Raw genomic sequence first — 57,671 nt, 5'->3', positions numbered from 1 at the left:
AGCCAGAAGCACCAGAAAACCACCGCGTGAATCTGATGAATACCTCAATTTTTGAGAACTAATAGGAGCAATACGTTTAATTTTTGAGTCTATTTTATTTAATGCTTCCGCTACAATGTTCTCTTCAGGTGTCAATACTAATTGATCAAATAAATCAATCATTTCCTCTATTTTTAAAGAAGATGATTTAACAAATTGTGTTTTCGGTATTATACTTGCTCTTAAACTTTTTCTATGACGGAACATCATAATAGAGTCAATAGAAAGTCCACTATCAGGTGATATGTATAATAAGAACTTTTCTGGTGGTAGCTCATTTTGAGTCCATTCAATAATAAAACCAAGTTTTTTAAAATTATCAAAATCTTCATTATTTGAACTAACATTTTCTTCATAAATCTTAGTTTCATCATAACGAAAACTGGTATTATTCGCACGTAGCATTGCTATCAGTATATCAAGTTTTTCTTGATTATTATTAGCTGATATAGAAAGTTTACTACCAGGTTTTATCTCATGACCATAAAAAAGGTGACTAATATCAAGTTGATGTTCTCCTTTACCATCATCATCCCAAAAATCTTCACCCCGGTTAGTTATAATTTCCGTAAGTGTATCAAGATCATTTCGTGAGCATAAAATTTGAATAGCTTCTAATATTGATGTTTTTCCGCTATTATTTTCACCAACTAGTAAGTTAATTCTACCTAGTTGTTGAAGTTCAAAAGATTTGAAACCTCGAAAATTCTCTATTTTTACACTTTTTAGCATAATTTTTAAGATGAAGACAACAGAGAAATAATGAGAGTAGAATTATTATAACATTCAGATACCCATGAAAGTAAATCAGGTATCGTAGTTGTACCTGGAAAACCAAGTGATGACATTCCAGTAGGTACACTTTCATCAATTTGGAAGCAAGCAAAATTAGGAGAAATATAATGATTGAGTACACAGTAATTTATGAACGTGGTGAGACAAACTGGGGTGCTTATGTTCCAGACTTACCTGGTTGTGTCAGCATTGGGGATACTTTAGCAGAAGTACAGGAAAATATTAAAGAAGCTATAGAATTGTATTTGGAAGTATTGAAAGAAGATGGAAAACCTATACCCAAACCTTTGACAAAATTTGGTCAAGTTGCAGTAAATATATAAATCTAATTACTTTATAATTACTGCTGAATTTGATATGATATTTATTGACAGTTATAAAATGGTGAAAATCCAATGACAACTAAAGAACAAATTACGCAAGAATTAGAAAAGCTACCTGAACCAGTGTTACAAGAGGTTTTATATTTTGTGCAGTTTTTACAAACTAAACAAAAAAAAAAGATGCTAGAAATTACGATTATGAGTGAATCTTCGCTGGCAAAAGATTGGTTAAAACCAGAGGAAGATGCAGCATGGCAGAATTTATAGAAGGCGTTTTAGTCTGCATCCTCAAATGATATGTTGCTTGCTATAATAATAAGTTCATCCAGCTTAGAAATTGCTTTTTTAATTTCCAATTGTGTACGAATCATTGTAATATTTCTATCATGTACAAAAGCATTTCTCAAATGCTTTATATCTTGTAAATCAACTATAAATTTTTTATCTACCAGTCCAGACCCATATAATTGGTGAGCAACTTCTGTAGGATTTATCCATCGCTCTGGTGAGTTAGCTTTGATTAAACGATATTTTGAAAGCAGAGTTTGTTCAAGGATCTGCCATTTATGAATAAACTCACCGATTAAACTAAATTCTGTACTTAATCTACTTTCCTCCTCACGAACTTCTTCTACAGCACTTTCACTAGCACCATATAAATCTAAAAATTGAGAGAAATGAATAATGTGAAAAGAATATCCTCCAGATTCACGTCTAAACTCATCAATTAGTTCATATCGTGGATATATAGGTTGATTTTCCGTTCTATCCCACCAATCTGGCTTCTCATCTCCTGAGACGAAAATAACATCTTTACTTTTTGATCTACCTATCTCTAAAATTGTAAACCAAATTAGTAGATCGCCGATCCCTGAATCATCTTTCGACGCATCCTTATATCCAGGTGGAATTTTATGTATCTGCCGTCTTTTCAATTCTTTTTTCATATTGTCTTGATCTATTGAAAGATCAAAAACTATTTCCTCTGTAAATAAATCTGCATATAAACGGCTTACAGGATCATCCCATGTCCATGAACGTATATGATCTAAAACGCTACTTATTGTCTTTCTATATTCCTTTATAAGACGATCAATTTCTTCTTCAAGTCGAATAGCTTCTTTATACTCAGGCAATGATTCTAAAAGTGGATATTTACCTTTTTGTAAGTTAGTTATACTATTTTGCTTTCGTGTCAATTGTTGAAATAATGTTAATATTTTATTTGTTCTATTATTTGCAAACTCACGAGCGACTTGTCCAGGAATGATTAATTGTCCTGTTTTAACCAGCTTTTCATAGGTTGTCCTTATCTGACTCACACTGTCTTTTCCCACGTTGTAAGGTACAAGCAATGCGTTTGCATCCATTACAATTATTGCAGTATTTTTTATTGACTTAATTGTTTTGATATGTGTGGAAAATATAGAAGCTGCTTCAGGAAAGATAGAATTAGCAATAAAAATATCAAATTCATCTTGGTTTCCTTTATTTTTTTCGTTCATGTTTGTTTCTCTCAGATCATTATATGTAATTGATATTACATTGTAGAGACGTTTCATGAAACGTCTCTACATCATTCTTCAAACTCCTATTTCAACGCTGCTAACAAATCATTTTTCGCAGTTTCTAATGCTTCTGGTAATTTACTTGCATCCCTTCCCCCAGCTTGCGCGAGGTTGGGTTTTCCACCACCTCCACCTCCACAAATCTTAGCTACATTCCCTACAAATTTACCAGCTTGGACACCTTTCTTATTCACTTCAGGACTAAATGCTGCAACAATACTCACCTTCCCGGCTTCAGGAATAGAACCTAAAACTACTGCACCATTACCGATTTTTTGCAGCAATCTTTCCGCAGCAGCTTTTAAAGATTCTGCGTCAATATCTGCCATTTGGGCGATAATGATTTTGTGTTCTCCGATTATTTCCGCAGTCTGTAATAAGCTGTCAGATTTAACTATTGCTATTTGTGATTTTAGGCTTTGAATTTCTTTTTCGTTATTGCGGAGTTCAGTTTGTAAAGTTGTGATTCTGTCGGGTATTTCTTCGGGTTTGACTTTAAAGCGATCGCACAAATCCTTCGTCACTATATCACGAACATTCAAATAATCCAATACCGCCGCACCAGAAACTGCTTCTATTCTTCTCACACCTGAAGAAACTCCCGCTTCAGAAATGATTTTGAAAACGCCAATTTCCGCCGTATTATTAACATGAGTTCCCCCACATAATTCCATGGAAACACCAGGGAAATCAATCACGCGGACTTCATCACCGTACTTTTCCCCAAACATTGCGACTGCACCTTTAGCTTTTGCTTCCGCTATGGGCATCTCTTCCATTGTAGCAGGATGAGCTTCGGAAATCCAACTATTTACTAGTTCTTCAATTTGTTGAACTTCCTCACCAGTTAAAGCACGGGGACAGTTAAAATCAAAGCGCAATCTATCAAAAGAAACCAAAGAACCAGCTTGAGAAATTCCTTCATCAACAACTTTCTTTAAAGCAGCTTGCAATAAATGAGTTGCTGTATGATTAGCTTGAGCGCGACGACGACAACCCCGATCTATTTGTGCGGTAATTTCATCACCAATTCTAATTGTTCCTCTTTCAATGCGTCCAAAATGAATAAAGAAATCAGATTCTTTTTTCACATCTTCAATTCTGACTAAAACCCCATCACCGCTAATATATCCTTTATCGCCAATTTGTCCCCCAGATTCAGCATAAAAAGGTGTTTTATCTAAAACAATTTGTACTTCTGTTCCTGCTTCTGCTGCTTCTTCAGAAACACCAGCAACTAATAAAACTTCTATTTTTGCTGTTGTTGTTAATTGGGTATAACCAATGAATTGTGTAGAGTGAATATGTTCTGCAAGTTTATCCAAAGAACCTTGGACAGTTAAATCAATAGTTTCGTGTGCAGCTTTTGCCCGTTCTACTTGTTTTTGCATTTCTGCATTGAAACCATCAACATCAACTGTAATATTATTTTCCTCAGCAACTTCTTGGGTTAATTCTAATGGGAAACCGTAGGTATCATAGAGAGTAAAAGCACTTTCACCACTAATAGAATTTAATCCTTTTTGTTTTACCTCTTGGATAATTTCCGCTAATAGCTTTTCTCCTCTATCCAGAGTTTTCAAGAAATTAACTTCTTCTCTTTGTAATTCGGCTTTAATAGCAGTTGCTCTTTGTCGCAAATTGGGGTAAATTAATTCAGACAGAGAAATTGCGGTTTCTGCAACTTCGTTAATAAATTCCCCAGAAATTCCGATTAATCTGCCATGTCTGACAACTCGACGAATTAAACGCCGTAAAACATAACCCCTACCAACATTAGAAGCGCGAATTTCATCAGCAATCATGTGAACCACAGAACGGACATGATCACCAATTACTTTTAAAGAAACTTTTGTATTTTCATTACTTTCGTAATAATCAATTTTGGCAATTTTCGCTGCTGTTTCAATAATTGGGAAAATCAAATCTGTTTCATAATTATTCGGCTTCTTTTGCAGGATTTGCGCCATTCTTTCCAAACCCATTCCCGTGTCAATATTCTTGTTTTGTAACGGGGTTAAATTACCAGCAGCATCCCGATTATATTGCATAAATACCAAGTTATAAAACTCGATAAATCGGGTATCATCTTCTAAATCAATATTATCTTCACCCCGTTCTGGGTGAAAATCATAATAAATTTCCGAACAGGGACCACAGGGACCAGTAGCACCAGAAACCCAGAAATTATCATCTGCACCCATGCGCTTGATGCGTTTTTCCGTTACACCAATGGTATCGCGCCAGATGGTAAAAGCTTCATCATCATCTTCAAACACGCTGACAACGAGATTCTGGGGGGAGAAACCAAAGACTTGAGTGGATAATTCCCAACCCCAAGCGATCGCCTGTGGTTTAAAATAATCACCAAAGCTAAAATTACCCAACATCTCAAAAAATGTATGATGGCGTTGAGTGCGTCCCACATTTTCGATATCATTGGTACGAATACACTTTTGCGAAGTCGTAGCGCGTTTAAATTCCGGTGTCCGTTGTCCCAGGAATATCGGCTTAAATGGTAACATTCCCGCAATAGTCAGCAGCACAGTTGGATCTTCGGGAACAAGAGAAGCACTTGGAAGCGGTTGGTGTCCCCGTTGGGTGTAGAAATCAAGGAATAATTGACGAATATCGTTACCGCTAAGAAACTGAAGAGTTGAAGACATGAGTTTTTAAGAAATCAAATTTAATTAGAGTAAAACAGATGAAAGACTTATATTCTACAACTGTAGAGACGTTTCATGTAGCAGAAGCTTCCCACACGTTAACGTCTCTACATTCTCTTTACAGAACATAAGTCAGGTAAACCAGAAACCGCTATATTTGCAAAAGCAGTTTTTGAAACACAATCTGATCATTATCTATTATGGGCTTTTTAGAAATTAGTGAAGGTATTGCTATAATAAACTATTGTCATCTACCTAGAGTACAGTGTAATAATTATGGATAACTCTTTACTGTTGCAGCAAGCATTACATAAATTATGCTATCAGTTGCTGGAAGATAAAAGTTTTGTTATGGGTACATTTGAACGCATAAATAAGATGAAGCAAGAGTTTGGCAAAGGGTATATTTTAATCAATGTAGGAGAGTTTAATCCTAATCAACGTGAGTTCATTTACTCACATCCTGAAGGACTCGGAACATTATGGTTAGATGAATCAACAACACATGAACATTTTACAGACAATAAAATTGCTACTAACATTTTAAATCTCGTTAATTCTGAATCATGCCCCAATAATCATGAAGTTTTCATTTTCGTTGGTAAGATTGATAATGGTTATACCCTTACAGAAGGTCGCTACAGTATAGTTGCAGAAAGATTTTATGTAGCTAATCCATACCGTACTAAACCATCATCAATTACAGCTAAACAAATTGAAAAAAGACTCCGAAGAATGACTCAGGGTAAAATACGTCTTTTGATTCTCGATACATCTAATCCTGATTTTATGGGCGATAATCTCGCTAAATGGCTGCGTGAAATCAAAAAGTTGGGTAAATATGAAGATCAACATTTTAGCGTCATTATAGATTCTAATGATGAGTTTCCTGCAAAAATACCGCCAGATTTGCAAGATGATTGTTTGACTATCAGGACTGATAATTAATTATTCTCATTGCCACAAGAGGAGGAGTCAAAAGAATGAATTTACCTGATACTATCATTATTCAATGGAGTAGTGAAGATAAATGTTATTTAGTTCATTTACCTGAATTTCCTACTCAAAAATATCATACTCATGGTGATACTTATGAAGAAGCTGTGAAAAATGCTCAGGAAGTAATAGAAATGTTAATTGCTGAATATCAAGAAGATGGAAAACCTTTACCCTTAGCTAAATCTTTAGAACAATTGATTAATGTGGCTTAATTAATGGATAACAATTGCTGCCACCAAAGCATGATAAAAACAATTAAAACCAGAGTATAACTACTCATTCTCTCTGTGCCTCTGCGCCTCTGCGTGAGACAATTATTTCCAAACACTCCTCAACAGAAACCCCTTCTCTCATTGCTGCTACCAAAGCTTGATAACTATCCCAATTTTCCTGAATCAGATTTTTAGACTGAAGCAGATGAAACCGTTGTTTTTGCTGATAAACTGCTTCCGAAAAACCGAGAACTTGCAAAATTTCAGTTAACTTACTTTTATCATCATTACCACCTTCAGCCGAATTGAAAACCAAACTTTCCGCCGCAATTCCCGCCATCCAAATAGTACAATAACGGTCTAACATTTGGGCGGTCATTTGACCTTTTTCTATTTGTGCGGTTAACTCCTGATCTTCTAAAGTTATTCCCCCTTGTCCCGGTTGTCCTTTTTGCCAAGCTTCCCACGCGCTGAGAGTGTAGCCAGTCACCGGAATTCCTAGCAGGTAAGCAACGAGAAAATGACCTGCTTCATGATGTAAAATGCGTTCTTTATATTCTGGAGAAAACCGCGCCACAAAGTCTAATACTATCGTTCCTCCCTTGCCTTGAAAGCTAAAATTATCCAAAGTTGCAATTCCTAAAAACGTCACCGTAGCTAAGGCTGGTATCGTTGGGGAAAGATGTATTAATGGTCCCAACAAACTAGAAAAAGTCATCAGGAAAACAGATATAGCAACGAGATTTATCGCAGTTTGGCTCATAGGAAGTTTTTTTATATTATATTTATATAATAAAATAAAATTATCCCCAATTCCTCAAATAACAAATAAAAATTATGCAATCTCCATTAATTATAGATACCATTAAGATATAAAATAGTAAATGTAGATTGCTAAAACGTTATAAGGATTTACACCTGTGATTGTCAAAGAGTTAGAACAACAACTTCTTGCCCTCAGACCTAGTGAAAAAGTACAGGTTATCCAGTTACTTGCTCAAAGTCTGGGTAGCAATTGGCAGGGAATTGAGAAAACGCCTAGAATCTGTGGTGGAGAGGCTTGCATTGCGAATACGCGGATTCCTGTCTGGGTGCTTGTAGAGGCTCGCCGTCTTGGATATAGTGATGTTGACCTTTTAATGAGCTATCCAACGATTACAGCTACGGATTTAGGAAATGCTTGGGTATATGCAGAGGCTTATCCTGATGAGATGGAATTGGCGATTGAGCAGAATGAGGCAGCTTAGAAGATGGCACGTTTTTATGCGGATGAGCAGTTTCCTTTTCAAGTTGTGGAATTGTTACGGAGTTTGGGGCATGACGTTTTGACGGTTCAAGAGGCGGGAAGTGCTAATCAACGGATACCTGATGATGAGGTATTGGCTTTTGCGATAGGTCAAGAGAGAGCGATATTAACTATCAATAGAGGTGATTTTATCCGTTTGCATCGTCAAAATGATCATCATTTCGGTATTGTTGTTTGTACGAACAATCGAAACTGGGAACAATTTTCTGCACGGATTGATGAGGCTGTGAAAGTAGAGGGAACGTTGCCAGGCAAATTAATTCGCGTGGTACGTCCGGTTATTTAAATCGCAGCGCATAGTCACTAGATAATCAACTTAAGAATCCATTTCCGCTAATTCTAACCAGCGTTCTGTGGACAAATCAATATTTTTCTTCAGCGTTTCCACCTCTTCATATAGCTTCTGCACTTGGCTATAATTTCCAGCCACAGTTGCTAATTTCCTTTCGGCTGCTGTTTTCTCTGCTTCTAACTTGGCAATTTTTCCTTCTAATTCCTCAAATTCCCGTCTTTCCCAATTGGATAACCTCCGGGCTTTTTTAGTCTCTGCAACTGGAGATATAACCTTTTCGGCAATTACAGTTTTTGGTGGTTCTTGTTTTTCTGCTTCCTCAGCTTTTTTATAATCTAAATAGATGGAATAATTCCCCGGATATTGACGTAAACCTCCCCCTTCTTCCAAAGCAAAAATTCTATCTACAGTCCGATCTAAAAAGTAACGATCATGAGAAACTACAATTACACAACCATTAAAATCCTCTAAATAGTCTTCTAATACCGCTAATGTCTGCACATCTAAATCATTAGTTGGTTCATCTAAAATCAAGACATTTGGCGCACTAATGAGAATCCGCAATAAAAATAAACGGCGTTTTTCTCCTCCAGAAAGTTTATTAATGGGTGCATATTGTTGATTTCCCGGAAACAAAAATCTCTCTAACATTTGGGAAGCACTGATTTTTGTCCCGTCGGATATTTGAATAAATTCGCCTTCTTCCTTAATATAATCAATCACACGTTGATCATCATCTACCGCCGTTAACAATTCTTCTGAATGCTGGTTAAAATAACCAATATGAATTGTACTCCCAATTTCCACACTACCGGAATCTGGTTTAATTCTGGCGGTCATAATATCCATTAAAGTGGATTTACCTGCACCATTACCGCCAATAATACCAATCCGATCTTCTGGACTAAATTCATAAGTAAAATTATGAATTAAAGTTCTGTTATTATAGGCTTTACTAACATTTTTGAGTTCAATAACCTTCTTACCAATCCGTCGGCCAACGGTAGAAATATCAACCTTACCATTAATTTCTTTAAACTCAGTATCTCTCAATTCATGAGCGCGATCAATTCTGGCTTTTTGTTTGGTACTTCTAGCTTTTGGTCCTTTTTTCAACCATTCTAATTCCCGACGTAAAAGACCTTGATGTTTACGTTGAGTGCTAACAGCCGATTCTTCAGCTAAGGCTTTCTTTTCTAGATAATAGGAATAATTACCTGTGTAATTGTAAATATCACCTCGATCAATTTCGATAATTCTATTAGTAACTTTATCTAAAAAATAACGATCATGAGTAATTAATAAAAGTGCGCCTCGATAGCGATTTAAATAACTTTGTAACCATTCTACAGAAAGAGCATCAAGATGGTTTGTTGGTTCATCCATTAATAATAAATCAGGTTCTGATATCAAGGCTGCTGCTAAAGCAATTCGCTTGCGATATCCCCCTGATAATGTGCCAACTTTCACATCAAAATCAACAATTCCTAACTTTGTTAAAATGATTTTGGCGTTAGTTTCTACTTCCCATGCACCAGTTGCATCCATGCGCTCCATCACAGTAGAAAGGCGAGACATTAACTGACTATCATCGGGATAATGTGCCAATTTATCAGATAATTCTTCATACTCTTTGACTAGGTTCATTTGTTCACCACTGTCAGCGAATACCTGTTCTAAAACAGTGTGATTTTCGTCCATATCTGGCTGTTGCGGCAAGTAAACAATTTTCGCCCCAGAATTCACTAAAATTTGCCCACTATCAATTGATTCTAGTTTGGCAATCATTTTTAATAACGTTGATTTACCAGAACCGTTAGTTCCAATTAAACCAACTTTATCATTAGTATCAAGGCTAAAATTGGCATCTTTTAAAAGTTCTTTAATTCCAAAATCTTTTTTAACTGACTGGAGTGTAACAATGCTCATATTATCTGGTAATTAGTGATTAAGAAATAGGTGGGCATAGCCCACCATACAGATGATTGTAAATGAAATTCTAGACAAATAAATCGAGGGGTAAATGTCCATACATCTCGTTAACTCCTCCCTCTTGATAAGACTGGCAAGATACTAACACTCCCCGATGATGTCCAGCATAGGAATCGAGATAACACAAGCCATTTTTACCATTTAACTTGATGTAAACTGGGCCTTCTGGCTGTGGTAAATCAGTTGGTGCTTGATAACCTAAAGCGCGAGAATAGGTTTTCATTGCTAAAATTCCCTCTTCCGCTGTATCAGCACAAATACCTAAGATTTGATAATCTGACAGACTGGTGAGAAAAATCAATGCCTCACTGGTGACAATTTTTTCCGATGGTTTGAGAATGGGGGCAATATCCAGACAGTTAAATTTGTTGAGTATTTTCTTGGCTTCTGGGAGTGAGAGTTGCTGATGATTGGGAGTAGACATAATATTGATTTGTCTAGTGTTACGTCTGGTTCAGGTTGTGGGAGTGAGATTTGCTCACATTACTAGCATTTTTGAACAAAATCAAGATTGATATGGGATATTTCCTCAGTTTAAGCAGGAAATAAATGCTGCATTCGGAGTCTTCACTGAAGATTAGCACATCTGACATTTTTCGCTGTTACTGTACCCTGGTGGTTGATGGTGGGGACAATAATTTTGATGACAACATTTTTCTAATATAATTCCGAAAACTGTAGTTTGCCAAATTAGAAGTTACCAATTTTTCAATATCATCTCTCCTGCCTATACGCGGCATTTTAATTACAATAACACAGATGGATCTGAGAATAGTCAAGAATCAAAGTTTGATGACGAGATATACCAATATATTCCTAAAGGAAGATAACTGTATCTATAGCTTCAATATTGATAACAAATCAACTCGATTATGTGGTAATATTAGTTGCAAGTAATTAGCAATTGATGTGGCTATAACATTCAAATCTCCCCGATTATCCAAAAGGCGTAAACATTCTATCAGTCCCCTCCAGCGTCTATTTAACTATGGACACAAGTATATTAAACAAATTCGGCTGGCCATTGGCGCTTCTATCCTCAATAAAGTTTTTGACTTAGCACCACCAGTATTAATTGGGATTGCGGTAGATGTGGTAGTCAAGCAACAGGATTCTATCATTGCCCGATTAGGTGTAAAAGACATTTATGGGCAATTTCTGATTTTATCCTTGTTGACGGTGATTACTTGGGTATTAGAGTCATTGTTGGAATATGCCTATAAATTACTATGGCGCAATTTGGGACAAAATATTCAGCATAATTTACGACTGGACGCATATAAACACTTACAAGAATTAGAATTAGCTTATTTTGAAGAACGCAGTACCGGTGGTTTAATGTCTATCTTGAGTGATGATATTAACCAATTAGAGCGATTTTTGGATGTAGGTGCAAATGACATTATCCAAGTAACGACAACTATTATTATTGTTGGCGGTGCTTTCTTTATTTTAGCTCCTAGTGTGGCTGGGATGGCAATTTTGCCCATGCCATTTATTCTCGGTGGTTCGGTGATTTTCCAGAAGTTTCTTGCTCCTCGTTATGCTGAGGTTCGGGAAAAAGTAGGTTTACTCAATAGTAGATTATCTAATAATTTAAGTGGAATTACCACAATTAAAAGTTTTACAGCGGAAGATTATGAAGCCGCCCGTGTAGAATCGGAAAGTAATGCTTATCGTCAAAGTAATGCTAAAGCAATTGCGTTATCTGCCGGTTATATTCCGGTAATTCGGATGTTCATTTTAATAGCTTTTACAATCTTGCTATTATTTGGCGGAATGGAAGCAGTAGCGGGCAGATTAGCTGTAGGTGCGTATAGTTCTTTAATATTTTTAGTCCAGCTTTTGCTATGGCCATTAACAAGATTAGGCGATACTTTTGATTTATATCAAAGGGCTATGGCTTCTACTAATCGAGTGATGGATTTGTTAGATACTCCCATTGAAATTCATCCCGGAAATATTGATTTACCTGTAGATATGATTCGGGGGGCTTTAGAATTTAAAAATGTGAGTTTTGCTTATCATAATAGAACCCCAATTATTCACAATTTATCTTTAGAAATTCCCGCAGGAAATACCATTGCCATTGTGGGTTCAACAGGTTCAGGAAAAAGTACCTTAGTTAAACTCTTGCTGCGTTTTTATGAAGTGCAAAATGGTAAAATTACTCTTGATGGTATTGACTTACAAAAATTAAATTTGCGAGATTTACGCCGGGCTATTGGTTTGGTTAGTCAGGATGTATTTTTATTTCATGGTACAGTGGGAGAAAATATAGCCTATGGGACTTTTACCGCTACCAATGAAAATATCATCATGGCGGCAAAAATAGCCGAAGCCCATGATTTTATTATGAGTTTGCCCCAAGGTTATGAGACAATTGTGGGGGAACGGGGGCAAAAGTTATCTGGGGGACAAAGACAACGGATTGCAATTGCTCGCGCAGTATTAAAAGATCCACCAATTTTGATCTTAGATGAAGCTACCTCAGCGGTAGATAATGAAACAGAAGCCGCCATTCAGCGTTCTTTAGAACGGATTACCGTGAATCGGACTACAATAGCGATCGCTCACCGTCTTTCCACCATTCGCAATGCTGATTGTATTTATGTCATGGAACATGGCAAATTAGTAGAAGCAGGAACTCATGAGCAACTGTTAGAGAAAAATGGCATTTACACCAGTCTCTGGCGTGTGCAATCTGGGTTAAAATAGAAAAATAAAATTACAAATTAATGATCATGTTTAGTATTCCCCAACCCGAAACAGCAGAGAATAAATGGCGAGGACAGTTAGATAGATTTGTCAAAAACAATCAACCAGAACTAGCTGCACTTTTTTGGGGATTGTGGTTAGAAAATGGTAATAGTCAGGGAACCATTGGTATTGATTTACAACCAACTCCCCATTTTGTCTATTGTCCCCAATCTGAAATAGAAAAACTAAATGAGCGAGTTGAAAATCGTCTGCAAGAAATTTTAGGAATTATTGATAACAACAAACCCGAAACAGAAGTAGTGATGATTGGTATTGGCAAAGGGGAAATTAAATTAATTCAATTTGCCCCCAAATCATCACCAGAAATCTGTTTTCAAGAAATAGGAAAAGATGTAGATGGATTATTGGATTTACTAGAACAGCGATTAGTTGAACAAATCAGGGATTGATGGAGTTATTTATTTTGCTATGATAGATACTGAAAAACCCAATTTTCAATGATAATATGATTCACCATTTTTCTATTTCTGCTCAAAATCCCCAACACGTTGCTGAAGTTCTCGCGGAAGTAATGAATGGAAAAGCATCTCCCTTTCCTCCCCACCCAGGTAGTTACGTAATGCTATCTTTTGACACAAACGGAACGGCAATTGAAGTTTATCCATTACAAACTACTTTACAACCTGGTGAAGGAGAACAGGATCTTCAGTTTAAAGAAACTTCTCAACCTGCCCATTTTACCGCTACTCATGCCGCTATTTCTGTTGATTCTACTCAAGAAAAAATAGAAGCAATTGGTCAAAGAGAAGGTTGGAGAGTTGTTCGTTGTAATCGAGATTCTTTCTTTGATGTGATGGAGTTTTGGTTAGAAAATAGAGTCATGATCGAATTTTTAATACCAGAAATGACCAATCAATATTTAACCCTCATGCAGCCAGAAAATTTACAAAAAGCACTTCCTGGATAAATTTATAAAAGACTTAAATGCCAAAGTTAAGTAGAGCCAAAAATCAATCTGGACAATGTGCTACACCTTTAATAACTACTTTATTAGACAAAAGTAGTAATAACTTGGTTTAATTAAGAAAAGTGGTGTCACAGAAACGATGATGATTTTGGCTCAAAGTTTAACTATTGACTCGGTTTTAGTAAATAACTGTATCCAGTTCACAACCTGGGGATTTTCCTCACTCTTACTCGCGGAAGTTGTCAGAGATGCTTATCATGCTTTGTGTCATCAAATAACATGGTTAGCCAAATGGCATAATAAACATCATGCTGTATACCGTCGGGATTTAACTTTAATTTCCCAAAAAGCCTACGTAGATTCCCAGTTGTATCACGATATCGTCGAATCGGGCATATTAGTAACAATATTAACAATAATTGCCTTACTAGCGCATCAATGGGGATTATGGTTAGGTGTTGCTTATGCAGTCACTTTTTTATACGGTGCATCTCTGCGATATTTTCAAGGAACAATAGACACAGACTACAATCATTTACCCGGACCTTTAGACACAATTCCCTCCGTTTGGTGGGTAAATAGAACCTATCATTGGCGACATCATTTTGATGATGTGAATGCTTACTATAGTGGTGTATTTCCCCTAGTAGATAAAATCCTAGGAACAGGACTTTCTTTAAAGGGTAAAACCGTAGCTTTAACAGGTGCTTCCGGTGCATTAGGACAAGCATTAGCCGCAGAGTTATTAAAGCATAATGCTAAAGTTGTGGCATTAACAACCAATCCTGAAAAAATCGCAGTTCAAGAGCGTGTCAAAGTTGTCAAATGGGAATTGGGTAATGAAACTCAACTAAAAGAAAGTTTAAATAAAGTTGATATTCTCATTATCAATCATGGCGTAAATGTTTATGGAGATAGAACTTCTGCCGCCATTCAAAATTCCTATCAAGTTAACACCTTTTCTGCTTTAGAATTGATAGATATTTTTTCTGCAACTGTCACAGGACCCCAAGACAAAGCCACCAAAGAAATTTGGGTAAATACTTCAGAAGCCGAAGTTTCCCCAGCTTTAAGTCCCTTGTATGAACTGAGCAAAAGAGCATTAGGGGATATTGTCACCCTCAAGAGATTAGATCAAACTTGTGTCATTCGCAAATTAATTTTAGGCCCTTTCAAAAGTCAATTAAATCCCTATGGTGTGATGTCAGCAGCGCAAGTTGCACAGGGAATTTTATTTTTTGCCAAACGGGATTTTAGAAATATTATTGTCACAGTAAATCCCTTAACTTATTTACTATTTCCCGTTAAAGAATTTAGCACCTGGTTGTACTATCGCCTTTTTAGTAAAAACGTCAAAAGCGAATAAATAAAAAGATAACGTTGCTAAATAAAATCTAACAGTCTCTTTCCTCTCTACCTCTGCGTCCTCTGCGCCTCTGCGGTTCGTATCAAATAAGATGACTGATGATTTGTGAAAATACAATTAGCAACGTTATCTATGATATTGGGAAACAAGAAATATGAAATTATATGTAGAAGATAAAAGTATTGATTTCGTACAAACACTCATGTTAAGTTACGTAGTAACAAGTAAAATCTAGTTTATACATTTTGCATCTCAATTTGATTAACCAGGAGTATCAAAAATGCCAGTAGGTTTACCTGAATTCGTGGAAAACCCGGAAAATCGTTGTCCGGTAATTCTCTTGCTGGATACCTCTGGCTCAATGTCAGGAAAACCTATACAGGAGTTAAATAGAGGTTTGGCGGCTTTCAAAGAAGATGTAATGAAAGATGCTCAAGCCTCTTTAAGTGTAGAAGTTGCTATTGTCACCTTTGGACCGGTGAAACTGACGCAAGATTTTGTCACTATAGACCATTTTACACCGCCTAAGCTAGAAACAGATGGTGTGACACCAATGGGTGAAGCCATAGAATACGCCTTGGATTTATTGGAAACCCGCAAACAGTCTTATAAGGATAACGGTGTTCTCTATTATCGTCCTTGGGTATTTTTAATTACCGATGGTGCGCCTACAGATGCTTGGGAAGGTGCAGCGCAAAGGGTGAGGGAAGAAGAAGCACAGCGCCGAATGTTGTTTTTTACTGTTGGTGTTCAGGGTGCAGATATGAATAAACTCAGACAAATTGCCCCTCCAGAACGTCCTCCAGTGACGCTGAATGGCTTAGATTTTCGCGCTTTATTTGTTTGGCTTTCCACTTCTATGAAACGGGTTTCTAGTGGCAAAGTAGGGGAAGCTGTAGCATTACCGCCGGTGGGATGGGGGCAAATTACTACTTAGAGGGTGTATAAGCTAGAAGAACCTCTCCCTAACCCTCTCCTACGAGGAGAGGGAACATGAAAAAATGAGTTTTCATACAAGGAGTTTTAAAGCCTCTCACCTTGTAGGGGAGTGCTTTGGAGAGGGGTTATAAAGTCTAATAAAATATACAGGATTTATTTATTGTGGGTTGGAAAGCTATTGCGCGTTATGCTGTGGGAACGAGTCATAAAGAGCAAAAAATACCTTGTCAAGACTGCGGAAATTATCGCATTTTTAATGATGTGATTGTGGGCGCAGTTGCTGATGGTGCTGGGAGTGCTAAATATTCTCATTTTGGTTCTGAATTGGCGGTAGAAACTGTAATTAAATGCTTTGCTGATATTAATGAACTTCCTGATAAACAAGGTTTTTCTCAACCACTTTCGGAAATGGAAGCTAAGGAAGTTTTTACTAAGTTTGTCAAGGATGTTATTACTGCGTTAAACAAAAAAGCAGATAATAATGATTATTCTGTTCATGATTTAGCTTGTACTCTTTTAGTTTTTATAGCGACTCCTGAATGGGTTGCAGCCATGCAAATTGGGGATGGATTTATGGTGGTGCGTTCCCAAGATGCAGAATATAAATTATTGTTTGAACCAGATAAGGGGGAATTTTTCAACGAAACAACTTTTGTGACTTCAGCTAATGCGCTGGAGGAAATGCAGGTACAGGTAATTTCAGGAAAGCAGGAGTTTATTTGTGCTTCTACTGATGGATTAGAAAAAGTGGCAATTCGCTTGAGTGACTGGAAACCTCATTCGCCATTCTTTAAACCTTTGGAGGAATATTTGCGAGAAACAGATAAACCAGGAGGAAATGATGATCAATATGTGATTGATTTTCTCAATTCGGAAAGGTTAAATTCTCGCACTGATGATGATAAGACTTTGCTTTTGTGTCTCTTTGAAGAAGAGATTTAGTAGAGAAGAACCTCTCCCTAGCCCTCTCCTAAGAGGAGAGGGGACATGAAAAGATAAGTTGTGAAACGGGGCATTTTAAAGCCTCTCCCCTTGCAGGGGAGAGGTTTGGAGAGGGGTTAAAAATTCATTTTGCAACTTTTCAAATACCATTTGATATTTAATTCAACCCATCTAATTAAAATTATATGACAGTTCTTACCTGTGCCAGTACGGGAAAATCAATTACTCTGTTGAAAGAAATAGCTAATAGTGGTGAAGCGAAAGTTTGGCGAACTAATCAAAATGGTTATTTAGCGAAAATTTACCATTCTCCAACACCTGAACGGGTGCAGAAGTTAGCGGTAATGATAGCAAATCCACCCACAGAACCAAATTCCCATCTTCATCATGTTTCTTTTGCTTGGCCTAAGTCGGCGTTGAAAAATGCTCAGGGTGATTGTGTGGGCTTTTTGATGCCAGAAATTAAGGATGGAAAAGAACTTCTTGATGTTTATAATCCCCGTCGTCGTAAAGCATTAAAACTTGAGATTGATTGGCGGTTTCTGCACACAACGGCACTGAATATTGTCTCAATTATTGAAGCCCTGCACGCTGTTGGTTATGTTTTGGGAGATATTAAACCACAAAATATTTTAGTTAATAATCGGGCTTTACCTTCAATTATTGATACAGATTCTTTTCAGGTGATAAATCCGAAAAATGAGAAAGTTTATCATTGTTTAGTTGGTTCTGAGGGATATACTCCACCGGAACTGATTGGAAAAGATTTTGATAGGATTGAGCAAACGGAAGTACATGATAGATTCCGGTTAGGAGTAATTATCTATCAATTATTATTTGGTGGTAATAATCCTTTTCAGGGAAAATGGACAGGTGCGGGGGAAACTCCAGACATAAATGAACTTATCTGTCAGGGTTTATGGGTTAATGGGTCAACTAATTTAATTGCAGCAGTAGCAAGAACAATTCCCCTGGAGATTGTTCATCCAGAGATTCAGCAATGTTTTCTGAGATGCTTTAATGATGGGCATAAAAATCCTAATTTCCGCCCTACGGCTAGGAGGTGGTTGGAGGCGTTAAAAGTAGGGAATGATAGGCTGACTATATGTGGCAGGGTAGATAATCATTACTATAGCCGAACTTATGGTAAATGCTATTGGTGCGATCGCTCTACAAATCTTGGTGTTGATATTTTTCCTGGTGTTGTGAAAGCAAACTCATCTGCTGTGGTTGAATCAACATCACAACCACAAGTTATTAACACAGATCCAATTCTAGAAAATGCCCCAATAGGAAAGCTACTCCAAATCTTCCAAGGGCATTCCGACAGGGTTACGTCTGTAGCATTCAGCCCTGATGGTCAAACTCTTGCTAGTGGAAGTGATGACAAGACTATCAAACTGTGGAATGTACCTACAGGAAGCCTACTCCAAACCCTCACTGGTCATTTAAACTGGGTTATGTCCGTAGCATTTAGTCCCGATGGTCGAACCCTTGCTAGTGGGAGTAATGACAAGACTATCAAACTATGGAATGTCACTACAGGAAAGTTACTCCAGACCCTCTCAGGGCATTCCCTCTCGGTTAATTCCGTAGCATTTAGTCCCGATGGTCGAACCCTTGCTAGTGGGAGTTTTGATGAGACTATCAAACTATGGAATGTCAACACAGGAAAACTACTACAAACATTCTCAGGACATTGCAAGTCTATTTTTTCCGTAGTATTCAGCCCCAATGGTCAAACTCTTGCCAGTGGGAGTGCTGACAATACTATCAAACTGTGGAATGTCACCACAGCAAAACTACTTCAAACGCTCCCAGAATATTCCAATTCTGTGTTTTCTGTAGCATTTAGCCCTAATGGTAAAACCATTGCTAGTGGCAGTGATGACAAAACTAGCAAACTATGGAATGTCACCACAGGAAAACTACTCCAAACACTTCCAGGGCATTCCGACTCTATTCGTTCTGTAGCATTTAGCCCTAATGGTAAAACTATTGCTAGTGGTAGCTTTGACGAAACTATAACACTGTGGAATGTAACCACAGGAAGGCTAATTCAAACGCTTCCAGGACATTCCAAGTGTGTTCGTTCCGTAGCTTTTAGCCCAGATGGTTACACCCTTGCTAGTGGGGGTGGTGACAAGACTATCAAGATATGGCAAGTTGGCGCATCTATTAGTAAAGTACCAGTCCAGAAAACTCAATCTCAAGTTTCGCAACCAGCAGTTTCTACACCTCAGACTATACCAGAAATGACCCAACAACCTAAAACAACTGCTTCATCATTTGCTTTGGATTGGGGGAATATTTTCTTTTGGGGGATTTTTCTTATTTTTGTAATGATGCTGATATCTGCTGGAGTTATGATTTTTATCAATGGTGATTTGGGATTCTTGTTTCGATCTGGTTCTGTGATATTTGTTAATTTATTTTTATTATGGTTCTTTAACCGTAAACGCTAAAATATAAGATTTACATAAAATTTGAATATCGATCAACTATCAACTAAAATACACAAACTATTTACAGTATTTTTCAAACCAACTAAGATAGTAATTGTAATATTCAGGCTAAAATTATGCAAAAAAATCAGGGATTTTTCGTAGACTCCTATCATTTCTATCAAATTGCTAAGGATGGTTATTATAAAGCAAGCGAAGGTTTTGAAATTCATAGACAAGACGATGCTTTGGTATCTATAATTTTTTCCGCATTAGCATTAGAGGCTTTTATTAATGAAATTCCTGCTCTTGCTAAATGTGAAAAGCAAGATGGATCAACTGAGGCTTTTTTGGATAAGTTGATTGATGCTATTGAGGAATTAGATTCTCAGGACTTACGCAAAATATCTCTCCAGCCCTTTTTCCTTCGTGTCCTTTGTGTTCTTCCTAGTTCATTCTTTCGTAACTTGTTCGTAAGTCCTAATTCTAAAAAGAAAAATACACAACATAAGTTTATGCTGGCTAGTGAAGCCTTAAATAGTGGTTTTAAAAAGGGAGATAAACTTTATCAGAACTTTGCTGATCTATTCAAGTTACGTGATTGTTTAGTTCATCTTAAACCCGAAGATATTATTGAAGAACAAGAGGATGGTGAAATCAAATATTTTGGAAGAGATTTAACTAAACGTCTTCGCAGTAAAGGTATATTTTTAGATACATCAGTGGACTCAATAATATTGAAAGTCAGCACTGCTAAAGCTGCTTTATGGGCTTGCAATACAGCTTCAGAAATGGTTAATGCAATTCTAGACAAACTTCCTGCATCTTTTCGTGATAACAATCCACATATAGATTTGTATAGGAATAGCTTTCAACCTCCAGAAAAATAACTTTTTTATTCAGAAGTATTTTCTAAGCAAAGTAGTTAGAATCAAGATTTACATGATTTTAATATTTACAGTATGTTATTAACAATAATCTATTTTATCATCCTGTAAATCCTTTAATCCTGGACATCCTGATTCTGACAATTTTACTAACCTATTTCCTCACCATAAATCTATGAATCATAAAGTTTTTTATCTTGATGGTAAAAAAATTAATAGCAAACAAACATTTTTAAACCAAGCTGCTGAAGCAATGGAATTTCCTACATACTTCGGCGCTAACTGGGATGCTTTTGATGAATGTATCACCGATTTAACATGGTGTCCGGCTCAAAGATATGTCATATTATATGATCATGCTGATATCTTTGCTCAAGCTGAACCGACACAGTACCAAATAGCATTGGATATTTTCAATTTAGCCAAAGAATACTGGGAAGCTAATAATATTCCTCTCAAATTTTTAGTTATTAACAAATAGGTAAAGTTACTTTTTCACTATTTGGAGATTGTTTGTTGTGGTTGTCTGAATCAGGATTACCAGGATTTAAGGATGTACAGGATTGCAGTTTGTAGATTTTCTGTGAATATTTAATGATTATAAATTATGATTTAGAGGAAAATATATTTTCTATCATTCACAACAACCTATATTTTATAAAAAACATCCTGTTAATCCTTAAATCCTGGGTATCCTGATTCAGACAAAATCACATCCTGTTAATCCTCTAATCCTGGATATCCTGATTCAGACAAAGAATATCCTGATTCTGACAATTATTTCTCTTCAAAATCTTGACTATTCTCAACCATCTTCCTACCCTGAATTACCTGCAAACTCCCACCAGCATATAAACTAGGTTTACCCACATCAAAACCAAAATCTGTTAACAAACCAGGTAAATCCGTTTTCAACAATTCCCAAGCCGTTTCGGTTTCAAACAACCAGAAAAACACCGCCAAACCCGGCCAAAATATCGGATTTGTTGGAGGGTGAAAATCCACCAAAGTAAAAACTCCCCCCGGTTTTAACACCCGATAAACCTCTGCAATGATTTTTCGCAGTTGTTCCGGCTGCATTTCGTGTAAAGCTGCGCTAGTATGGACAACATCAAATAAATTATCTGCAAAAGGCATATCCTCAGCAAATGCTTTTACATAAGTAGCATTTGGCACATTTTTCTCCGCTCGCTGTATAGATAATGGGGAAGCATCCAAGCCAGTGACATTTTCCGAAAAATTTACCAAAAACTTGGTTACTTGACCACTACCACAACATAAATCTAAAATCCGAGTATCTGATTGTAGTTTTAAATTTTGTAAAGCCAATTGACGAAACCGGGCTTCACCACCCACACTCACAGCGGCTAACCGGGAGATGCCATCATATAGCCATTGGTATTTGTAACTTAAATCTCTAAAAATTGTGGCCATTGTATTTTTCCTGCCGATAAAGCTTTATATTTAATAAAGATATATTGTTAACATTAGTGAAAAATCTGTAAGGATTGGGGGAAAGTAACTGCTATGGGTCGTATAGGGGTATTATTACTTAATCTCGGTGGTCCCGATAAACTAGAAGATGTCGGACCTTTCTTGTATAATCTATTTTCAGATCCCGAAATTATCCGCTTACCGTTTCGGTGGATGCAAAAACCCCTAGCTTGGTTTATTGCTACACGCAGAGAAAAAACATCTCAAGCAAATTATAAGGAAATCGGCGGCGGTTCTCCCTTGCGACGGATTACAGAAGAGCAAGGAGCAGCTATTAAAGCTCAGTTAGGTGAATTAGGACAAGAAGCTAATATTTATGTGGGAATGCGTTATTGGCATCCTTACACAGAAGAAGCGATCGCCCAACTTACCCAAGATAACATTGATAAGTTAGTAATTCTCCCACTTTACCCCCAATTTTCCATCAGCACCAGCGGTTCTAGTTTCCGGTTATTAGAACAACTATGGAAAGAAAACCCCAAACTTCAAAGTCTTGAATATACCGTCATCGCCTCCTGGTACAAAGAATCAGGTTATTTGCAAGCAATGGCAGAACTTATCATTGGGGAACTTGAGAAATTTCCCCATCCTGATGATGTGCATATCTTCTTCAGCGCCCACGGTGTCCCCAAAAGCTACGTAGAGGAAGCAGGTGATCCATACCAACAAGAAATCGAGGAATGCACAGACTTAATCATGCAAACCCTCAACCGTCCCAATCCCCACACCTTAGCGTATCAAAGTCGCGTTGGCCCTGTAGAATGGCTACAACCCTATACAGAAGATGCACTGAACGAACTCGGTGCAAAAGGCGTGAAAGATTTGGTAGTTGTCCCCATTAGTTTTGTTTCCGAACACATCGAAACACTACAAGAAATTGATATTGAATATCGAGAAATAGCTGAAGAAGCAGGAATACACAACTTTGGACGTGTCCCTGCTCCCAACACCAATCCGGTATTTATTAAAGCCCTATCCGACTTGATAATTGATGCCCTCAAACAACCTGATCTGAAACTGGCTCAAGTCACCCAAATGAAGAAAAGGGTGAAAATGTATCCCCAAGAACGTTGGGAATGGGGAATCACCACCAGTGCTGAAGTCTGGAATGGTCGGATAGCCATGCTAGGTTTTATCGGGCTAATTATCGAGTTAGTTACTGGTAAAGGCTTACTACACGTGATCGGACTTTTACATTAGTCTTGGTAATGGGGAATTGGTAATGGGTAATGGGTAATTGGATAACTCCACAAAAAAGATAATCCAATTTCACCAAATCAAAACGAATTTTCCTCCCCCTATTCCCTATTCCCTGTATACCAATTATACCAGTATTTCGCACTACGAATGGCAACCCAGAGTAGCATTAAAGCAATTAATCCTCCTTGACGAGGAGCATCAACAGCAAAAAATACAAGTGCAATACATAAGAAGTCTTGCATCAATACTGCCCACATGGGCAAACCACGTAGGCGATAAAACCAACCTACTAAAACTAGCTGAAATACCAAAGCCAATAAACCACCAATCAAAGCTACTAACCAGCCTGGGGTGGTCGTCGCTGAGGCAACTGATAAACCCATTAAAGCCCCTGCTAAGGGAGATAAAAATAAATGAACTTGTTGTACTATTCTCTGTCCAATTAGTTTTTTGGAAGCAAATAGTTCAAATAAAGACCAACTGGTCAGTAGTCCGACTAAAATATGGGGAGAAATACGTGATAATACTGGCATTTGTGACCAAAGTTGATCACCTTGTAGAATACCTATGATTAGTAAAGGTACACCTATTCTCATTCCAGCAGCAGCACCAGCAGATAGTATGGCGAGAATTTCAATCATGAGTATATCCCCGACTTTACTAAATTAGCAAAGGTGCTTTGTTTATACTAACTATTGCTGATATTGGTTTTTGATCAAGACTAATTAAAATTAACATAGTCATAGTAGATGCAGGTTTAATTACTATATACACTGTTGTAATCTATGCTATTACCTTTTGGATATAGTAATAAACCGCATTTTTACTCTTTACTTTGCGACACGGAAGGAGTAAGTAGTAAGGAATAGGAGTCAGGATTCGGGAGTCAGGAGTCAGGAGGAAATTACCAATTACCAATTACCAATTACCAATTACCAATTACCAATTACCAATTACCAATTACCAATTACCAATTACCAATTACCAATTACCAATTACCGATTCCCATTCCCCATTCCCCATTTCCCATTCCCAGTTCTAAATACCCAGTCGTTGATAAACTTGTTCTAAATGCTTGAGATGATGTTGTGGATCAAAACAGGCTTCTATCTCTGCGGGTGACAAGTTTTGAGTGACGCGAGGATCTTTGCTGATTAAATCACGGAAATTTCCTTCTGGTTTGTTCCAAGCACTGTGGGCGCTTTCTTGAACTATGGAGTATGCTTCTTCTCGATTAAGTCCTTTGTCTATTAAGGTTAATAATACCCTTTGACTAAAGACTACTCCACCATAACAGTTGAGATTTCGGGCCATGTTTTCGGGATAAACCAACAGGTTATTTACCAAGTTGGTGATTTCATGCAGCATGAAATGAGTCAAAATGCAAGCATCTGGTAAAACTACCCGTTCTACCGAACTGTGGGAAATATCCCGTTCGTGCCACAAAGCGACGTTTTCTAATACTGCCCCTGCATGACTTCTCACCAGTCGCGCCATCCCTGTTAACCGTTCAGCACGGATAGGATTACGCTTGTGGGGCATAGCACTAGAGCCTTTTTGCCCTTTGGCGAAAAATTCTTCAACTTCTAAAACGTCTGTTTTTTGCAGGTTACGAATCTCTACAGCAAAACGTTCTATGGATGCAGCCAGTAATGCTAACTGTTGCACAAAGTCAGCATGAATATCGCGGGAAATTACCTGGGTGGAAGCAGTATCAGGTTTGAGTCCGAGTTTTTCACAAGCGATCGCTTCTACACGGGGTTCGATATTTGCATAAGTTCCCACCGCACCAGATATTTTCCCAACAGCGATGGTTTTCCTGAGAATTTGCAGCCGTTCTTTGTGTCGTAACACTTCCGCTAACCAACCAGCTAACTTAAAGCCAAAGGTAATTGGTTCGGCGTGAATACCATGAGATCGCCCAATCATTACCGTATTTCGATGGGCAGTGGCTTTTTTGCGAATTGCCTCAATTACATCTTCTAAGCGTTTTAACAACAGATCCAGACTAGCAACTAATTGTAGTCCTAAAGCAGTATCTAAGACATCAGAACTAGTTAAACCTAAGTGAATATAGCGTCCCGCATCACCTACATATTCATTAACATTTGTCAAAAAGGCAATGACATCATGACGGACTTCCGCCTCAATTTCTAGCACCCGTTTCGGGTCAAAATTCGCTTTAGCCTTAATTTCTGCAACCGCTGCTGCTGGAATATAACCTAGTTCTGCCTGGGCTTCGCAAACTGCGATCTCTACATCTAGCCAGGTTTTCAGCTTATAGGTTTCACTCCACAAATCGCCCATTTCGGGCAAGGTATAACGCTCAATCACATTCGGGCATCTAATACAACTGTCATATTTTACATTGTAACTGGAGTTTCAGCTAAATCGGTTATGTTGGGGTCACGGTGGTCTGGTAGTAGGAAAATTGAATATTAAGGCTAAATTAAGTCAGTAATAGAAAATTGTCGCTGTTTTTCAAGGTCTTGTAAATGAATTTTTTCTATATACATGGCTTCAGCATAATATTTATCTTTTTCTGGTTCAGTTTCAGGATCTATTTTTTCCCATTGTTCCATAAAATAACGGTAGCGTTTTTCTCGAAATACTCTCTCCATACAAGCTAATGCTGCTTGAATAACATGAGGAGTTCGCAATATTTCTGTTTTATTTTTTTCATTGAGATGAAATATATGCGAAACTATGTCTAATTCTTCTGCTAATTCTAAATATCTATTTTGGACGCTGGAAATTAAATCAACTTCATCAACTGTGAATTCAGCTATTTGTTGCCACAAAAAGCGATGATGAGAAAGACTAAATTCTAAATTGCGGGTTTCTAAATCGTCAATAATTATTTGTCGCTGCTGAGAAGAATGAAGATAAATTATTAATAATAATGCCTCCGCTCGTTCTAGTAAACTGCGTTCAGTAGTTACTAAAGACAGTTTTGGTGTTTTAGGTTGCTGGTTATGTATTTGCTGAGGTGGAGATTTTTTACTACCAGGCTTAATTTGAGTCAGGAGATTTTCAACTCTCAAAGGTATGAGTCTTGTATCTCCTAAACTCAGAATCTCTGCACAGTAAGAAACATAATAATTAAGTGTATCACTATTAACTATATTTTGTAATATTTTAACTATTTGTTGGGTGACTTGTTGAAAGTCAGTAGCTTGTTTTAAATCTCGATTTTCAAGAATATTTTTAATTTGCCAATCCAGCCAAAGTGGCGCATTTGCTAATAGTTGTTGATAATCGGCTGGAGTGTGACTATGTAGATATTCATCGGCATCTTTACCATTAGGTAAATTGAGAATTTTTAATTGCACTTCGCCTTTATATGCTAAGTTGGCAATTTCCCCAATTGCTCTTTCTGTGGCGGTTATTCCGGCTTTATCAGCATCGAAATTTAGGATTAATTGTTTGGATTCAGTATAACGTAATAATAGCCGAACTTGTTCTAAACTTAAGGCTGTACCCAGGGAAGCAACAGCATTATTAATCCCCGCTGCATGGAGAGCGATCGCATCAAAATATCCCTCCACAACTACCGCTTGATCAACTTTAGAAATACCGTCTTTAGCTTCATCTAAAGCAAATAACATTTTCCCTTTACTAAATAATTCTGTTTCTGGAGAATTGAGATATTTTGGTTGCTCATCTGTTAAAGTTCTGCCACCAAAAGCAATAACTCTGCCTTGAATATCACGAATGGGAATCATTAACCGATCACGAAATACATCATAATATCCACCCCCTTCTTTCCGGGGTTTAATTAATCCCGCTTGTTCTACTAATTGCACGGGATAATGTTTACTTTCTACCAAATAACGATACAGTGTTTCCCAACCAGCAGGAGCATAACCTAAACCAAATTGTTGAATTGTTCCTTGTTGAAATTGACGATTTTTTTCTAAATATTCTAGGGCTTTTTGTCCTTGAGATTGTCTTAAGGTGTGTTGATAAAATTGAGCAGCAGAAGCGAGAACCGTATATAATTGATCGCGTAAAGATATCTGACGTTGTAATTCTTGTCTTTGTTCAGGTTCTAAAGTTTTAACCGGGACTTGATAACGTTTTGCTAAATCTAGTACCACATCTGCAAATTGCCGTTTTCCCAAGTCCATGACAAACTTAATTGCATTTCCCGCTGCTTGACAGCCAAAGCAATAATACATTTGCTTATTAGGACTAACTGTAAAACTGGGACTTTTCTCATCATGGAAGGGACACAACCCCACAAAATCTTTACCCCGTTTCCGCAAGACTACATACTCCGAAACTACATCAACAATATCAGCCCGGAGTTTAATTTCTTCAATAGTGTCTGGATGTAAGCGGGGAATTTGCATGAGGAGTCAATGATGAGAAATGATATCTATTATAGATGAACCATATCCAATAGACAGATACCGGACTTCTTGAAGAAATCCGGTATCTCAGTATTCAGTATTAAGTTGAGTTATTTAGGCTATGATGTTTACATTACATATCAGATGCACCAGTAGCAATCAACCGTTTAAATAAGGCTGCTGACCAACCAGTTTCTTTAAGTACCGCAGCCGAAGAAACTTCTACATAAGCTTGTTCAATAAAAGCTAAATCAATCATACAAACTTTAGCCAAGGCATCTTTTAATTCATCTGACTTACCATCAGCTTTAAGTTTTTTACCAACTTTATCAACGACAACTGCCATTGCCGGAACTACGTGCTGAGGCGCGATGCCAATTTTCACATGAACTAACCCAATGTGCCAACGACATTTTGCATAATCATCGCCCCAATTATCCATTCCTGTGAACATCTGATTAAACCAATCAATAAAGGTGGCGTGTAACCGATGAGCGCGTCCCTCAGTGGCATTTAAAATCCCACTCATTTCTGCATCACGTCCGAGGAAATCATAAAAATGATTTGCCATTTCTTCAGCAACCGCTGTTCCCCAAGCTGTATTTGCTTGCATTACCTTTTTATCTTCAGCAGTCAGACCAATCCGGGTTTCCATTGTGGTCAAAAAAGCGCGGGGTTCAATAGCCATGATCAATCCTTTAAAATAGTTAGGTGTGGATTTAATTAACTTTTACGAACACTCTAAAAAGATAGAGTATCAACATTTTTCAAAATTTGGTATTCCTATAAAGGAGTACACTCAAATACATCATGAGTACCACCTCTGAGGACTGATTCAGTCTGTACTCCTCTCAATCGCTTACCCATTAGTTGCTCAACAGCACCGCAAACTGCACCCATCGTAAAAGTGCATTTACGGGGGGAATTCATGGGTTCACCAGCAGAACAAAAAGTTTCAGAAGTATAGACTTTAATGATTTCACCTTCAGAAACAATTTTGTCAACAATACACAAACAAGTCCCTTCTTTACCTAAAGCCTTATTTAATACTACTGCTACTTGATCTAATGAATGTGAATCGGTTGAAACGCCTAATTCTTCAGCTAACTTTTTACCTCTAGCACGACCGGCTGCGGTTAGTGCAATAGCTGTAGCTTTTTCTCCCAGGGCTTCTTCCATGCCTGTAATAGCAGCTTTAAAGCAGACAATACTATTAAAATCACCGAGTTCTTTGCGTAATGACATAATTCAAATTCTCAGGTAAAGGATTCTATACATTGATAATTAGATGGAGATTTAATGAACTTTTGTTGATATTTGACAAAAGAGAGAGTGGGGAAATTTCTCAAAATTAAGATAGTACCAGCAGAAGTATAATCAACCAGTTTTACTCCGCAGAAAACCTACTAAATTTTTGAGGAATGATTGACTAACAGCGGGCTTTTGAACTGGTTCTGGTACTGATTCGACTAAAGGTATTTCGTGAGATGAAACTTCTTCTATCATGGGCATAGAATTAGTAGCAACCATAAAATGCTCTTCTGCCAAACCGACGACAATCAAACGAAAAGCTATTTGCAATACTGTATCTACGGTGAGGTTGAGTTGATTGGCAATTTTTTCTAGGGGAACTTCACCATTAGCAAATTCCCATACTTGCCATTCTTGAGCATTTAGCTGAAGTTTAGGCTGTTTTGAACTTAAACCTGATAAACCGGAAGTGGGATCTGGTAGTTTTTCGGCTAAAGCACTCCAATCTCGTAATGCTCGCAAACCGATTAATATAACTTCGGTTGCGGACATACTTAAACCTGTCATTTCTCCCAATGGTAAGGCTGTAATTGGTTCAAATTTGAACTGACCATCTTTAATTTGAAATAAGGCACAGACTGGACGGAGAACTTGAGAGTTAAACAACAGTTTCAGTTGTTCTGATTGGATTAAAGCTTGGGATTTTAGGCATAGTCCCAAAGGTGAATTAATAAAACAGGAAGAAATGTGAGTTACTCTGGAAATTACCCGCTCACTTATCCATCCGCGTTGAGCAATCATTAAGGTTAAACCTTGTTGATCTAAACGATCGGATGCAGCTATAACCCGTCCTTGATGCAACCAAATATAATAAATTTGTTTGGCGTTAGTTTGATTAGAATTAGATGATAATTCAATGTGAAGTACACCTGTCTTTTTGCCTTGATCTAAAAATTGCAATAGTTCGGGCAAAGAAAAATCTGCAAAATTACCATTAATAGACATAATCGGCCTCCTTGATGAAGAAGAGATTTATTAAAACCCAGAATTCAAAATCCCAATTTGTACTTTCAAAAAAAAGCTTTTAACTCTCAACAGCACAACTTTCCATTAAGTGCTGTACTAAATGAATCACGGCTTCAGCTACTGAGTCTCTTTCGTTGGGATTCACCTTAACTAGAGGAGGCCGATTCTGTTCATCTACATAACCAATCGCTAGGTATATATCTTCCTCAGCCCAAGCTCCAGGAAAATCTGTATGGGTAATACCGATAATCATAGGTACACTTACTCGCGCTTGCATAAAATTGATAATATTTCGTGCCTGACGAAATTCTCTCGGTCTATGGGCTGCTATGAGTACAATATAAGCGTGTGCCTTGTTTATGAGAATATCCCACATAAAGTCAAAGCGAGTTTGACCAGGTGTTCCGTAAAGGTGCAATGCCATATCTGGACCAAATTGCAATCTGCCGAAGTCAAAGGCTACAGTGGTTCTTTTCTTCAGCAATGCTGTTTCATCAGTTGCAACTGTATCTGTATCTACAACTTCAATTTCACTAACAGAACGGATAAAGGTTGATTTACCTGCTCCTACAGTTCCAGTGACAACCAAGCGCATAACTTCCATCTTTATCCACTCCGATACAAAAATGCTCAAGATTGCTCACATTTTCTTCCTGTTTACTCCGGCAAAGTCGGTGCTCTCCAGTCCACAGTCTGACACGACCAATCTAGCTGCTTGCTACAAAAATAAACCCATCCAATTAAATACGAAGTTCCCCAAAATCAGCAATATTTATTTATCAGGGAACTCCAATTAAGTTACCTGCAAGGTATTTATAGGATCAGCTTTAGTTCTGCGAGAACTCGCTTGATTTCTAGCATTAGAACCCCTTGTTTAGCAGTTTCACTGGCTAAAACCAGGAGCACGGCATCTTGACCACAACCAGTTAATATAGCAAAGCCTTTATTACCTTCTACAAATATTCGGTCAATAGTTCCCCTGGCTAATTCCATACCAATTCTTTCGCCCAAGGATAACATAGATGCTGACATCGCTGAGACTCTCTCTTCATCCATCCCACCAGGTAAGCTTGCGCCTAAGGGTAGACCATCTGGAGTCACAAGTGCTGCTCCCTGGACATCAGGAGTTCCACTTACGAAGTTTTGCAAAACCATGCCGAGTTTTTGTGTGTTAATAGCCATTATGATTATTCCCTGTTGTGTTGAATTTGAATTCGTTTATCGAAAAATCGGCTTTTTAGATCATGTTTACAATTCATGTTTAAACAATCATATAACTGTGTAAATGGATGCCTCTTCATTAACGCCCTTGTGATTTAAATTATGCCGTAGTCCAGACTAATATAGTACCGAGAAAATACTGAATTCCTTGGCATTTATCATTAATATAAGTTAAGTCTATGTATAAATTTTTTTCTTGCCATTTAAACAATTTAATTTATGTACAGCAAGCTTTTTAGGGATTTTAGCCCAATCATTCTTGAGTATTTTGTATTAACTTTTGTCAAGATAAATAGCTAATGTACGCGTAAATATAGTAACAACTACATCTCTCAATCCAGTAATTAATATTTAAATCAAATAGGGGCTATTTTCACTATATGTCTTGTTCTATATAAGTAAAAAAACTATTGGCTAGGATAGCTGCTTGCGTGCGATCACGGAGATTGAGTCTATTTAAAATATTTGTCACATGATTTTTGACTGTACCCTCGGAAATGTAAAGTTTTTGGGCAATTTCTCGATTATTGTCACCAATGGCAATTAACCGCAAAACTTCCTTTTCTCTAGGTGTAAGTTCAGCTAAATTCGGTGGTACAGATAGTACCGGTGGAGTCGCAGGAAATTGCGTGACAAGTTTTTTGACTATTCCTGGCCCTAATTGGGAATATCCTTTGTCAACAGCACGAATGGCAACTGCTAACTCTTCTGAGGGTGTATCTTTGAGTAAATAACCCATTGCTCCATTTTGCAGTGCTGCTTTCACATATTGTTCATCATCAAAAGTTGTTAAGATGAGAACTTTACTCTGAGGGAAGTGGTGATTAATTTCTTTGGTAGCAGCAACTCCATCCATAATCGGCATTCTGACATCCATTAAAATTACATTTGGTTGTAGTTCTTTGACTAGATTAATTGCAATTTGACCATTTTCTGCTTCTCCGACAATTTCTATATCTGGTTCTAATTCTAATAATGCTCTTAAACCTTGACGAATTAAACTTTGATCGTCTACCAGTAAGACTGTAATCATTATTTGTATCTGGGTAAAGGGATATTAACTATAATTTGACAACCAGCATTATCACTACTATGAATATGAAATTCACCACCTAATGCTAAGGTGCGATCACGCATACTTTGTAAACCGAATCCAGTAGTATTTTGCTCTAAATCAAAACCTTTGCCATTGTCCTGAATTATTAACTTCAAAGTTTCTAATGTTGTTGTTAATTCTAGTTGAACTTCTGTGGCTTGGGCATATTTAGAAATATTTGTGAATGATTCTTGAATAATCCGATAAATAGGAGTGCTGATTTCCATAGACAATGGAAAAATAATAGAGACGTGACAACTGGGTAAAATGCCAGTAGAACGCTGAAAATCCCCCGCGAGGATATTAATTGCCTGTTCTAAAGATTGCTGTTGCAAAGGGTGCGATAGCATAGTAGAGACAGATTGACGAACATCTTGCAAGGCTTTTGAACCTAGTTCTTTAGCTGTGGCTAAAAATGTCATAGCTCTAGGTATATCATATTTTGACAACTTTAAAGCAGTTTCTAATTGCAGATTTAAAGCGGTGAGAGAATGTCCTAAAGAATCATGAATTTCTCTAGCAATGCGGTTCCGTTCTTCTAAGGTAGCTTGATTTTCAATTTTTAAGGCATATTGACGGAGTTTTTCGTTGGCAGCTTCTAGTTTATCTCGGCTTTGCCGTTCAGATAAAACAGCATTCATTAATAATAAAATAAATACTAAACTTAAACCGAACAAAACTGCTAAACTAAAACTAAAAAACCGAAATTTTTCTTGGTTTACTGGTGAAAATCTCCCGGTAGGTATGCGTTGTCTAAGAGTCAATAAAAATAAAATAAATGACGAAAAAGTAACTGTTAATCGTCCTGGAAGTTGAAAAATTAAACAACTGCGAGTTACTAAAATTAGATAGAGAAAGGGAAAAAGTCTGGCACTTCTGCCCCCAAAAAAGCCAGTAATTAAAATTAATACTACTTCAATAGCTGTATAGATAACTTTATTGGTTTTATTATAAGTAGGTAATCTTAACCCCATTAAACCAAAAACCGCTAAACTGCAAATTGTTAGTTCTGGAAACATTGCCGAAAAGCGCGGTGAAGGCGATGGCATTAATGCCATTAAGGCGGAAAATCCCAATAATAGCCATTCCAAGTACAGTAGAAATCGAAAAGGATGATTATTAAATTGAATAGGACGAGTCATAAATTCAAAATTCAAAATAAAGAAACTCAATGCAGATGCTTTCTTTTTGTGAGAGTATTTTACCTACCCAATTTATTAGGAATTCCTTCACAACCACCGGGAATTGTGCTTCTAGTTTTTTCTCCACACCAAGCACAACAGTAGTAACGAGTAGATTCTGACATTCGTTGTGCGTTGGTGAAGTTGGCATTTTCCACAACTGCACCAGTGTGTTCCCCTGTTTCATAGTTAGGTCTTTCAGTGCGGCTGCGGGGGGATACCTGTTCTACCAAACCATAAAATAGGCGAACTCCGTTTAAATCAGCATTGCTGAGATTGGCATCATATAATATTGTTCGGGAAAGGTTAGCTTTTACTAAATCGCAATTGCTCAGGTTAGCACGGATAAGATTGGCTTCACTTAAATCTGTCCAGCGTAAATCATTATCAGCCAGATCCGCACCTGCTAACATGACACCTAAATCAATGACCCGCACCCCTTCTAAACGATCTTCGGCATAACCACCACTACCGTCTAGAATAGCTCTTCCGAGACGGCGATCGCGTTGGAGGGGAGAGAGTAATTTAGAACGGGAGAGAAACCGCAGAATTTTGGCTTTACCACTGCCATCTACACTACTAAATATAGCGGCGGTGCGTCCTTCAGCGATCGCTCTTTCTTGCGGCCAGTCTTCTAATAATCCTTCTTCGTCTAGTACCAAGTCGGAAACTCCTTGAAAATAGGAGTCTATGGTTTGTTGTTGGGTAATGATATTTTGCTGTACAGTCAGCAGGTTTTGTTGAATGGTGAGATCCTTGGAAATTACATATTGTCGCCACGCTACATAAACGGCAATAATAGCAATGGCAATTTGCCCCAAAGCTCCAAACCATTCGGCTAAAGTTCCAGAGGCATCCCAGTTGATTCTCCTTCCCCACCGCAGTAAACTATTACCCAAATGAGTAAATTTGAATAAGCCAATTATGGCTACTACTATGCCGATTAAGCCAACAAACACATTTCTATCTTCGGGTGAAAACCACTCTTGGATAACATCTTGCAACCAGGGGAAGAGGATTAACAATGATAATAGCAAAGTTGCCAAGGTTGCCAAAATCCCCAGAAATGAGTTATTAATGACAATACTAATGAAAGTTATAGCGATCGCCAAGGTAGTGAATAATAAAATTCTTGGGGTAATAGCAACTTGAAGACTGGAGTTACTCTCAAGCAAAAAAGAAGTTCCTTTGATAATATTTGTCTTCAGGGAAGATTTTCCAGTTACTTGTTTTTTTTCCAGTTCTTCTGCTACTAATGAGCTATCAGTTCCACCAATTTCAAATTCATCTTCCTGGGTTATCTCTGGGGAAGATGGGTGGGATGCGTCAGATTCATTAATAGTCATACTTTTTAATTTTCCTTTAATCGCCTTATTATAAACTCAAACCTTGTAAAAACACTTATTTAACAGTATTATATATTTCTAACCTTTGACAAATGAGTTAGTAAGAAAATTTTCTGCCTCCACAAGCAACAAGCAGGTCATTTTATCATAGTTCATTTAAAATTTCGATATTGCCTGACTTGATTTATTGAGTATGAGTATGGTATCGTATGCGTAATTTATGAAAATTTTATCAGAATCTTCATCTTTAGTTTGCACAATCAAAAAACAATTAATAACAATTAGTTGATTTTGATACGACTTTTAAATCCCCATCAGTTCTAGGATCATCATTATAATTTTTGTAGGTGCAATATGGTAATTTGGCAACGCTTAATTGCCTCTGGTTTAATCAGTTTCTTAGCAATTGGCTGTAGTGACTTAGCAAATTCTTCATCTGAAAATGCTAAACAAGTTGTTCAAGAAAGCAATGTTAATCAACTGATTACAGAAGTACAAGATAGTCAAAAAGCAGAAAATTTATTACTGCAAGGTAATGGTTTATTAGATACCCATCGTTATCGAGAAGCTTTAGTAGCCTATAATCAGGTGATAGCTATTAAAACTGATAGTGCAGAAACATGGGTAAATCGAGGCAATGCCTTGATAGCTTTGCAACAATATCCAGAATCTGTAGAATCTTATGATAAAGCGATCGCTATTCGCCCAAATCAAGATGAAGCTTGGTATAATCGCGGTAATGCTTTAACAGCTTTGCGACGTTACGATGAAGCTGTAAAATCTTATGATGAAGCAATTGCCATTCACTCAAATAAACATGAGGCTTGGATTAACCGAGGAATTGCGCTCACAAAATTGCACCGCTACAAAGAAGCTTTAGCATCTTACAATCAAGCAATTACTATCGAGCCTAATTTGCATCAAGCATATTATAACAAAGCTTGTAATTATGCCTTGCAAAATAATCTAGAACTAGCAATTGAAAACCTCAAAAAAGCCATACAGCTTGTACCCAAAAAATATCAAAATCTAGCGAAAACCGACACGGATTTTGATAAACTTCGTGGTGAAAAGCGGTTTCAGGAATTGCTACATTAAATATGGCTAATTATCAATAGCATCTACATATAGGTAAATTCAGGCATGAAAGTAAGAATGCTGTATGGCTTTTGATCTAATTTTTCTATCTCATTCAAATGCGTACAGCTAGATGATAACTTGCCAGCTTTTATTCTCCTGATTGTAATTTCGTATCGCCACATACAGCAAACAAATCCGAAAACAAAATAAAGAAATCTACCTTTTGACTACCAAAACCATAAAATATTAATAGTAGTCGGTAATACATAAAACTTATATTTACTGTCATTAAGACAACGTTTCTGAGGAAATGAGTACAACTGAATATCTTGCCAAATATCTTGCCTAAATAGCAGCAAAGCCTCACAGGTTAAGAGATTTGTTTTGAGTACAAAAAAGCTGAATCCCTCAACCAAAAATACCAGTACCCCTGTAATCAAAAGCTAGTACCCCTACCCCAACAGAAAATGTAAAGTTCTGTTAAATAGGGGTTTAAACCTATTGAGTACAACCGTAATAAATTTAATAAATCTAATCTGCGTTGCTAATTTTGTCCGCTGGGAAGTTATCTGCTATAAGCATGAAAACAGTACAGGATCTTTTCACCTAACAGTACCAATGCACCAGTCTTTAAACAGTATCAGTAAAACCGATGCTGGAAATACAAAGCTACGGAAAAATGAAAGTCCTAGACTTTTTTTAGAACCATTAATTAGTGATTTTCGGATCATTTTTGAGCGTGATCCAGCCGCACGTAATTGGTTAGAGGTAATCTTTTGTTACCCTGGATTTCATGCTCTGTGTTTACATCGTCTTGCACACTGGTTACATATCCACAAAGTAAGTTTTATTCCCCGGTTAATTTCCCATTGGGGACGGTTTTTCACAGGTATTGAAATTCACCCAGGGGCAAGAATTGGCAAAGGTGTATTTATTGATCATGGCATGGGTGTTGTGATTGGTGAAACTGCCATTATCGGAGATTATACACTCATTTATCAGGGTGTAACATTAGGAGGAACTGGCAAAGAAAGCGGTAAACGTCATCCCACTTTGGGTAATAACGTTGTTGTCGGTGCAGGTGCGAAAGTATTAGGAAATATTCAAATTAGCGATCGCGTGCGGATCGGTGCAGGTTCAATAGTCTTGCGTGATGTGCCTCCAGATGCCACCGTTGTCGGCATTCCTGGACGGATTATTTCCCGTAAGTCTAGTAACCCCATTTCTCCCTTAGAACATGACAAACTACCTGATATAGAGGCAGGTGTGATCGGTTCTTTGCTCTCGCGCATTGAACAATTAGAACAACAACTCCAAACTCTGACAAATCATCACCAAGATGATCAATAACATCAACTTCGTAAATTTTACTGATGTCACCAAATTGTAATTTTTTAACTGTCGGTGAACAAGTTTTGCAGATTCCTTTAGGTGATAGATGGTGTATTTATCACCGTTTGCAAGAGTTGATGATTTCCTGTTCCTGTCCTCCGGATGGGTCTTTACGCGTACAAGTTAATAATCTGCAAGAAGCGATTCTTGTTCGTAGTACATTAATGCAATTTTTTGCTTCTCGTCATCAATTAGTGAAATGGCTAGAGAATTGTTTGTGCAACGGTGTTGAGTAAAGATTGCTGAAAACAATCATGTTTCTTTGGTTAGTATGACTGATGACAATTAATGCTTTTGGAAATGTCTAATCAAAAGCATATCAAAGCTTAGTTCTTGATGCCAGTCTGATTTATCTCAAGTCATTGTTCACTCACAAACTATCTTGCATATTCAAGATAATTCACATAAGCTTAGGTTCACCCAGATTGCTAAAACTAAAATAATTAGTAATTGCTGATGGGAATAACTGCTACCTTATGTTGATTAAGATTGTGAATGCCCAATTATGGTGATTAATAGTATTGATAGGAAGTTACTGCAATTTCTCCAAAAAGAACTAGCACTTTCCACGGCTGATATTGCGGTAGCAACGCGGCATCCTGAATTCAATCATGGACCTTTACCAATGCTGCTTTGGCAATATGGTTTAGTGGATTTACAACAACTAGACAGAATTTTTGATTGGCTTGCAGAACACTCTGAATTAAGGTAGATGAAAAATTATCAGTAAAAATATGAGGTAAAAATTATGATTACTAGCTTAATTGCTGGCATAAGTATGTTATTTCTTACAGGGTTTGTTAATATTTATATGGGTTATTGGCTACTAACAAAATCTATAAATAATACCACGAAAAATATTTGATAAATTATACTTATTTTTTGTTCCCTGCCATACAGATGCAACAGAAATATTTGATTAATAATTAAGGATCGTAAATCATGATTAATGATTTATTCGCGCAATCAAGTATTTATTATCCATCTACCACTAAAAATGATTGTAGCGAACAAAGATATGACAAAAAAACTCCGCTAGAGGGATGTTAAAAATGTATCAAATCATGATTAATGATACGACATTACGTGATGGGGAACAGGCAGCAGGTGTTGCTTTTAACTTAGAAGAGAAAGTAGCGATCGCTCAATTCTTAGATGCCATTGGTGTCCATGAATTAGAAGTAGGAATTCCGGCAATGGGAGAAGAAGAAATTCGCGCTATTGTTGCCATTCGTAACTTAGATTTACAAGCTAAATTATTAGGTTGGAATCGCGCTGTATTATCAGATATTAAAGCTTCTATAGCCTGTGGATTAGAGCGAGTACATATTGCCATTCCTGTGTCTGGAGTGCAAATTGCCGCTAAATTTCATGGACAATGGCGAGTAAGTTTACAAAAACTAAAAGACTGTATTAGCTTTGCCTTAGATCAAGGTCTTTGGGTATCAGTTGGTGGCGAAGATTCTTCTAGAGCCGACGAAAATTTTCTCCAAGATGTTGCCATGTTATCACAAGAATGGGGAGCATCTCGGTTTCGGTTTTGTGATACCGTTGGGGTACTTGATCCCTTCCGAACTCACCTTAAAGTTAAGCATTTAGTATCAACTCTATCAATTCCAATTGAGATTCACACCCATAATGATTTTGGACTAGCAACTGCTAACGCCTTAGCGGGAATTAAAGCTGGTGCCGTATCTGTAAATACTACCGTTAATGGACTAGGAGAAAGAGCCGGAAATGCAGCTTTAGAAGAAGTAATTATGGCTCTTAAATGTATTTACGGTGTTGATTTGGGGATTCAAACTCAACACTTGTTAAAACTATCTCAATTAGTCGCTAAAGCTTCCGGCGCTAATGTTCAACCTTGGAAAGCAATTGTGGGTGAAAATACCTTTGCTCATGAGTCTGGTATTCATGCTCATGGTGTATTGCAAAACCCCGTTACTTATGAACCTTATGCTCCTGAAGATGTGGGTTGGGAACGGCGTTTAGTCATAGGTAAACATTCTGGTCGGCATTCATTATCTAATCTATTAGAACAGCATGGAATTTTTCTTGATTCTCAAGAAACCCAAGCTATTTTAGATGTAGTCCGTCAGCAATCAATCCTCAAAAAACGCAGTCTCACTACAGAAGAATTATTAAATTTAGTCAGCGAAAAAAGGTATTCCCATGCAACGTGATGAAATAGAACTAGACTCGCAACCCATTTTTGAAATTGGTCAAAAAGTTCGAGTTAAGAAACTAATCAAAAACGATGGAACTTTTCCCGGTAGAGAAATTGGGGAAGTTTTAGCAAAAATTGGTGATGTTGGTTATGTCTCCAGCATTGGCACATTTTTGCAAGCTTATTATATCTATGCTGTCCATTTTTTGGAAACAGGGTACATCATCGGTTGTCGAAAAAGAGAACTAGAATCTGCTGAGGAAACACATGAAAGTAATGCTCCGAATGAATGATGCTGGTACTTTAGTGGTCTACGTCCCTAAAAAAGATTTAGAAGAAGAAGTAGTCAAAGAAAGAGATGGTGCAGCAGGTAAAATTCTCACTTTAACTAATGGTTGGGAATTAGAATTTAGTGAATTTCCCGATAAAAGTCGTTTACCCATAACAGTAGAAGCTAAACGCCTTCCTTAAAATCCAAATATTCAGCCGTTAGTCGTTAGCTATAGTGATTCTCGGTTGAGTGAGATAGAAGAACCCCTCCCCGCAAGCGAGGAGGGGGACATGGATTAATTATCAGTTGATAATGTGGGGTTGATTATTTTCTCTTGAAAAAATTAGGTTATCGAAAATGGGTGAAAAATATTTGGCTTTATCGGAATTGAATATTGAAGGACAGTTTTTAGGTTTTGCAGGTAAAAAAACTCAGAAATATAAACATTTACAGTTAGGAATTTCTGGGGGAAATATTAAGGTTAAAATTCCTAAAAATTTACGTTGTTCTCTAGGTTTATCTTTAGTCCCTGGTGAACAAATTCATATAGATGCTATTAGTAAATTAAACCCCCGTAATAATAAATTAAAACTGGAAGCTTATCAAATCCAAGCAGTTGGTTTTTGTCTGCTCAAACAGCAACTTCCCCAACCTAAACCCAAGATTATGGTTTGTCAAAAATCTGGTTGTCTGAAACGGGGTGGAAAGGGGTTATTATCGGACTTAGAAAAAACTTTGGGCGATCATGGTTTATCTGATAAAGTGACAATTGAACATACTAATTGTCAAAAACGCTGTAGCAGCGCCCCCAATTGTGTTTTGATGTTAGGTAAAAAGCAGTATAAGAAAGTTCATCCAGAGACTATAGCGTCTTTGTTAGAGAATCATTTGAGTTAATGCTTTTAATGCTTATAAAGTCAAAAAATTAGGGTAATTCTAGAAAATCCAGAATTACCCTAATTCAATGTTTAAGAGAAATTACGCAAAAGCAGCCATTTTTACATCGTTATTACCAAGGATTTCTTGCAATTCCTCAGCGTCAACGGTTTCCTTTTCAATCAGCATTTGAGCAATTTCATCTAAAACCTTGCGGTTATTAACTAAAACTTCTTTAGCCCGAATATAAGCAGTATCTACTAACTTCCGAACTTCTTCGTCAATAGCAGCAGCGGTTTCTTCTGAGAAGTCGCGTTCTGACATAATATCTCGACCCAGGAACATATTTCCTTGTTGACGACCCAGGGCAACTGGACCCAAGCGATCGCTCATGCCAAACCGAGTTATCATTTGTTTAGCTACCCGTGCGACTTGCTGTAAATCGTTAGAAGCACCTGTCGTCACTTCCTCTTCACCAAAGATAATTTCTTCAGCGAGACGACCACCTAAAGCCACAGCCATTTGATTTTCCAAATAAGCGCGGCTGTATAAACCAGTGTCCATACGGTCTTCGCTAGGAGTAAACCAAGTTAAACCACCAGCCCGACCACGGGGAATAATGCTAATCTTTTGCACAGGGTCATAGTCAGGCATTAAAGCCCCAACTAAAGCATGACCAGCTTCATGGTATGCAACCAAAGTTTTGCGCTTTTCGCTCATTACCCGGTCTTTCTTTTCGGGCCCTGCTAATACACGGTCAATTGCATCATTAATTTCATCCATCGAAATTTCGGTTAAATTCCGACGGGCGGCTAAAATTGCCGCTTCATTGAGTAAGTTAGATAAATCTGCACCGGTAAAACCAGGAGTCCGACGGGCGATTTTATCCAAGTCTACATCTTTAGATAAAGTTTTACCACGGGCGTGAACTCTGAGGATTTCACTTCTACCAGCGTAGTCGGGACGGTCTACCACAACTTGACGGTCAAAACGACCAGGACGTAATAAAGCCGCGTCTAGGACATCAGGACGGTTGGTAGCAGCAATAATAATAATACCGGTGTTACCTTCAAAGCCGTCCATTTCGGTCAGCAATTGGTTAAGGGTTTGTTCCCGTTCGTCGTTACCACCACCTAAACCAGCACCCCGTTGACGACCTACCGCGTCAATTTCATCAATAAAGACGATACAAGGAGCGTTGGTTTTTGCTTGTTCAAATAAATCGCGGACGCGGGAAGCACCCACACCAACGAACATTTCTACAAATTCAGAACCAGAAATTGAGAAGAAAGGAACACCAGCTTCCCCAGCAACAGCCCGCGCGAGGAGGGTTTTACCAGTACCAGGAGGTCCTACTAAAAGTACACCTTTAGGAATTTTTGCACCAATGGCGGTAAAGCGATCAGCGTTTTTCAGAAAGTCTACAACTTCATTTAGTTCTAATTTGGCTTGGTCAATACCCGCAACGTCCCCAAATGTCACTTGGGTTTGGGGTTCCATTTGCACTCTGGCTTTAGATTTACCAAAGTTCATGGCTTGGCTACCAGGACCACTTTGAGCGCGACGGAGAAGGAAAAATAAACCAACTAGCAGCAATACAGGGAAGAATAAGCTGCTGAGGGCTTTAAACCAAAATCCCTCGTCTGCTTGAGGTAATACGGCAATATCAACACCTTTCGCTGTTAAAGTGTTGATTAAATCTGAGTCGTTCACTAAGGTAACGATCTTTTTGTTTCCGTCCTTGGGTGTTACCAGGGCTGTAGAACGGTCAGAACTTAAACTGACTCTCTCAACCTTGCCTTGTTCAACTTCTTGGATAAACTGACTGTAGCGCCATGTTTCTCTACTTTGAGGCTGTTTGTCAAAAAATGCTGTTCCTAGAGCAATGACAACTATAAAAAGGAGCGCGTACAGCCCCGTATTTCTCCATCTTTTATTATTCACCGATGTTGATTCTCCTGTACTTTGTTGCTGCTTATACTGAGCTTCTCTAAGAGAGATGACATTATGATAATTATGTTAACTTATCTTAAGATATCTTAAAATAATCCTCCTGTCATGATAAAAATAATCCCCCATCCCCCGCAGGTTGAAAATGTGAGGATAGTAGGAGTTCTATTCTAACCATTCTTAACAGGAGTCACCGAGTCAGAAGTTAGGAGTCACCGAGTCAGGAAGAAGAAGAAAATTCCCCAGTCCCCAGTCCCCAGTCCCCAATCAATCTTTTTCTGGTAATTTAATACTGCTTGTGCCGTCGGGATTAGTAACCACCTCACCTCCGAGAGCTTCAATTTCCCGAATTGCTCGTTTGCGAGTTTTTTCGTCTACTTTATTGTTTAAAACCATCATCCATGTAGAAATTCGGGCTGATTTGCTATCAGGATTTTTACTGAGGAATTCCGCAGTTTTCTGAGAAATAAATGCTACTTGTTTACTGTCTTCATCAGTATAAGTGTTTGCCCATTCTGCGGCTTTGAGAAAAGATATTTGTGCTGCTTGAGCATTACCTAAAAATAATAATTCATCTGTGCCTTTATAACGCCAGATATAGTAGGATTTTTGTGGTAATTGTGGGGATAAAGATTTTAATCCTTTATCCATTAAAGCTATAGACTTTTCTGGCATCCCACCGTATAAAGAGGTACTTACAGAAAGTCCTAGATAAGCTTCTAAAAAACGTGGGTCACGTCCTAAAATCACTTCAAAATATTCTGGACTAAGACTGTACCCTGTTTGGTCTCTAGCTTGATCATCGCCAAAGAATTGCAAAAAATCAATATATACCCAATCTGCAATCAGGTTTTTATAACTAAAACTGGGGAAGTTTTGGAGTAAGTTTAAGCGGAGACTTTCTTTTTTGAGGTCTTTTTCCAGAGTTTCTCCGGAAATAGATTGTTTACTAATTAATAGTGTTTGCAGTTTTGGTATTTGCATTAAGCTAATGCTGACAATACACAAACAAGCGATTAAGGGTGTGGTAATAGCTTCACGAGATAAAAACATAGCTGGGGACTGGGGACTGGGGATTGGGAACTGGGGATTGGGGACTGGGGACTGGGGACTGGGGACTGGGGACTGGGGATTGGGGACTGGGGAATTTTCTTCTTTCTTCTTTCTTCTTTCTTCTTTCTGACTCCTGACTCCTGACTCCTGACTCCTGACTCCTAAATTATTGTTGCAGTAATTTCCAACATTGTTGAGCTATTGCCCAATCTTCTTGGGTTTCTATGACTAATATTCGCACAGTTGAATCAGGTGTAGCAATATCAATATCAATAGGTTGTTGTTGATTTTTCTCTAAATCAATTTTCAGCCCCAAAAATTCAAAGGCTTCACAAGCAGCTTGACGGATTCCTGGGGATTTTTCTCCTACTCCGGCGGTAAAGACTAAAACATCTAAACCTGCTAAACTAGCGAGCATTGCCCCGATACCAGCCCGTAAGCGATGTACGTAGATATCCCAAGCCAGTTGGGCGCGTTGATTACCTTGCTCTTTGGCGGCTATCACCTCCCTTAAATCGCTGGAAATTCCAGAAATACCTTTTAATCCAGAACATTTATTTAATACATCATCTAGTTCTTGACTAGAGTAATTATACTGCTGTAATAAATGAATTAAAATCCCTGGATCAACTGAACCGCTGCGGCTACCCATCATTAAACCATCTAGGGGCGTAAATCCCATGGTTGTGTCAATACTACAACCATTTTTAATGGCGGCTAAGGAGCAACCATTACCTAAATGACAAGTAATTAACCGCAGAGATGATAAATCTTGACCCAGAATTTCTGCTGCTCGGTTAGCACAATACTGATGGCTGATGCCATGAAAGCCGTAACGGCGAATACCTTGCTCTACTAACTCATAGGGAATCGGATAGATAGCGGCGGCATCGGGTAAGGTGCGGTGAAATCCGGTATCAAAAACTGCGACTTGACTCACATCGCCCAAACTTTTTTCTATGGCTTCGATACCAGCTAAAGCTGCTGGATTGTGTGCTGGGGCGAGATTGCATAAATGAGCGATCGCCTGTTTAATTTCTTCCGTAATTATTACAGCTTCTTGGTAATCTTTACCACCATGAACTACTCGATGTCCCACCACATCTATCACGGATAAATTATCAATTACCTTAGTTGAACCATGTACGAGAGTAGACAGCAAATACGCAAATTGCCCCTGGCGAGAATCACCAGCAATGGTTTCTTGCAGTGTTGCACCAGTAGCAGTTTTAACTGTAATTTCCGCCTGATTTTGGTCTTGAGTCCAGTTAATTTTTCCTTCCCACAGGGGTTGGGGTGCTAGGGTAGGAAGAGAGTCTGTAATCTCATACAGACAACTCTTTTGGCTGCTAGAACCGGCATTAAGGATGAGTATTTTCATATTTCTGGTATTAGATGGGATAGATTACAGTAATTTGTAATTTCGCAGCAACTTTGTATTTTCAGAAGTTAGTAATTCCTGCAAGCTATCCATTTCGTTCAATATATCTAGTTCCTGGGTGTATGCTTCTTTTAAAATTGCTAGATATTTATCCCGATCTTCATCATTTTTAGCTTGTTTGATCATATAAATTGCCATATTAATCTTAGAAAGTGGATTGCGTAAGTCCTCTGAGAATTTCTCTAAGAGATTACCTCGGATGTGTGCCAACTCCTGGGAGTTTTGTAATTCAGTCCGATTTTTTTTTATTTCCTGTTGGAGTGCTTTTGATTTATGAGATTCTTTCAGATATACCTGATTTGAAATTGAATGTCTTTCTAAACGCGCCTTAACTGCTTGTAAAATTTCAAAAGGCTCAAAAGGTTTGGTAATATAATCATCAGCGCCTAAACTCATACCTTGACGTAAATCATTGCGTTCAATTTTAGCAGTGAGAAAAATCAGCGGGATATCAGCACACTTAGGATCGTGTCGCAATTCTGTTAACACGTCATAGCCACTTAAACCTGGCATCATAATGTCACAGATAATCAAGTCAGGATATTTGCTTTTAGCTAATTCTAAGCCGATTTTACCGTTTGGAGCAGTAATAACAGTAAAATCTCCTAGTTCTAAAATCTCCTGAAGATTTAACAGAATTTGAGGTTCATCTTCAATTAGTAAAATTAAGCTCATAAGACCTCGCGGTAAATGGAAAACTCAGTCACTGTTAGTGCTGAGAGGGAAACAATTCGTGCGGTTTTAACCGCTTTGAATATTTTTTCTTGACACTCCCCGGTCTAAAGACACGGGGATTCTACACTCACCGTCAAAACTTGCTCAACCATGCTCACACCCTTACGGGTTCCTCAGTCGCTCATGGGGGAAAACCCCAAGACAGCGCTGAGTCACCAAGCAGAGTAGCGGTTTCAACTCCTATAGCGTTGATTCGGGGATGCCCTCCCCTATTTTTTGCTAGATTAAGAATATTAACTGCGGCGTTTATCTGATCGCTTTATTACGAATGAATTGAGTGGTATGGATAGCATCTTCTATGGCGTTATATTGATTTTGTTTACCTTTAACTTTGTATTCTAGGACTAGCATTGATTCAATTTTGAATAATCAATTTGATTTGGTTTCAACCTGCATTTATTATACAATATATACAAAATATACAAAATGTTAGTGCAGGATAAATCCTGCAACTAGCCTTCATCCCTTGGCTGAAGCAAAGGGGTGTCCTCCTGAGTCGGACACCCCTTCAAGGGTTTTCGGTATTTTCCTTATCCAGAAGTAGATAGCGGTTTCCAATTATATGAGGTGCATCATCGCACCCCCCTCACTCCCCCCGCAACGGGGGGAAGAAAAGGATAAATTTTTGATATTGGAGGGGGTTGGGGGTGAGGTTCTTGTACCTCATGAAACTGGGAAATGCTCTAGTAGGTAATTAGTAAAAAGTAAAAATTTTACTAATTACCCATTATCTAATGATTAAGCAGTTACCTTTTCACTTTATAAACTAGCTAATCTTTCAGCCAATAGTTTTTCCAAAGAAATCAAAGCCTTGGTGAAACCATCAATACCTTCTGCGAGTTTATCAGAAGCCATGCGGTCAGCATTGTGCATTTGATCAAAAGTAGCTTTATCAACAGAGATTTTGGCAATTGATAGATTTGCTACCTTAGCGGGATCAAGTTTGCGGGGTAATTCGGTGACAGTATTTCGCAATTCTGTTAACAACCCTGGAGAAATAGTCAGCAAATCGCAACCAGCTAATTCTGTAATTTCGCCGATATTGCGGAAACTAGCGCCCATTACTTCAGTTTTATAACCAAACTTTTTATAGTAGTTATAAATGGTAGTCACAGATAATACACCTGGATCTTCCGCTGCGGGGTAGCTATCCTTGCCAGTATCTTTTTTGTACCAGTCAAGAATTCGACCAACGAAAGGAGAAATCAAAGTGATACCAGCTTCCGCACAGGCGATCGCTTGGTGCAGACCAAATAGTAAAGTTAAGTTACAGTGAATACCTTCTTTTTCCAAAATTTCCCCAGCTTTGATACCTTCCCAAGTAGAGGCAATTTTAATCAAAACCCGTTCTTTAGAAATACCAGCAGCTTTATACTGAGCGATTAAATCCCGTGCCTTAGCTACAGTTGCATCTGTATCATAGGATAACCGAGCATCTACTTCTGTAGAAACACGACCGGGAATAATTTGCAAAATTTTCAATCCAAAAGATACCGCCAAGCGGTCAAAAGCCAGAGATACTACCTGGTCTTGACTAGCACCAGCACCCGCATCTTTCTTGGCTTTGAGTAAAGTTTGATCAACAATATCCTGATATTCCGGCATTTGTGCCGCAGCGGTAATCAGTGAGGGATTGGTAGTAGCGTCTTGAGGTTTAAACTGTTCAATTGATTGGATGTCTCCGGTATCTGCTACCACAACGGTTACTGCCCGTAGTGCTTCTAGTAAGTTCTTAGGCATAACATACTCCAATGTCAGTGGTCAGTTGTTAGTTGTTAGTGGTCAGTGAATAGGCAAGAGGCAAAAGGCAAGAGGTAAGAGGTAAAAATATTTACCAATTCCCAATCCCCAATTCCCAATGACCCATTACCAACTACCCATTTTAGATGCGTCATGCCATAATTGGCTGTCCAATAGAATGCACTTTAATTAAACTTGTTGTTCCAGATTGACCAATGGGGACACCAGAGGTAATGACAACCTTGTCTCCTTCCTGGACTAAACCACTTTCGACAACAGTATCTACCACATTCACAAACATTTCTTCAGCATTGTGAACAGGTTGAGTAAGTAAGGGTTCTACACCCCAAGATAAAGCTAATTGACGGTAAGTGGTACAGTCGGAAGTCAGGGCAATAATTGGGGTGCTGGGACGGTATTTAGAAACCAGTTTAGCTGTACTTCCTGATGAAGTATTACAGAGAATCGCTTTAGCGCCTGTTTCATAAGCAATGCGACAGACAGATTGAGATACTGATTCTGTGACAGAGAGACTACCAGCTTCAGGAATCCAAGAATGTCTATTTCCCTCTTGTAGCGCTGTTTCTGTTTGTAAGGCGATATTGTGCATGATTTGGACAGCCGCAATCGGATAGTCACCCATTGCAGTTTCTCCAGACAACATAACTGCATCTGTACCATCGAAAATCGAGTTAGCAACGTCCGTGGCTTCAGCGCGAGTAGGATCGGGGGCGCTAATCATAGACTCTAACATTTGAGTAGCTGTAATCACAGGTTTACCAGCTTGATTACAACGACGGGCAATGTCTTTTTGAATCAGGGGGACTTTATAGATAGGTACTTCCACCCCTAAATCCCCACGAGCAATCATAATACCGTCAGCGGCTGCAATGATAGCATCTAGCTGTTCTACTGCTTCCGCCCGTTCAATTTTGGCAATGAGACGAATTTTTGAGCCAGCGCCTTCAATCATGCGGCGTGCGGGTTCGAGGTCTTGGGGCGATCGCACAAAGGAAACTGCAACCCAGTCTACTCCTAATTGTATCCCAAAACGTAAATCCATTAAATCCTTTTCTGTAATCGAACTTACAGGTAAAGGAGTTGCAGGTAAATTCACACCTTTGTGGGAAGAAATCAAACCGCCAATATTCACATGAGCGCGAATTCTATCAGCGTCACGACTGGTAACAGTTAATTTTACCCGACCATCATTAATTAACATCGGTTCACCACATCGCATCATGGCGAATAATGTGGGTAGAGGTAAGGGTAACTCGTCAATATTTTCGCCCTTCTCTTGTAGGAGAAATGTTACCTCAGTCCCAGCTTCTAACATTAGTCCTTCCGGTGGTAATTTCCCCAACCGAATCTTTGGACCACACAAATCCTGCATAATGGCAATGGGCTTGTGTAAATCTTTGCTAATCTGCCGCAGATGATGAAAAACCTCGGCGTGAGCCTCATAAGCACCATGAGAAAAGTTCAAACGCGCCATGTTCATTCCCGCCCTCACCAAAGCTTCTAATTTCTCAGGTGAAGATGTAGCAGGTCCAATAGTACAAACAATTTTAGTGCGACGCATAAGTATGTAAGGAGTAACGGTAAAGTAGCACACCCCGTTAAGCCCATGGAGAATATGGATTAAATGAACCACGAAGAAGCAAAGAACACGAAGGAAGAAGGAAGAAGATGGATAATCTTACAATGAATGCGGAGTATTATCAATCACTAATATCCTAAATCAATCCTTCTTTCTTGGCCATTGACAACATTAAATCAATGACGCGGTTGGAGTAACCCCATTCGTTGTCATACCAGGAGACAACTTTGAAGAAATTGGCATTGAGTTCAATTCCTGCCCCTGCGTCGAAAATACTAGAGTGGTCATCACCTTGAAAATCCGTAGATACTACTTCTTCATCGGTGTAACCCAACACACCTGCTAAATTACCTTCCGCAGCTTTTTTCATGGCTGCACAGATTTCTTTGTAAGTTGTAGATTTTGTAGTTTTGAAAGTTAAGTCAACTACGGAGACATCAGGAGTAGGGACTCTCAACGCCATACCAGTTAACTTACCTTTCAATTCTGGTAATACCAAAGCCACCGCTTTAGCCGCCCCTGTAGCGGAGGGAATTATATTTTGACCCGCACCTCGTCCACCGCGCCAATCTTTACGACTGGGACCATCTACCGTGGGCTGAGTGGCTGTTGTAGCGTGAACTGTAGTCATTAACCCTTCAGCTAAACCGAAGTTATCATTAATGACTTTAGCAATAGGTGCTAAACAATTTGTAGTACAACTAGCATTGGAGACAATTAAGTCTTTGGCTGGGTCAAATAGGTGATGATTTACACCCATGACCATTGTTTTTACCTTTTCAGGTTCTTTTGTTGGTGCAGAAATCACAACCCGCTTTGCACCTGCTTTCAGGTGATTTTCCGCCCCAGCGTAATCTGTGAACAGTCCTGTAGATTCAACAACATAATCTACACCCAATTTACCCCAAGGTAATTCTGCGGGATTTCGCATGGATACACAAGGGACAAAATGACCGTCAATTACAATCCCGTCTTCTCTGGCTGCAACTTTGCTTTTCAATCTCCCGTGTGTGGAGTCGTACTTGAGAAGATAAGCAAGGTTGTCGGGGGGAACTAAATCATTAATTCCCACAAATTCAATATTGGGATTAGTAAGACCAGCACGTAACACAAGTCTACCAATTCGACCGAATCCATTAATACCAATTTTCAACTTCGTCAAAATTAAACCTCCTGTGTTGGGAATTTCAGCAAAGGTTAACTGGCCCGGTTAATTCTAGTCTGACTTAGCTGATTCTTACAGTCGCAAAAGGCATAAAGTTAATTTAACTGGCATATTTTAAGGTTTAGTCATTAGTTATTAGTAATCATTGGATACTCAGTTATATTTATCATTAATAAAATCGCAGTATTATTTGTAATTGCTCCACTAATATAGTATAATTCGTAACGAATATTATAGTATAAGGATTAACTCATGCCTATCGAACAAGTACCAGGTACTTCCTTAAAATACTTTTTGATTTGTTTTGATCAGACAGGAAAAGAACGTCTAGAAAATGGCAACTTACTCAGCCAAGAACTCCTAAATGTTTTACCCAGTCAGCCAATTACAGATGTTTTTATCATGAGTCATGGTTGGATGGGTGACATTCCTGCCGCCAAAAAACAATACCAAAATTGGATTGCAGCTATGTTCAACAACAAAGCTGATCTGGAAAAAATGCGACAGCACCGACCGGGATTTAATCCGTTATTAATTGGGCTGCATTGGCCAAGTAAACCCTGGGGTAATGAAAACTTAGATGCTCTAGTTCCCTCCTTTGATACAACCGAAGAATCTCCATTGAATGCATTGATTGATGATTATGCCTGTGCAGTTTCAGACACGGAAGCCACTAGAGAGGCACTGAGAACGATTTTTACGGCGGGGATTGAGTATGACACTCCACCAGAAAACTTACCACCAGAAGTTCTGACAGCTTACCAGGTATTGATTCAAGAAGCATCCTTAACCAGGGCAGATGAAAATAACCCTGAGTGGAGCGAAACTGAACCTTTGAATTTAGATGATCCGGAAACTATATATCAAGCCGCATTAGAAGACCAATCTGGAGATGTCAGCTTTGGCATCGAAGATATCATGGCATCCGCATCGGATTTATTTTTACAAGTTCCTAGATTGTTATCTTTCTGGAAAATGAAAGACCTGGCTCGGCAAATAGGACAAACCAGAGGTTTTGACTTGTTAAACAAATTGCAACAAGTAGCCGATGAGCAAGTGCGATTCCACTTAATGGGGCATAGCTTTGGGACTATTGTTGTCTCTGCCATTGTCGCCGGGACAAAAGACAATAATAAGTTGACTCGTCCTGTTAATTCTCTGGCATTAATTCAGGGGGCTGTCTCACTGTGGTCTTATAGTGCCAAAGTTCCTTATAGAAACAATCTTGTTGGTTACTTTCACCCAATTATTGCCGAAGGTAAAGTTAACGGCCCGATTATTACTACCCAATCTCAACAAGATACTGCTGTTAAAAATGCCTATCCAGCAGCAGGAAAACTGGGAATGATGGGGGGACAAGATATCAACTTTGATGTGACGACAATCACCTATCCCGGTGTTGGGGGTATTGGTGTCTATGGCATCCAAGGCGAAGAATTAGATATCACCAACATGGATATGTTGAGCCAAACCGAAAGTTACGATTTTCAATCTGGTAAAATCTACAACCTAGAAAGTAGCAAATATATTACTGTACCGAAGCCAGACCTGTTTACTGGCGCACATAACGCCATTGATAAACCGGAAGTAGCTCATGCTGTTTGGTCAGCAGCCCTAGTTAGTTAAGCAAACCACACAAAAAATAAAAAATAGAATCTCAACAAAATGGAAACAGAAGAGCTATATACGAATGGGATTAATGGGGCTTCAGGAGAATACTTGTTACCTCCTTTAACAGCCGAACAAATTGCCAAAATTGCTCAAGGTGAAGAGTTTGACCCTATTGAACTAAGTGAACTCAAAAAAAAGGATTTGCACGTCAAAGGTTTAGAACCTGACTTTGCACCCATAGAAGGAGTAGATCCTAAAAATCTGGCAGAAACGGGTTGGGGAGTTATTTTTGCCTATAATGCTGATCCAGCAATTAAGGAAGCACTGCAAGAACTGTTAAACCATCGTCAACAGCAAGCTACAAAAAATCAAGAAAACTATTATCAGGAATATACCGGACCCAAAGGTTATCGTCCTGGTGAGTCGAAAAATACATTTTTGTCCCGTCATGGAGTCGGTCCAGGCCCAGCCGATCCCGACAAAATGCCTTATTATTTGCTGATTGTCGGTGATCCAGAAACCATTCCCTATCGTTTTCAGTACCAACTTGATGTGCAGTATGCGGTGGGTCGGATTTACTTCGATACGGTAGAAGAGTATGCCCAATATGCTCGCAGCGTCGTCCAGGCTGAAACTCAAGGCTTTTCTTTGCCTCGCCGGGCTAGTTTCTTTGGGGTACAAACTAGTGGTGATGCAGCTACTCAACTCAGTGCGAAGAATTTGATTCAACCTCTAGCAGCATGGATGCTAGAAGACCAAAAAGATCAGAATTGGACTGTAGACACTTTAATTGCCCAGGAAGCCACGAAAGCAAGACTGGGAAAACTGTTAGGAGGTGAGGAAACACCTGCCCTGTTATTTACCGCTAGTCATGGCATGGGTTTTCCTAATGGAGATGAGCGACAATTACGCCACCAAGGGGCATTATTGTGTCAAGACTGGCCAGGGCCAATGCAGTGGCGTGGTAAACCGATACCAGAAGAGTTTTATTTTTCTGCGGATGATGTTGGGGAAGATGCTCGTCTGTTAGGGTTAATTGCCTTTCATTTTGCCTGTTACGGGGCTGGAACACCCAAACTTGATGAATTCGCCCACAAAAAAGGCTCAAATGAAAGGTTGGAAATCGCGCCCCATGCTTTTATGGCACAGTTACCTAAGCGATTATTGAGCCATCCCAATGGCGGTGCTTTAGCTGTAATTGGTCATGTGGAGCGAGCTTGGGGTTGCTCTTTTGTGTGGGAGAGAACAGGGAAGCAATTGGCAGTATTTGAGAGTACCCTGAAGCGACTCTTAGAGGGTCATCCTGTGGGTTCGGCTGTTGAATTTTTCAATGAACGCTATGCCGAGCTTTCTTCTGATTTGAGTGTGGAACTGGAAGAAATCAAATTCGGTGCGACTGCTAATCCTGAGAGTTTGGCGGGAATGTGGACAGCAAACAACGATGCTCGCAGTTATGCGATTATCGGAGATCCGGCAGTGCGGCTAGTTGTAGGTGACAATCATACAGGCGATCGCCCTGTGATCGACAAAATACATCTGACCATATCTGCGACCCCAGAAACTCCGGTTGAAGCTGGGGATGCTACCGCCATCAAACAAGCCCAGACAAATTTGAACCAAGCACTAGAGCAGTTAGTCAAGACTGTAGATCAATCTGCTGTTGACCGGAAGGAAAAACTTGAGGCGGCAATTTCAGGTGTCATGAGTCTCTTGGAAGCTTTGAAAAAACTGAGTTAACAAAAAAATTAGGAATAAGTAATGAATACGTTTGAGATTACCATTCAGCGCAAATCAGGGGATAACTGGCCAATTGTCGTAGAAAACAGCCGTTCTGGTGAACTCCTGCCATTACGCTCAGAAGGTAGTCTCGAACTAACTACTGAGAATTTTCAACAACTAATCAGTCTTTTAGGACAGCATAAAAACTACGGTACATTAATAGGGAAAAAGCTATTTCGAGATGATGTCCGTGATGCCTTTGTCGGTGCGCTCCGGGAAAGTGAGGAAGCCCTGAGAGTATTGCTATTTATTGAAGCATCAGATCCAGAATTAAGAACCTTACATTGGCAAAACTTGTGCGCTCCCATAGATGGTGAATGGGAGTTATTAGCAATCAATCAGCGAGTACCATTTTCTTTCTATATTCCTGCCATTACTGACCGTCGCTTTCCTGCCATTGGCCGACGAGATTTGCGGGCTTTGGTGTTGGTATCTAGTCCCAGCAACTCCCAAAAATATAAATTAGGCAATTTTGATGTTGAAGCCAGTGTTCATAGTGTTAAGTCTGCATTGGGGGAAATCCCTTGTGATGTCCTGGCAACTGTTGAAGGGGCAATTGGTTTACCAACACTAGACGAACTGTGTAGCCAACTTAGCGATCGCACAAAACAATATACCTTACTGCACTTTGTCAGTCACGGTAGAGTTATGGATGATGGTGAAACCATTGTCTACTGGTCAAAAGCTGATAATACACTAGAAGCAATCACCGCAACGCGACTCATAGACAGATTGCGCTCTCTGCGTGGAGCTAAAGGGCTGCCGCACCTCACCTTTCTTTGTACTTGCGAAAGTGCCAGTCCCGATGCTGAAGGATCATTAGGCGGACTAGGGCAAAGATTAGTTCGAGATTTGGGAATGCCTGCGGTAGTAGCCATGACCGAAAAAGTCACCATCAAAACAGCGGAAATACTCGCCCAAAACTTTTATAAACAACTCAAAGCATCAGGAGAAGTAGACTCCGCCTTACATGAAGCTACAGCTTCCCTAGCAGAGCGCGGTGACATTACAGTTCCCGCATTATTTAGCCGTTTAGGTGGACGACTCTTATTTAGTGACCAACTGGATCGAAAACTAACTAACGCCGAAATTCATGATGGTTTAGAACGTTTAGAGGCATTAATCCCACAAAGAGCGCCAACACTACAACTAACATTTGAGACGACTGCCCAAAAACTAGAAACCAGTTTGGGGGCAGATGTGGCCGCTTTGAGTAAAAAAGCCCGTCAGGAACGAGAGCAGCTATTAGAGGAGGTAAATAACTTCTGTGAGGAAATACTTGATATTAGTTTTAACGCCCTGGCATTAGGTCAACAACCACCCGCTTATGATCCCCGTTGTCCCTTCCTGGGCTTGTACCCTTTCCGGGAGGAAAACCGCGAGTTTTTCTTTGGGCGTGAGCAAATCATTGCCCAATTACAAGAAAAGCTGACTGAGCATAACTTCTTAGCTGTATTAGGGGCTTCTGGTAGTGGTAAATCATCAGTGGTATTAGCAGGATTGATTCCGGCTCTCCAAAAGCAAGAGCGGGGTTTAATTGTGTCATATATGACACCGAGTAGTAACCCCCTGGAACAACTACAAACTCATCATTCACAAGTTCCAGGGCAACCTCTAATTCTAATTATTGACCAATTTGAAGAATTATTTACCCTCTGTACAGATGAACTTGTCCGGGTTAATTTCATTCAAAAAATTTTAACTCTTGCTCAACAGCAAAAAGTTGTCATCACCATGCGGGCAGATTTTTGGGGTGAGTGTGCTACCTACCGCAATCTCAAAGATGTGATGGAAGTTAGGCAAAAACTAATTGGACCAATGGACACAGCCGAACTACGCAAAGCGATGGAAATGCAATCTGCTCAGGTGGGTTTACGTTTTGAAGCCGGGTTGAGCAATGTAATTCTTGATGATGTTCAAGGGGAACCGGGAGCGATGCCACTGCTCCAACACGCACTATTAGAATTGTGGAAGCGGCGACATGGCAGATGGTTGCTGTCTGGGGAATATGAAGCAATTGGTGGCGTAAGGATGGCAATTTCTCAAACTGCTGATGATGTTTATAATACTTTGTCACCTCCAGAGCAAGATCAAGTCAAAAATATATTTATTCGTTTAACCCGCTTAGATGAAAATGCCCTCCAGGGAGAAACCCGCCGGGATACACGCAGACGAGTTTTGTTAGAGGAACTAGTACCTGTCGGTGGAGATCCAGCACTGATTAAGGAATTGGTGAACCGGTTAGCAGGTGAAGGAGCGCGATTGGTGGTAACAAGTATAGATGGGTCTACAAATCAGGAAGAAGTAGAAGTAGCCCATGAAGCTTTAATTCGCTACTGGAATCGGTTACTGAATTGGTTAGATGAAAACCGCATCAATTTGCAGTTACGGGAAACTATCCGTCAAGCGGCTTTAGAGTGGGAAAAGGAACAACAAGATGAAAGTTATTTGGTGCATCGTGGGGGAAGATTAGAAGATGCCCAAGTGTTATCAAAACAAACTAGCTTTCTCAACCAGATGGAGGCCGATTACGTTGCGGCTTGCGTAGAATTACGGCATCGCCAAGAAAAAGAAAAAGAAGCGCGTCGCCGTCGGGAAATTAGAACTGCTTGGGGAGTAGCTGGTGGGGCAGTTGTGGCTTTGATTGTTAGCACTGGTTTGGGGGTGGTGGCTTGGCATCAGAAACAACAAGCAGAAATCACTCAAGCTGAAGCAAATAGTCAATATTCCTTATCGCTCCTTGAGGATAATCAAGATTTAGATGCACTTGTCGCCGTAATTAAGGCAGGAAATATCTTGAAAGAAAAAAAAGAAATCCAGCCCTTGGTTATGAAAGCGTTGCAGAAAGTAATTTATGGGGTAAGAGAGCGTAACCTCTTAAACAAACATGAGGCTTCGGTTAAGAGCGTGATCTTCAGTCCTAATGGTAAAATTATCGCCTCTGCTAGTGATGATGCAACTATCATCCTCTGGGATGTAACCAACGGCAAGCAGATGCAAACCCTCTTTGGACACACGCAAGGAATAGAAAATATTGCATTTAGCTATGATGGAAAGTATCTTGCTTCTGCCAGTAATGATAAAACTGTTATCCTTTGGGATGTCAAAAGTGGACAGAAACTGCGAATTCTTACCGGGCATCAAAAAGAGGTAACAAGTATTGCATTTAGCCATGATGGAAAGTATCTTGCTTCTGCCAGTAATGATAAAACTGTTAAGCTTTGGGATGTAACCACGGGTAAACAATTGCAAAATTTCAACAAACATCAACAAGAGGTAACAAGTATTGCATTTAGCTATGATGGAAAGTATCTTGCTTCTGCTAGTAATGACACAACCGTTAAGCTTTGGGATATAACCACGGGTAAACAAATGCAAAATTTGAACAAACATCAGCAAAAGGTTACAAGTGTCGTCTTCAGTCCAGATGGAAAGTATCTTGCTTCTGGTAGTGATGACACAACTGTTAAGCTTTGGGATGTAACTACTGGTAAGCAATTGCAAAGTTTCAATAAACATCAGCAAAATGTTACAAGTGTCGTCTTCAGTCCAGATGGAAAGTATCTTGCTTCTGCTAGTGATGACACAACTGTCAAAATCTGGGATGTAAAAAACGGTAAAGAAATAGAAAGTTTTAACAGACATCAGGCTCCGGTTAAGAGAGTCATCTTCAGTCCCAATGGTAAAACCCTGGCTTCTCTTAGTAATGACAAAAGCGTCAAAATCTGGGATTTAAAGGGCCAGGAACTGGAAAGTTTCAAAGATGACGAGTTTGGTTTCCATACCTTCGTCTTCAGTCCCGATGGTAAAATCTTGGCTACTGCTAGTGATGACAAAACCGTCAAACTCTGGGATTTAAAGGGCAAGGAACTACCAACCCTCACAGGGCATCAGGCAGGGGTGAGAAGTGTCGTTTTCAGCCCGAATGGTGAAACCCTGGCTACTGCTAGTAATGACAAAACCGTTAAACTCTGGGATTTAAAGGGTAACTCATTGCAAACCTTCACAGGGCATCAGGCAGGGGTGAGAAGTGTCGTTTTCAGCCCGGATGGGCAACGTCTGGCTTCTGGTAGTGATGATAAAACTGTCAAACTCTGGGATTTAAAGGGTAACTCATTGCAAACCTTCACAGGGCATCAGAAAAAGGTCACAAGTGTGGTCTTCAGTCCCAATGGTGAAACTC

52 protein-coding genes and 1 pseudogene (1 of these 53 only partly in view) are annotated in these 57,671 nt (G+C 38.8%); 28 read left to right on the top strand and 25 right to left on the bottom strand.

All coding sequences use genetic code 11. The features are described 5' to 3' along the window. Positions 1–771, bottom strand: partial view of an ATP/GTP-binding protein gene (locus tag FJR11_RS11995; RefSeq protein ID WP_168503889.1) — the 5' portion only. It extends 369 nt beyond the left edge of the window; the window shows 771 of its 1,140 coding nt (coding positions 1–771); it begins with the start codon at positions 769–771; the stop codon falls past the left edge of the window. Between the two features lie 72 nt (positions 772–843). On the opposite strand from FJR11_RS11995, the pseudogene FJR11_RS23775 reads away from it, so the two are divergent. From FJR11_RS23775 to FJR11_RS11980, 3 genes and pseudogenes are all read left to right on the top strand, one after another. Beyond that, positions 844–942, top strand: a pseudogene (locus FJR11_RS23775) (type II toxin-antitoxin system HicA family toxin); the annotation flags it as partial. Then, positions 942–1,157 carry a type II toxin-antitoxin system HicB family antitoxin gene (locus FJR11_RS11985; RefSeq protein WP_168503888.1) on the top strand — a complete coding sequence of 72 codons (216 nt, stop codon included), beginning with the start codon at positions 942–944 and terminating at the stop codon, positions 1,155–1,157. The pseudogene FJR11_RS23775 and the gene FJR11_RS11985, both read left to right, overlap by 1 nt. A 72-nt stretch (positions 1,158–1,229) precedes the next feature. Further along, positions 1,230–1,424 carry a DUF2281 domain-containing protein gene (locus FJR11_RS11980; protein ID WP_168503887.1) on the top strand — a complete coding sequence of 65 codons (195 nt, stop codon included), beginning with the start codon at positions 1,230–1,232 and terminating at the stop codon, positions 1,422–1,424. Between the two features lie 8 nt (positions 1,425–1,432). On the opposite strand, the gene FJR11_RS11975 is transcribed toward FJR11_RS11980, so the two are convergent. Both FJR11_RS11975 and alaS read right to left on the bottom strand, forming a co-directional pair. Further along, positions 1,433–2,662 carry a PIN domain-containing protein gene (locus FJR11_RS11975; protein ID WP_168503886.1) on the bottom strand — a complete coding sequence of 410 codons (1,230 nt, stop codon included), beginning with the start codon at positions 2,660–2,662 and terminating at the stop codon, positions 1,433–1,435. A gap of 86 nt (positions 2,663–2,748) precedes the next feature. Next, a complete protein-coding gene (gene alaS, locus FJR11_RS11970) occupies positions 2,749–5,391 on the bottom strand; it encodes an alanine--tRNA ligase (RefSeq protein ID WP_168503885.1) in 2,643 nt (880 codons plus the stop codon). 276 nt (positions 5,392–5,667) lie between these two features. Here alaS and FJR11_RS11965 point away from each other — a divergent pair, with 276 nt between their 5' ends. Beyond that, a complete protein-coding gene (locus FJR11_RS11965) occupies positions 5,668–6,339 on the top strand; it encodes a hypothetical protein (protein ID WP_168503884.1) in 672 nt (223 codons plus the stop codon). Positions 6,340–6,374: 35 nt separating this feature from the next. Beyond that, entirely contained in the window at positions 6,375–6,602 is a 228-nt protein-coding gene (locus FJR11_RS11960; RefSeq protein WP_168503883.1) for a type II toxin-antitoxin system HicB family antitoxin, read from the top strand. Between the two features lie 64 nt (positions 6,603–6,666). On the opposite strand, the gene FJR11_RS11955 is transcribed toward FJR11_RS11960, so the two are convergent. Continuing rightward, positions 6,667–7,365, bottom strand: coding sequence for an ATP-dependent Zn protease (locus FJR11_RS11955; protein ID WP_168503882.1), 699 nt, complete (start codon positions 7,363–7,365; stop codon positions 6,667–6,669). Positions 7,366–7,522: 157 nt separating this feature from the next. Between FJR11_RS11955 and FJR11_RS11950 the strand changes: the two genes are divergently transcribed. After that, positions 7,523–7,849: a DUF433 domain-containing protein gene (locus FJR11_RS11950; protein WP_168503881.1), complete on the top strand. Its 327-nt coding sequence runs from the start codon at positions 7,523–7,525 to the stop codon at positions 7,847–7,849. A gap of 3 nt (positions 7,850–7,852) precedes the next feature. Then, entirely contained in the window at positions 7,853–8,194 is a 342-nt protein-coding gene (locus tag FJR11_RS11945; RefSeq protein WP_168503880.1) for a DUF5615 family PIN-like protein, read from the top strand. Positions 8,195–8,224: 30 nt separating this feature from the next. On the opposite strand, the gene FJR11_RS11940 is transcribed toward FJR11_RS11945, so the two are convergent. After that, positions 8,225–10,129, bottom strand: a complete 1,905-nt coding sequence (locus tag FJR11_RS11940; RefSeq protein WP_168503879.1) for an ABC-F family ATP-binding cassette domain-containing protein — start codon at positions 10,127–10,129, stop codon at positions 8,225–8,227. Positions 10,130–10,199: 70 nt separating this feature from the next. Continuing rightward, entirely contained in the window at positions 10,200–10,616 is a 417-nt protein-coding gene (locus FJR11_RS11935; protein WP_168503878.1) for a DUF1824 family protein, read from the bottom strand. 485 nt (positions 10,617–11,101) lie between these two features. Here FJR11_RS11935 and FJR11_RS11930 point away from each other — a divergent pair, with 485 nt between their 5' ends. The 9 genes from FJR11_RS11930 (at position 11,102) to FJR11_RS11890 (ending at position 20,939) form a co-directional block, all read left to right on the top strand. Next, positions 11,102–12,910, top strand: coding sequence for an ABC transporter ATP-binding protein (locus tag FJR11_RS11930; protein WP_371417511.1), 1,809 nt, complete (start codon positions 11,102–11,104; stop codon positions 12,908–12,910). 26 nt (positions 12,911–12,936) lie between these two features. Beyond that, a complete protein-coding gene (locus tag FJR11_RS11925; RefSeq protein ID WP_168503877.1) occupies positions 12,937–13,362 on the top strand; it encodes a hypothetical protein in 426 nt (141 codons plus the stop codon). A 56-nt stretch (positions 13,363–13,418) separates the two neighbouring features. Further along, positions 13,419–13,880: a hypothetical protein gene (locus tag FJR11_RS11920; RefSeq protein WP_168503876.1), complete on the top strand. Its 462-nt coding sequence runs from the start codon at positions 13,419–13,421 to the stop codon at positions 13,878–13,880. A 142-nt stretch (positions 13,881–14,022) separates the two neighbouring features. Further along, on the top strand, positions 14,023–15,246 hold the full coding sequence (locus FJR11_RS11915; RefSeq protein WP_168504210.1) for a bifunctional sterol desaturase/short chain dehydrogenase: 1,224 nt from the start codon (positions 14,023–14,025) through the stop codon (positions 15,244–15,246). Between the two features lie 280 nt (positions 15,247–15,526). Beyond that, positions 15,527–16,183, top strand: coding sequence for a VWA domain-containing protein (locus FJR11_RS11910; protein ID WP_168503875.1), 657 nt, complete (start codon positions 15,527–15,529; stop codon positions 16,181–16,183). Between the two features lie 164 nt (positions 16,184–16,347). Further along, the gene (locus tag FJR11_RS11905; RefSeq protein WP_168503874.1) at positions 16,348–17,127 is read left to right on the top strand and encodes a PP2C family serine/threonine-protein phosphatase; all 780 of its coding nucleotides are present in this window, start codon (positions 16,348–16,350) and stop codon (positions 17,125–17,127) included. Positions 17,128–17,312: 185 nt separating this feature from the next. Then, entirely contained in the window at positions 17,313–19,592 is a 2,280-nt protein-coding gene (locus FJR11_RS11900) for a hypothetical protein (protein WP_168503873.1), read from the top strand. A gap of 116 nt (positions 19,593–19,708) precedes the next feature. Further along, positions 19,709–20,461: a hypothetical protein gene (locus FJR11_RS11895; RefSeq protein WP_168503872.1), complete on the top strand. Its 753-nt coding sequence runs from the start codon at positions 19,709–19,711 to the stop codon at positions 20,459–20,461. 172 nt (positions 20,462–20,633) lie between these two features. Next, on the top strand, positions 20,634–20,939 hold the full coding sequence (locus tag FJR11_RS11890; RefSeq protein WP_168503871.1) for a barstar family protein: 306 nt from the start codon (positions 20,634–20,636) through the stop codon (positions 20,937–20,939). Between the two features lie 296 nt (positions 20,940–21,235). Here FJR11_RS11890 and FJR11_RS11885 read toward each other — a convergent pair whose 3' ends face one another. Continuing rightward, a complete protein-coding gene (locus tag FJR11_RS11885; RefSeq protein ID WP_168503870.1) occupies positions 21,236–21,892 on the bottom strand; it encodes a class I SAM-dependent methyltransferase in 657 nt (218 codons plus the stop codon). 93 nt (positions 21,893–21,985) lie between these two features. Between FJR11_RS11885 and hemH the strand changes: the two genes are divergently transcribed. Further along, positions 21,986–23,152 carry a ferrochelatase gene (gene hemH, locus FJR11_RS11880; protein WP_168503869.1) on the top strand — a complete coding sequence of 389 codons (1,167 nt, stop codon included), beginning with the start codon at positions 21,986–21,988 and terminating at the stop codon, positions 23,150–23,152. Between the two features lie 98 nt (positions 23,153–23,250). Here the strand turns inward: hemH and FJR11_RS11875 are convergent, their stop codons facing one another. The 11 genes from FJR11_RS11875 to FJR11_RS11820 all read right to left on the bottom strand — a co-directional run bounded on the left by FJR11_RS11875 (position 23,251) and on the right by FJR11_RS11820 (position 34,628). Further along, entirely contained in the window at positions 23,251–23,793 is a 543-nt protein-coding gene (locus FJR11_RS11875) for a DUF4126 domain-containing protein (RefSeq protein WP_168503868.1), read from the bottom strand. A gap of 397 nt (positions 23,794–24,190) precedes the next feature. Continuing rightward, positions 24,191–25,486, bottom strand: a complete 1,296-nt coding sequence (gene purB, locus FJR11_RS11865; protein WP_168503867.1) for an adenylosuccinate lyase — start codon at positions 25,484–25,486, stop codon at positions 24,191–24,193. 110 nt (positions 25,487–25,596) lie between these two features. Continuing rightward, a complete protein-coding gene (gene dnaG / locus FJR11_RS11860; RefSeq protein ID WP_168503866.1) occupies positions 25,597–27,507 on the bottom strand; it encodes a DNA primase in 1,911 nt (636 codons plus the stop codon). A 133-nt stretch (positions 27,508–27,640) separates the two neighbouring features. Continuing rightward, positions 27,641–28,195, bottom strand: a complete 555-nt coding sequence (locus tag FJR11_RS11855; protein ID WP_168503865.1) for a protoglobin domain-containing protein — start codon at positions 28,193–28,195, stop codon at positions 27,641–27,643. Between the two features lie 95 nt (positions 28,196–28,290). Beyond that, a complete protein-coding gene (locus tag FJR11_RS11850) occupies positions 28,291–28,752 on the bottom strand; it encodes a hydrocarbon-binding protein (RefSeq protein ID WP_168503864.1) in 462 nt (153 codons plus the stop codon). Between the two features lie 132 nt (positions 28,753–28,884). Beyond that, positions 28,885–29,763 carry a DUF4388 domain-containing protein gene (locus FJR11_RS11845; protein WP_168503863.1) on the bottom strand — a complete coding sequence of 293 codons (879 nt, stop codon included), beginning with the start codon at positions 29,761–29,763 and terminating at the stop codon, positions 28,885–28,887. A 79-nt stretch (positions 29,764–29,842) separates the two neighbouring features. Next, on the bottom strand, positions 29,843–30,388 hold the full coding sequence (locus FJR11_RS11840) for an ATP/GTP-binding protein (RefSeq protein WP_168503862.1): 546 nt from the start codon (positions 30,386–30,388) through the stop codon (positions 29,843–29,845). Positions 30,389–30,597: 209 nt separating this feature from the next. Beyond that, positions 30,598–30,966 carry a roadblock/LC7 domain-containing protein gene (locus FJR11_RS11835; RefSeq protein ID WP_168503861.1) on the bottom strand — a complete coding sequence of 123 codons (369 nt, stop codon included), beginning with the start codon at positions 30,964–30,966 and terminating at the stop codon, positions 30,598–30,600. A 415-nt stretch (positions 30,967–31,381) separates the two neighbouring features. Further along, positions 31,382–32,038 carry a response regulator transcription factor gene (locus tag FJR11_RS11830; RefSeq protein ID WP_168503860.1) on the bottom strand — a complete coding sequence of 219 codons (657 nt, stop codon included), beginning with the start codon at positions 32,036–32,038 and terminating at the stop codon, positions 31,382–31,384. After that, positions 32,038–33,243 (bottom strand): sensor histidine kinase, encoded by a 1,206-nt coding sequence (locus FJR11_RS11825; protein WP_168503859.1) that lies wholly within the window; start codon positions 33,241–33,243, stop codon positions 32,038–32,040. The genes FJR11_RS11830 and FJR11_RS11825 overlap by 1 nt, the downstream gene beginning before the upstream one ends. A gap of 59 nt (positions 33,244–33,302) precedes the next feature. Beyond that, complete coding sequence (locus tag FJR11_RS11820; RefSeq protein WP_168503858.1) at positions 33,303–34,628, bottom strand: pentapeptide repeat-containing protein; 1,326 nt, start codon at positions 34,626–34,628, stop codon at positions 33,303–33,305. Between the two features lie 354 nt (positions 34,629–34,982). Between FJR11_RS11820 and FJR11_RS11815 the strand changes: the two genes are divergently transcribed. The 8 genes from FJR11_RS11815 (at position 34,983) to FJR11_RS11780 (ending at position 40,435) form a co-directional block, all read left to right on the top strand. Next, entirely contained in the window at positions 34,983–35,726 is a 744-nt protein-coding gene (locus tag FJR11_RS11815; RefSeq protein ID WP_168503857.1) for a tetratricopeptide repeat protein, read from the top strand. A 600-nt stretch (positions 35,727–36,326) separates the two neighbouring features. After that, positions 36,327–37,058 (top strand): serine O-acetyltransferase, encoded by a 732-nt coding sequence (gene cysE, locus FJR11_RS11810; RefSeq protein ID WP_168503856.1) that lies wholly within the window; start codon positions 36,327–36,329, stop codon positions 37,056–37,058. 23 nt (positions 37,059–37,081) lie between these two features. Beyond that, a complete protein-coding gene (locus FJR11_RS11805) occupies positions 37,082–37,336 on the top strand; it encodes an Asr1405/Asl0597 family protein (RefSeq protein WP_168503855.1) in 255 nt (84 codons plus the stop codon). Positions 37,337–37,605: 269 nt separating this feature from the next. Beyond that, positions 37,606–37,812 carry a DUF2949 domain-containing protein gene (locus FJR11_RS11800; RefSeq protein ID WP_168503854.1) on the top strand — a complete coding sequence of 69 codons (207 nt, stop codon included), beginning with the start codon at positions 37,606–37,608 and terminating at the stop codon, positions 37,810–37,812. Positions 37,813–38,152: 340 nt separating this feature from the next. Continuing rightward, a complete protein-coding gene (nifV, locus tag FJR11_RS11795; RefSeq protein WP_168503853.1) occupies positions 38,153–39,283 on the top strand; it encodes a homocitrate synthase in 1,131 nt (376 codons plus the stop codon). Next, complete coding sequence (locus FJR11_RS11790; protein WP_015078853.1) at positions 39,273–39,560, top strand: nitrogen fixation protein NifZ; 288 nt, start codon at positions 39,273–39,275, stop codon at positions 39,558–39,560. The genes nifV and FJR11_RS11790 overlap by 11 nt, the downstream gene beginning before the upstream one ends. Then, positions 39,535–39,738 (top strand): putative nitrogen fixation protein NifT, encoded by a 204-nt coding sequence (nifT, locus tag FJR11_RS11785; RefSeq protein ID WP_168503852.1) that lies wholly within the window; start codon positions 39,535–39,537, stop codon positions 39,736–39,738. Before FJR11_RS11790 ends, nifT begins: the two co-directional genes overlap by 26 nt. A 157-nt stretch (positions 39,739–39,895) precedes the next feature. Further along, entirely contained in the window at positions 39,896–40,435 is a 540-nt protein-coding gene (locus FJR11_RS11780; protein WP_168503851.1) for a (2Fe-2S) ferredoxin domain-containing protein, read from the top strand. An 81-nt stretch (positions 40,436–40,516) separates the two neighbouring features. Here FJR11_RS11780 and ftsH3 read toward each other — a convergent pair whose 3' ends face one another. The 7 genes from ftsH3 to gap all read right to left on the bottom strand — a co-directional run bounded on the left by ftsH3 (position 40,517) and on the right by gap (position 50,095). Beyond that, positions 40,517–42,358, bottom strand: coding sequence for an ATP-dependent zinc metalloprotease FtsH3 (gene ftsH3 / locus FJR11_RS11775; protein ID WP_168503850.1), 1,842 nt, complete (start codon positions 42,356–42,358; stop codon positions 40,517–40,519). 273 nt (positions 42,359–42,631) lie between these two features. Further along, entirely contained in the window at positions 42,632–43,417 is a 786-nt protein-coding gene (locus tag FJR11_RS11770; protein ID WP_168503849.1) for a hypothetical protein, read from the bottom strand. Positions 43,418–43,583: 166 nt separating this feature from the next. Continuing rightward, positions 43,584–44,798: an acetate kinase gene (locus FJR11_RS11765; RefSeq protein WP_168503848.1), complete on the bottom strand. Its 1,215-nt coding sequence runs from the start codon at positions 44,796–44,798 to the stop codon at positions 43,584–43,586. Between the two features lie 24 nt (positions 44,799–44,822). After that, positions 44,823–45,533, bottom strand: coding sequence for a response regulator (locus tag FJR11_RS11760; protein WP_168503847.1), 711 nt, complete (start codon positions 45,531–45,533; stop codon positions 44,823–44,825). Positions 45,534–46,352: 819 nt separating this feature from the next. Next, a complete protein-coding gene (locus FJR11_RS11755) occupies positions 46,353–47,333 on the bottom strand; it encodes a transaldolase (RefSeq protein WP_168503846.1) in 981 nt (326 codons plus the stop codon). 151 nt (positions 47,334–47,484) lie between these two features. Next, entirely contained in the window at positions 47,485–48,915 is a 1,431-nt protein-coding gene (gene pyk, locus FJR11_RS11750) for a pyruvate kinase (RefSeq protein ID WP_168503845.1), read from the bottom strand. Between the two features lie 154 nt (positions 48,916–49,069). Continuing rightward, positions 49,070–50,095, bottom strand: a complete 1,026-nt coding sequence (gene gap / locus FJR11_RS11745) for a type I glyceraldehyde-3-phosphate dehydrogenase (RefSeq protein ID WP_168503844.1) — start codon at positions 50,093–50,095, stop codon at positions 49,070–49,072. Positions 50,096–50,350: 255 nt separating this feature from the next. Here gap and FJR11_RS11740 point away from each other — a divergent pair, with 255 nt between their 5' ends. From FJR11_RS11740 to FJR11_RS11730, 3 genes are all read left to right on the top strand, one after another. Continuing rightward, on the top strand, positions 50,351–51,724 hold the full coding sequence (locus FJR11_RS11740) for a hypothetical protein (protein WP_168503843.1): 1,374 nt from the start codon (positions 50,351–50,353) through the stop codon (positions 51,722–51,724). Between the two features lie 39 nt (positions 51,725–51,763). Further along, on the top strand, positions 51,764–53,446 hold the full coding sequence (locus FJR11_RS11735; RefSeq protein ID WP_168503842.1) for a hypothetical protein: 1,683 nt from the start codon (positions 51,764–51,766) through the stop codon (positions 53,444–53,446). Positions 53,447–53,467: 21 nt separating this feature from the next. After that, positions 53,468–57,671: CHAT domain-containing protein (locus FJR11_RS11730; RefSeq protein WP_168503841.1), on the top strand; the 4,204-nt coding region annotated here is incomplete at its 3' end.

This window comes from Anabaena sp. UHCC 0187, from assembly GCF_009712035.1.
GTDB lineage: Bacteria > Cyanobacteriota > Cyanobacteriia > Cyanobacteriales > Nostocaceae > Dolichospermum.
The sequence above is the reverse complement of the archived record's forward strand: the minus strand, read 5'-3'. Positions and strand labels throughout refer to the sequence as shown.

Coding starts and splice junctions, on each gene's coding strand:
- FJR11_RS11985 (WP_168503888.1), top strand. CDS start 942: ATGATTGAGTACACAGTAATTTATGAACGTGGTGAGACAAACTGGGGT.
- FJR11_RS11980 (WP_168503887.1), top strand. CDS start 1,230: ATGACAACTAAAGAACAAATTACGCAAGAATTAGAAAAGCTACCTGAA.
- FJR11_RS11975 (WP_168503886.1), bottom strand. CDS start 2,662: ATGAACGAAAAAAATAAAGGAAACCAAGATGAATTTGATATTTTTATT.
- alaS (WP_168503885.1), bottom strand. CDS start 5,391: ATGTCTTCAACTCTTCAGTTTCTTAGCGGTAACGATATTCGTCAATTA.
- FJR11_RS11965 (WP_168503884.1), top strand. CDS start 5,668: ATGGATAACTCTTTACTGTTGCAGCAAGCATTACATAAATTATGCTAT.
- FJR11_RS11960 (WP_168503883.1), top strand. CDS start 6,375: ATGAATTTACCTGATACTATCATTATTCAATGGAGTAGTGAAGATAAA.
- FJR11_RS11955 (WP_168503882.1), bottom strand. CDS start 7,365: ATGAGCCAAACTGCGATAAATCTCGTTGCTATATCTGTTTTCCTGATG.
- FJR11_RS11945 (WP_168503880.1), top strand. CDS start 7,853: ATGGCACGTTTTTATGCGGATGAGCAGTTTCCTTTTCAAGTTGTGGAA.
- FJR11_RS11940 (WP_168503879.1), bottom strand. CDS start 10,129: ATGAGCATTGTTACACTCCAGTCAGTTAAAAAAGATTTTGGAATTAAA.
- FJR11_RS11935 (WP_168503878.1), bottom strand. CDS start 10,616: ATGTCTACTCCCAATCATCAGCAACTCTCACTCCCAGAAGCCAAGAAA.
- FJR11_RS11925 (WP_168503877.1), top strand. CDS start 12,937: ATGTTTAGTATTCCCCAACCCGAAACAGCAGAGAATAAATGGCGAGGA.
- FJR11_RS11920 (WP_168503876.1), top strand. CDS start 13,419: ATGATTCACCATTTTTCTATTTCTGCTCAAAATCCCCAACACGTTGCT.
- FJR11_RS11915 (WP_168504210.1), top strand. CDS start 14,023: ATGATTTTGGCTCAAAGTTTAACTATTGACTCGGTTTTAGTAAATAAC.
- FJR11_RS11910 (WP_168503875.1), top strand. CDS start 15,527: ATGCCAGTAGGTTTACCTGAATTCGTGGAAAACCCGGAAAATCGTTGT.
- FJR11_RS11900 (WP_168503873.1), top strand. CDS start 17,313: ATGACAGTTCTTACCTGTGCCAGTACGGGAAAATCAATTACTCTGTTG.
- FJR11_RS11895 (WP_168503872.1), top strand. CDS start 19,709: ATGCAAAAAAATCAGGGATTTTTCGTAGACTCCTATCATTTCTATCAA.
- FJR11_RS11890 (WP_168503871.1), top strand. CDS start 20,634: ATGAATCATAAAGTTTTTTATCTTGATGGTAAAAAAATTAATAGCAAA.
- FJR11_RS11885 (WP_168503870.1), bottom strand. CDS start 21,892: ATGGCCACAATTTTTAGAGATTTAAGTTACAAATACCAATGGCTATAT.
- hemH (WP_168503869.1), top strand. CDS start 21,986: ATGGGTCGTATAGGGGTATTATTACTTAATCTCGGTGGTCCCGATAAA.
- FJR11_RS11875 (WP_168503868.1), bottom strand. CDS start 23,793: ATGATTGAAATTCTCGCCATACTATCTGCTGGTGCTGCTGCTGGAATG.
- dnaG (WP_168503866.1), bottom strand. CDS start 27,507: ATGCAAATTCCCCGCTTACATCCAGACACTATTGAAGAAATTAAACTC.
- FJR11_RS11855 (WP_168503865.1), bottom strand. CDS start 28,195: ATGGCTATTGAACCCCGCGCTTTTTTGACCACAATGGAAACCCGGATT.
- FJR11_RS11850 (WP_168503864.1), bottom strand. CDS start 28,752: ATGTCATTACGCAAAGAACTCGGTGATTTTAATAGTATTGTCTGCTTT.
- FJR11_RS11845 (WP_168503863.1), bottom strand. CDS start 29,763: ATGTCTATTAATGGTAATTTTGCAGATTTTTCTTTGCCCGAACTATTG.
- FJR11_RS11840 (WP_168503862.1), bottom strand. CDS start 30,388: ATGGAAGTTATGCGCTTGGTTGTCACTGGAACTGTAGGAGCAGGTAAA.
- FJR11_RS11835 (WP_168503861.1), bottom strand. CDS start 30,966: ATGGCTATTAACACACAAAAACTCGGCATGGTTTTGCAAAACTTCGTA.
- FJR11_RS11830 (WP_168503860.1), bottom strand. CDS start 32,038: ATGATTACAGTCTTACTGGTAGACGATCAAAGTTTAATTCGTCAAGGT.
- FJR11_RS11825 (WP_168503859.1), bottom strand. CDS start 33,243: ATGACTCGTCCTATTCAATTTAATAATCATCCTTTTCGATTTCTACTG.
- FJR11_RS11820 (WP_168503858.1), bottom strand. CDS start 34,628: ATGACTATTAATGAATCTGACGCATCCCACCCATCTTCCCCAGAGATA.
- FJR11_RS11815 (WP_168503857.1), top strand. CDS start 34,983: ATGGTAATTTGGCAACGCTTAATTGCCTCTGGTTTAATCAGTTTCTTA.
- cysE (WP_168503856.1), top strand. CDS start 36,327: ATGCACCAGTCTTTAAACAGTATCAGTAAAACCGATGCTGGAAATACA.
- FJR11_RS11805 (WP_168503855.1), top strand. CDS start 37,082: ATGTCACCAAATTGTAATTTTTTAACTGTCGGTGAACAAGTTTTGCAG.
- FJR11_RS11800 (WP_168503854.1), top strand. CDS start 37,606: ATGGTGATTAATAGTATTGATAGGAAGTTACTGCAATTTCTCCAAAAA.
- nifV (WP_168503853.1), top strand. CDS start 38,153: ATGTATCAAATCATGATTAATGATACGACATTACGTGATGGGGAACAG.
- FJR11_RS11790 (WP_015078853.1), top strand. CDS start 39,273: ATGCAACGTGATGAAATAGAACTAGACTCGCAACCCATTTTTGAAATT.
- nifT (WP_168503852.1), top strand. CDS start 39,535: ATGAAAGTAATGCTCCGAATGAATGATGCTGGTACTTTAGTGGTCTAC.
- FJR11_RS11780 (WP_168503851.1), top strand. CDS start 39,896: ATGGGTGAAAAATATTTGGCTTTATCGGAATTGAATATTGAAGGACAG.
- FJR11_RS11770 (WP_168503849.1), bottom strand. CDS start 43,417: ATGTTTTTATCTCGTGAAGCTATTACCACACCCTTAATCGCTTGTTTG.
- FJR11_RS11765 (WP_168503848.1), bottom strand. CDS start 44,798: ATGAAAATACTCATCCTTAATGCCGGTTCTAGCAGCCAAAAGAGTTGT.
- FJR11_RS11760 (WP_168503847.1), bottom strand. CDS start 45,533: ATGAGCTTAATTTTACTAATTGAAGATGAACCTCAAATTCTGTTAAAT.
- FJR11_RS11755 (WP_168503846.1), bottom strand. CDS start 47,333: ATGCCTAAGAACTTACTAGAAGCACTACGGGCAGTAACCGTTGTGGTA.
- pyk (WP_168503845.1), bottom strand. CDS start 48,915: ATGCGTCGCACTAAAATTGTTTGTACTATTGGACCTGCTACATCTTCA.
- FJR11_RS11740 (WP_168503843.1), top strand. CDS start 50,351: ATGCCTATCGAACAAGTACCAGGTACTTCCTTAAAATACTTTTTGATT.
- FJR11_RS11735 (WP_168503842.1), top strand. CDS start 51,764: ATGGAAACAGAAGAGCTATATACGAATGGGATTAATGGGGCTTCAGGA.